This window comes from Bradyrhizobium sp. CAR08, assembly GCF_052871955.1.
In genome coordinates this window covers 1-54,154 of sequence record NZ_JBIXJX010000004.1, presented here as the reverse complement: position 1 = coordinate 54,154, position 54,154 = coordinate 1, and the positions used below count along the sequence as shown (strand labels likewise).

General features: G+C 64.2%; 58 protein-coding genes and 1 pseudogene (1 of these 59 cut by a window edge). 31 read left to right on the top strand and 28 right to left on the bottom strand.

Features of this window, described 5'->3' with window-relative positions; all coding sequences use genetic code 11:
- Positions 1-78, bottom strand: the start of a protein-coding gene (locus ACIPUD_RS10060) for a hypothetical protein (protein ID WP_179950104.1). The gene continues 180 nt to the left of window position 1, outside the view; the window shows 78 of its 258 coding nt (coding positions 1-78); its start codon is at positions 76-78; the stop codon falls past the left edge of the window.
- Between the two features lie 288 nt (positions 79-366).
- Between ACIPUD_RS10060 and ACIPUD_RS10055 the strand changes: the two genes are divergently transcribed.
- Positions 367-741, top strand: coding sequence for a hypothetical protein (locus ACIPUD_RS10055; protein WP_018455201.1), 375 nt, complete (start codon positions 367-369; stop codon positions 739-741).
- Between the two features lie 3 nt (positions 742-744).
- Here the strand turns inward: ACIPUD_RS10055 and ACIPUD_RS10050 are convergent, their stop codons facing one another.
- Together ACIPUD_RS10050 and ACIPUD_RS10045 are read right to left on the bottom strand one after the other, a co-directional pair.
- Positions 745-2,076 (bottom strand): polysaccharide deacetylase family protein, encoded by a 1,332-nt coding sequence (locus tag ACIPUD_RS10050; protein ID WP_446480486.1) that lies wholly within the window; start codon positions 2,074-2,076, stop codon positions 745-747.
- Positions 2,077-2,266: 190 nt separating this feature from the next.
- Positions 2,267-3,040, bottom strand: a complete 774-nt coding sequence (locus ACIPUD_RS10045) for a polysaccharide deacetylase family protein (protein ID WP_446480740.1) — start codon at positions 3,038-3,040, stop codon at positions 2,267-2,269.
- Positions 3,041-3,156: 116 nt separating this feature from the next.
- Between ACIPUD_RS10045 and mgtE the strand changes: the two genes are divergently transcribed.
- From mgtE to ACIPUD_RS10025, 4 genes are all read left to right on the top strand, one after another.
- Complete coding sequence (mgtE, locus tag ACIPUD_RS10040; protein ID WP_018455198.1) at positions 3,157-4,578, top strand: magnesium transporter; 1,422 nt, start codon at positions 3,157-3,159, stop codon at positions 4,576-4,578.
- Positions 4,579-4,800: 222 nt separating this feature from the next.
- On the top strand, positions 4,801-5,118 hold the full coding sequence (locus ACIPUD_RS10035; protein WP_018455197.1) for a helix-turn-helix domain-containing protein: 318 nt from the start codon (positions 4,801-4,803) through the stop codon (positions 5,116-5,118).
- A gap of 210 nt (positions 5,119-5,328) precedes the next feature.
- Positions 5,329-6,147, top strand: coding sequence for an aldo/keto reductase (locus ACIPUD_RS10030; protein WP_018455196.1), 819 nt, complete (start codon positions 5,329-5,331; stop codon positions 6,145-6,147).
- 49 nt (positions 6,148-6,196) lie between these two features.
- The gene (locus ACIPUD_RS10025; protein ID WP_247443444.1) at positions 6,197-7,180 is read left to right on the top strand and encodes a hypothetical protein; all 984 of its coding nucleotides are present in this window, start codon (positions 6,197-6,199) and stop codon (positions 7,178-7,180) included.
- A 1,181-nt stretch (positions 7,181-8,361) separates the two neighbouring features.
- On the opposite strand, the gene ACIPUD_RS10020 is transcribed toward ACIPUD_RS10025, so the two are convergent.
- From ACIPUD_RS10020 to ACIPUD_RS10005, 4 genes are all read right to left on the bottom strand, one after another.
- Positions 8,362-9,414 carry an HlyD family efflux transporter periplasmic adaptor subunit gene (locus tag ACIPUD_RS10020; protein ID WP_446480485.1) on the bottom strand — a complete coding sequence of 351 codons (1,053 nt, stop codon included), beginning with the start codon at positions 9,412-9,414 and terminating at the stop codon, positions 8,362-8,364.
- Positions 9,411-9,941: a hypothetical protein gene (locus tag ACIPUD_RS10015; RefSeq protein ID WP_446480739.1), complete on the bottom strand. Its 531-nt coding sequence runs from the start codon at positions 9,939-9,941 to the stop codon at positions 9,411-9,413. Before ACIPUD_RS10015 ends, ACIPUD_RS10020 begins: the two co-directional genes overlap by 4 nt.
- A complete protein-coding gene (locus ACIPUD_RS10010) occupies positions 9,830-10,675 on the bottom strand; it encodes a glycosyltransferase family 2 protein (protein ID WP_446480484.1) in 846 nt (281 codons plus the stop codon). Before ACIPUD_RS10010 ends, ACIPUD_RS10015 begins: the two co-directional genes overlap by 112 nt.
- Before the next feature lie 1,113 nt (positions 10,676-11,788).
- A complete protein-coding gene (locus ACIPUD_RS10005; protein WP_085351440.1) occupies positions 11,789-12,502 on the bottom strand; it encodes a DUF599 domain-containing protein in 714 nt (237 codons plus the stop codon).
- Positions 12,503-12,626: 124 nt separating this feature from the next.
- On the opposite strand from ACIPUD_RS10005, the gene ACIPUD_RS10000 reads away from it, so the two are divergent.
- The 4 genes from ACIPUD_RS10000 to ACIPUD_RS09985 all read left to right on the top strand — a co-directional run bounded on the left by ACIPUD_RS10000 (position 12,627) and on the right by ACIPUD_RS09985 (position 15,426).
- Positions 12,627-13,289 (top strand): glutathione S-transferase family protein, encoded by a 663-nt coding sequence (locus tag ACIPUD_RS10000; RefSeq protein WP_085360925.1) that lies wholly within the window; start codon positions 12,627-12,629, stop codon positions 13,287-13,289.
- Between the two features lie 324 nt (positions 13,290-13,613).
- The gene (locus tag ACIPUD_RS09995; protein ID WP_007611353.1) at positions 13,614-13,817 is read left to right on the top strand and encodes a hypothetical protein; all 204 of its coding nucleotides are present in this window, start codon (positions 13,614-13,616) and stop codon (positions 13,815-13,817) included.
- 160 nt (positions 13,818-13,977) lie between these two features.
- Positions 13,978-14,943: a hypothetical protein gene (locus ACIPUD_RS09990; RefSeq protein WP_446480483.1), complete on the top strand. Its 966-nt coding sequence runs from the start codon at positions 13,978-13,980 to the stop codon at positions 14,941-14,943.
- A 42-nt stretch (positions 14,944-14,985) separates the two neighbouring features.
- Entirely contained in the window at positions 14,986-15,426 is a 441-nt protein-coding gene (locus ACIPUD_RS09985) for a DUF1489 family protein (RefSeq protein WP_018455188.1), read from the top strand.
- Here the strand turns inward: ACIPUD_RS09985 and panC are convergent.
- Positions 15,423-16,274 (bottom strand): pantoate--beta-alanine ligase, encoded by an 852-nt coding sequence (gene panC, locus ACIPUD_RS09980; protein WP_446480482.1) that lies wholly within the window; start codon positions 16,272-16,274, stop codon positions 15,423-15,425. The two genes, ACIPUD_RS09985 and panC, sit on opposite strands and share 4 nt — an antisense overlap.
- A 281-nt stretch (positions 16,275-16,555) precedes the next feature.
- Here panC and ACIPUD_RS09975 point away from each other — a divergent pair, with 281 nt between their 5' ends.
- The 4 genes from ACIPUD_RS09975 to ACIPUD_RS09960 all read left to right on the top strand — a co-directional run bounded on the left by ACIPUD_RS09975 (position 16,556) and on the right by ACIPUD_RS09960 (position 20,334).
- Positions 16,556-17,479: a division plane positioning ATPase MipZ gene (locus ACIPUD_RS09975; RefSeq protein WP_018455186.1), complete on the top strand. Its 924-nt coding sequence runs from the start codon at positions 16,556-16,558 to the stop codon at positions 17,477-17,479.
- Between the two features lie 344 nt (positions 17,480-17,823).
- A complete protein-coding gene (locus tag ACIPUD_RS09970) occupies positions 17,824-18,684 on the top strand; it encodes an alpha/beta fold hydrolase (RefSeq protein ID WP_007603233.1) in 861 nt (286 codons plus the stop codon).
- A 121-nt stretch (positions 18,685-18,805) separates the two neighbouring features.
- Positions 18,806-19,555: a hypothetical protein gene (locus ACIPUD_RS09965; protein ID WP_085360935.1), complete on the top strand. Its 750-nt coding sequence runs from the start codon at positions 18,806-18,808 to the stop codon at positions 19,553-19,555.
- A 53-nt stretch (positions 19,556-19,608) separates the two neighbouring features.
- Entirely contained in the window at positions 19,609-20,334 is a 726-nt protein-coding gene (locus ACIPUD_RS09960) for a DnaJ domain-containing protein (RefSeq protein WP_018455184.1), read from the top strand.
- 224 nt (positions 20,335-20,558) lie between these two features.
- Here the strand turns inward: ACIPUD_RS09960 and ACIPUD_RS09955 are convergent, their stop codons facing one another.
- Positions 20,559-22,403, bottom strand: coding sequence for a D-alanyl-D-alanine carboxypeptidase (locus ACIPUD_RS09955; RefSeq protein WP_085360937.1), 1,845 nt, complete (start codon positions 22,401-22,403; stop codon positions 20,559-20,561).
- A gap of 386 nt (positions 22,404-22,789) precedes the next feature.
- Here ACIPUD_RS09955 and ACIPUD_RS09950 point away from each other — a divergent pair, with 386 nt between their 5' ends.
- Complete coding sequence (locus ACIPUD_RS09950) at positions 22,790-23,128, top strand: phasin family protein (RefSeq protein ID WP_007603238.1); 339 nt, start codon at positions 22,790-22,792, stop codon at positions 23,126-23,128.
- A 75-nt stretch (positions 23,129-23,203) separates the two neighbouring features.
- On the opposite strand, the gene ACIPUD_RS09945 is transcribed toward ACIPUD_RS09950, so the two are convergent.
- Positions 23,204-24,643, bottom strand: a complete 1,440-nt coding sequence (locus ACIPUD_RS09945) for a vWA domain-containing protein (protein ID WP_446480481.1) — start codon at positions 24,641-24,643, stop codon at positions 23,204-23,206.
- A gap of 348 nt (positions 24,644-24,991) precedes the next feature.
- On the opposite strand from ACIPUD_RS09945, the gene clpS reads away from it, so the two are divergent.
- The 3 genes from clpS (at position 24,992) to ACIPUD_RS09930 (ending at position 28,651) form a co-directional block, all read left to right on the top strand.
- Positions 24,992-25,324: an ATP-dependent Clp protease adapter ClpS gene (gene clpS, locus ACIPUD_RS09940; protein WP_018455182.1), complete on the top strand. Its 333-nt coding sequence runs from the start codon at positions 24,992-24,994 to the stop codon at positions 25,322-25,324.
- A gap of 294 nt (positions 25,325-25,618) precedes the next feature.
- Positions 25,619-28,024, top strand: a complete 2,406-nt coding sequence (clpA, locus tag ACIPUD_RS09935; protein ID WP_018455181.1) for an ATP-dependent Clp protease ATP-binding subunit ClpA — start codon at positions 25,619-25,621, stop codon at positions 28,022-28,024.
- A gap of 81 nt (positions 28,025-28,105) precedes the next feature.
- The gene (locus ACIPUD_RS09930) at positions 28,106-28,651 is read left to right on the top strand and encodes a cupin domain-containing protein (protein WP_446480480.1); all 546 of its coding nucleotides are present in this window, start codon (positions 28,106-28,108) and stop codon (positions 28,649-28,651) included.
- A 46-nt stretch (positions 28,652-28,697) separates the two neighbouring features.
- Here the strand turns inward: ACIPUD_RS09930 and ACIPUD_RS09925 are convergent, their stop codons facing one another.
- The 5 genes from ACIPUD_RS09925 to ACIPUD_RS09905 all read right to left on the bottom strand — a co-directional run bounded on the left by ACIPUD_RS09925 (position 28,698) and on the right by ACIPUD_RS09905 (position 32,947).
- Positions 28,698-30,119, bottom strand: coding sequence for an MFS transporter (locus tag ACIPUD_RS09925; RefSeq protein WP_051112982.1), 1,422 nt, complete (start codon positions 30,117-30,119; stop codon positions 28,698-28,700).
- A 146-nt stretch (positions 30,120-30,265) separates the two neighbouring features.
- Positions 30,266-30,487 carry a hypothetical protein gene (locus ACIPUD_RS09920; protein WP_162496372.1) on the bottom strand — a complete coding sequence of 74 codons (222 nt, stop codon included), beginning with the start codon at positions 30,485-30,487 and terminating at the stop codon, positions 30,266-30,268.
- Positions 30,488-30,513: 26 nt separating this feature from the next.
- The gene (locus ACIPUD_RS09915) at positions 30,514-31,539 is read right to left on the bottom strand and encodes an aldo/keto reductase (protein ID WP_085351373.1); all 1,026 of its coding nucleotides are present in this window, start codon (positions 31,537-31,539) and stop codon (positions 30,514-30,516) included.
- A gap of 116 nt (positions 31,540-31,655) precedes the next feature.
- Positions 31,656-31,892, bottom strand: coding sequence for a hypothetical protein (locus tag ACIPUD_RS09910; RefSeq protein ID WP_026232896.1), 237 nt, complete (start codon positions 31,890-31,892; stop codon positions 31,656-31,658).
- 98 nt (positions 31,893-31,990) lie between these two features.
- Positions 31,991-32,947 carry an AraC-like ligand-binding domain-containing protein gene (locus ACIPUD_RS09905; protein WP_085360941.1) on the bottom strand — a complete coding sequence of 319 codons (957 nt, stop codon included), beginning with the start codon at positions 32,945-32,947 and terminating at the stop codon, positions 31,991-31,993.
- 197 nt (positions 32,948-33,144) lie between these two features.
- Here ACIPUD_RS09905 and ACIPUD_RS09900 point away from each other — a divergent pair, with 197 nt between their 5' ends.
- Both ACIPUD_RS09900 and ACIPUD_RS09895 read left to right on the top strand, forming a co-directional pair.
- Positions 33,145-34,161, top strand: coding sequence for a carbon-nitrogen hydrolase family protein (locus tag ACIPUD_RS09900; protein WP_018455175.1), 1,017 nt, complete (start codon positions 33,145-33,147; stop codon positions 34,159-34,161).
- A 27-nt stretch (positions 34,162-34,188) separates the two neighbouring features.
- Positions 34,189-35,229 carry a phenylacetaldoxime dehydratase family protein gene (locus ACIPUD_RS09895; RefSeq protein ID WP_085360943.1) on the top strand — a complete coding sequence of 347 codons (1,041 nt, stop codon included), beginning with the start codon at positions 34,189-34,191 and terminating at the stop codon, positions 35,227-35,229.
- Between the two features lie 5 nt (positions 35,230-35,234).
- On the opposite strand, the gene ACIPUD_RS09890 is transcribed toward ACIPUD_RS09895, so the two are convergent.
- Complete coding sequence (locus ACIPUD_RS09890) at positions 35,235-35,873, bottom strand: HAD family hydrolase (protein WP_018455173.1); 639 nt, start codon at positions 35,871-35,873, stop codon at positions 35,235-35,237.
- Positions 35,874-36,106: 233 nt separating this feature from the next.
- On the opposite strand from ACIPUD_RS09890, the gene ACIPUD_RS09885 reads away from it, so the two are divergent.
- Together ACIPUD_RS09885 and ACIPUD_RS09880 are read left to right on the top strand one after the other, a co-directional pair.
- Positions 36,107-36,403, top strand: a complete 297-nt coding sequence (locus tag ACIPUD_RS09885; protein WP_085351377.1) for a hypothetical protein — start codon at positions 36,107-36,109, stop codon at positions 36,401-36,403.
- A gap of 76 nt (positions 36,404-36,479) precedes the next feature.
- Positions 36,480-36,680 carry a hypothetical protein gene (locus tag ACIPUD_RS09880; RefSeq protein WP_018455171.1) on the top strand — a complete coding sequence of 67 codons (201 nt, stop codon included), beginning with the start codon at positions 36,480-36,482 and terminating at the stop codon, positions 36,678-36,680.
- 42 nt (positions 36,681-36,722) lie between these two features.
- Here the strand turns inward: ACIPUD_RS09880 and ACIPUD_RS09875 are convergent, their stop codons facing one another.
- A complete protein-coding gene (locus tag ACIPUD_RS09875; protein ID WP_085360945.1) occupies positions 36,723-37,763 on the bottom strand; it encodes a TRAP transporter substrate-binding protein in 1,041 nt (346 codons plus the stop codon).
- Positions 37,764-37,878: 115 nt separating this feature from the next.
- Between ACIPUD_RS09875 and ACIPUD_RS09870 the strand changes: the two genes are divergently transcribed.
- The 4 genes from ACIPUD_RS09870 to tsaA all read left to right on the top strand — a co-directional run bounded on the left by ACIPUD_RS09870 (position 37,879) and on the right by tsaA (position 40,540).
- On the top strand, positions 37,879-38,823 hold the full coding sequence (locus tag ACIPUD_RS09870) for a lytic transglycosylase domain-containing protein (protein ID WP_162496523.1): 945 nt from the start codon (positions 37,879-37,881) through the stop codon (positions 38,821-38,823).
- A gap of 106 nt (positions 38,824-38,929) precedes the next feature.
- On the top strand, positions 38,930-39,670 hold the full coding sequence (locus ACIPUD_RS09865; protein WP_085351379.1) for an AzlC family ABC transporter permease: 741 nt from the start codon (positions 38,930-38,932) through the stop codon (positions 39,668-39,670).
- Positions 39,667-40,017 (top strand): AzlD domain-containing protein, encoded by a 351-nt coding sequence (locus ACIPUD_RS09860; RefSeq protein ID WP_085351380.1) that lies wholly within the window; start codon positions 39,667-39,669, stop codon positions 40,015-40,017. The genes ACIPUD_RS09865 and ACIPUD_RS09860 overlap by 4 nt, the downstream gene beginning before the upstream one ends.
- A gap of 31 nt (positions 40,018-40,048) precedes the next feature.
- Complete coding sequence (tsaA, locus tag ACIPUD_RS09855) at positions 40,049-40,540, top strand: tRNA (N6-threonylcarbamoyladenosine(37)-N6)-methyltransferase TrmO (protein ID WP_018455166.1); 492 nt, start codon at positions 40,049-40,051, stop codon at positions 40,538-40,540.
- A 109-nt stretch (positions 40,541-40,649) separates the two neighbouring features.
- On the opposite strand, the gene ACIPUD_RS09850 is transcribed toward tsaA, so the two are convergent.
- Genes ACIPUD_RS09850 through ACIPUD_RS09835 form a run of 4 tightly spaced genes read right to left on the bottom strand, consistent with a single transcriptional unit; the run spans position 40,650 to position 43,649 of the window.
- Entirely contained in the window at positions 40,650-41,078 is a 429-nt protein-coding gene (locus ACIPUD_RS09850; RefSeq protein WP_018455165.1) for an HIT family protein, read from the bottom strand.
- 52 nt (positions 41,079-41,130) lie between these two features.
- Positions 41,131-42,375: a GNAT family N-acetyltransferase gene (locus ACIPUD_RS09845; protein WP_446480479.1), complete on the bottom strand. Its 1,245-nt coding sequence runs from the start codon at positions 42,373-42,375 to the stop codon at positions 41,131-41,133.
- A gap of 54 nt (positions 42,376-42,429) precedes the next feature.
- Complete coding sequence (locus tag ACIPUD_RS09840; protein WP_446480478.1) at positions 42,430-43,176, bottom strand: glycerophosphodiester phosphodiesterase; 747 nt, start codon at positions 43,174-43,176, stop codon at positions 42,430-42,432.
- Between the two features lie 5 nt (positions 43,177-43,181).
- Positions 43,182-43,649, bottom strand: coding sequence for a RidA family protein (locus ACIPUD_RS09835; RefSeq protein ID WP_007611287.1), 468 nt, complete (start codon positions 43,647-43,649; stop codon positions 43,182-43,184).
- Between the two features lie 234 nt (positions 43,650-43,883).
- On the opposite strand from ACIPUD_RS09835, the gene ACIPUD_RS09830 reads away from it, so the two are divergent.
- Positions 43,884-44,729, top strand: a complete 846-nt coding sequence (locus ACIPUD_RS09830) for a cell envelope integrity EipB family protein (protein WP_007611285.1) — start codon at positions 43,884-43,886, stop codon at positions 44,727-44,729.
- A 65-nt stretch (positions 44,730-44,794) separates the two neighbouring features.
- Positions 44,795-45,196: a RidA family protein gene (locus tag ACIPUD_RS09825; protein WP_085351382.1), complete on the top strand. Its 402-nt coding sequence runs from the start codon at positions 44,795-44,797 to the stop codon at positions 45,194-45,196.
- A 9-nt stretch (positions 45,197-45,205) separates the two neighbouring features.
- Here the strand turns inward: ACIPUD_RS09825 and ACIPUD_RS09820 are convergent, their stop codons facing one another.
- The 3 genes from ACIPUD_RS09820 to ACIPUD_RS09810 are packed head-to-tail and all read right to left on the bottom strand — an operon-like array spanning position 45,206 to position 47,210.
- Positions 45,206-45,613 (bottom strand): ACT domain-containing protein, encoded by a 408-nt coding sequence (locus tag ACIPUD_RS09820; RefSeq protein WP_446480477.1) that lies wholly within the window; start codon positions 45,611-45,613, stop codon positions 45,206-45,208.
- Positions 45,613-46,902, bottom strand: a complete 1,290-nt coding sequence (locus tag ACIPUD_RS09815; protein ID WP_446480476.1) for a DNA polymerase IV — start codon at positions 46,900-46,902, stop codon at positions 45,613-45,615. Before ACIPUD_RS09815 ends, ACIPUD_RS09820 begins: the two co-directional genes overlap by 1 nt.
- Positions 46,899-47,210, bottom strand: a complete 312-nt coding sequence (locus ACIPUD_RS09810) for a DUF3572 domain-containing protein (protein WP_018455159.1) — start codon at positions 47,208-47,210, stop codon at positions 46,899-46,901. The genes ACIPUD_RS09815 and ACIPUD_RS09810 overlap by 4 nt, the downstream gene beginning before the upstream one ends.
- A gap of 266 nt (positions 47,211-47,476) precedes the next feature.
- Here ACIPUD_RS09810 and ACIPUD_RS09805 point away from each other — a divergent pair, with 266 nt between their 5' ends.
- Together ACIPUD_RS09805 and ACIPUD_RS09800 are read left to right on the top strand one after the other, a co-directional pair.
- The gene (locus ACIPUD_RS09805; protein ID WP_007603272.1) at positions 47,477-47,842 is read left to right on the top strand and encodes a response regulator; all 366 of its coding nucleotides are present in this window, start codon (positions 47,477-47,479) and stop codon (positions 47,840-47,842) included.
- Between the two features lie 14 nt (positions 47,843-47,856).
- Positions 47,857-49,230, top strand: coding sequence for a PleD family two-component system response regulator (locus tag ACIPUD_RS09800; RefSeq protein ID WP_018455158.1), 1,374 nt, complete (start codon positions 47,857-47,859; stop codon positions 49,228-49,230).
- Positions 49,231-49,471: 241 nt separating this feature from the next.
- On the opposite strand, the gene ACIPUD_RS09795 is transcribed toward ACIPUD_RS09800, so the two are convergent.
- The 3 genes from ACIPUD_RS09795 to ACIPUD_RS09785 all read right to left on the bottom strand — a co-directional run bounded on the left by ACIPUD_RS09795 (position 49,472) and on the right by ACIPUD_RS09785 (position 51,374).
- Positions 49,472-49,843 carry a hypothetical protein gene (locus ACIPUD_RS09795; protein WP_247371945.1) on the bottom strand — a complete coding sequence of 124 codons (372 nt, stop codon included), beginning with the start codon at positions 49,841-49,843 and terminating at the stop codon, positions 49,472-49,474.
- 159 nt (positions 49,844-50,002) lie between these two features.
- Positions 50,003-50,596 (bottom strand): hypothetical protein, encoded by a 594-nt coding sequence (locus tag ACIPUD_RS09790; protein ID WP_446480475.1) that lies wholly within the window; start codon positions 50,594-50,596, stop codon positions 50,003-50,005.
- Positions 50,597-50,765: 169 nt separating this feature from the next.
- Complete coding sequence (locus tag ACIPUD_RS09785; RefSeq protein ID WP_446480474.1) at positions 50,766-51,374, bottom strand: TetR/AcrR family transcriptional regulator; 609 nt, start codon at positions 51,372-51,374, stop codon at positions 50,766-50,768.
- A 129-nt stretch (positions 51,375-51,503) separates the two neighbouring features.
- Here ACIPUD_RS09785 and ACIPUD_RS09780 point away from each other — a divergent pair, with 129 nt between their 5' ends.
- Entirely contained in the window at positions 51,504-52,742 is a 1,239-nt protein-coding gene (locus ACIPUD_RS09780; protein ID WP_085384427.1) for an MFS transporter, read from the top strand.
- Positions 52,743-53,284: 542 nt separating this feature from the next.
- Here the strand turns inward: ACIPUD_RS09780 and ACIPUD_RS09775 are convergent.
- Positions 53,285-53,662 carry a PRC-barrel domain-containing protein gene (locus ACIPUD_RS09775; protein WP_018455153.1) on the bottom strand — a complete coding sequence of 126 codons (378 nt, stop codon included), beginning with the start codon at positions 53,660-53,662 and terminating at the stop codon, positions 53,285-53,287.
- Positions 53,663-53,958: 296 nt separating this feature from the next.
- On the opposite strand from ACIPUD_RS09775, the pseudogene ACIPUD_RS09770 reads away from it, so the two are divergent.
- Positions 53,959-54,154 (top strand): annotated as a pseudogene (locus tag ACIPUD_RS09770) (IS110 family transposase); the annotation flags it as partial.

Here is a 54,154-nt window from a genome sequence, read left to right as displayed (position 1 = left end):
CTCCAGCGCGACCAGCGCAGTCGCCAGCGCCTCGGTCAGTACCCAGTCGTCGTGGCCGGTGATTCCCTTCTTCGGCATCGGCAGACCCCACATGTGGCGGTCCCAGTCTATCGGGACTTCGGCCAAATCTCCAAGAAGCCGTTGCAGCCAGCAGGCCCGCGGAACGGACCGGCGGCCGTGCTCCGGCTCGCATTATGGCCGGGCGTGGCTAAAAGGCGGCATTGCCGGGGCAATAGTATCTTTGTTGAAACAAAGTTGGCGTAGACGGGGCTGCATGGCATTCAGGCCGGCTGTTCCGGTCTGGGCTCCTGATCCCCGCATCTGCAACACGGTCCGGTTGCGCCACCCTTCAAGGCTTGAGCCCGCATGGTCTTTTTAAGCTTCGTCTATCGCTTCGTGACCAACTTCGCATTCATGGCGATGGTCTATTTCAGCCTGAATTTCATGGAGAAGTACCAGAACCGGGCGATTATCGCGATCCTGGTGCTGGTCTATACCGGCATGCGCGCAGCTTCGACGCTGCGGGCATTCTACTTTTACCAGAAGATCGAGAAGCTGGAAGCCGAGACCAAGCGCCTTCAGGCTCCGCTCAATGACGGCACTGGCGGAACGAGTGTGCGCAAGCAGGTCGTGGTTGACGTCGCCCGGCTGCGGCGCGACGGCGAGGTCAAGTCCTATATGGACCTGTTCTTCCTGGCGCTGATCGTATTGCTCTGCGTCGCCAACATCATGCGACAGTAAGCTCTACTGCGCGCGCTTCTTCAGGCTTGCCACACGGGTCGGGCGCGGCGCTGTGCTCTTGGGCGCGGCGCTCTTGGGGGCAGTGCTCTTGGCTGCAGTGCCCTCGGTCTCTGCGGCGTGGTTCGGTGTGCCATGAGCAGCGCGCGCGGTGCGGGGAGCGTGCCACTTGCCGGCTTTGACCTTGGCCGCACGAGGCGTCTCGGCCGCCATTGCCAGGCGCGTCGCGGCGCGCCGCGACAAGGTCGTCGACAGCAGCACCTCGACCGAGCCTTCCGGGATCGCAAAGAGATCGCGGCCAGGCACGGGCAGGGTGGCCGCGACATTGGCGAGCGCCATGGTCTTGCGCGGCAGCAGCGGTTCGTGCGCGGCCTGTGCGTTGAGGTCGGCCAGCGAGGGTGCCGGAAGCGTCTTGGTCTGCGCGAACACGAAGTTCGGCACGGCCGGCCAGCGCGCGATCGGTGTGGTCTCGGTCGGCGGATGCAGCAGCCATTCCACCGGCGTTGTCGGCGTCGCCGGCTGCTCGGCGGTCGCGGGCACCACGTGCACGATGCGATAGCCGCGCGCCTTGAGGTCGCGGATGATCTTCGGCAGCGCCGCCACCGTGCGGGCCTGGATGTCGTGCAGCAGCAGGATGCCCTTGCCCTTGGCCTCAAGCCGCTGGATTGCGAGCTGATAGACGCGATCGGGCGACACATGGCGCCAGTCGTCGGCCGGGAAATCGGCGCTCCAGACCTGGATGCCGCGCGAGATCAGAACGTTCTCGACGCCGTCGGCGCGCATCAGGCCGGGAATGCGGAAGAACGGCGCGAGCTTGGACGGATCGGTCATTGCGGCCGATGTCCACTCGATGCCGCCATTGATCTGCGCCTCGGCCTTGTCGAGCGGCATCCGGTCCATTGTGAGCGGATGCGTCATGCTGTGGGTGCCGACGGTATGGCCCGCTGCGACCAGCTTGCGCACGCCTTCCGGGTTCGCCTTGGCCTGTTCGCCAATGATGAAGAAGGTCGCCTTGATGCACTCGTCGGCGAGGATCTGCAGCACCTGGTTGGAATATTTCGGCAACGGACCGTCGTCAAAGGTCAGGACGACTTCATGGTCCTTCAGCGGCAGCGTCTCGCGGTACTGCATGGTGCCGATGCGGGGATGCTCGTGCGGATCGACCACGAGCGTGCGGGAGGTCCCGAGCGCGTCCGGATGGCCGGGGCAGTCGGCCGCAATGGCCGGCGAGCCGATGGTCAGGACACCAAGGAATCCGCCAAGAAATCTGCCAAGGAAGCTGCCAAGGCAAAGGACGATCCACGATCGCGTCCGAGCAACAACGCTACTTTCGATCATGAACCCCGTCTGCCCTCTTACGCGATTGCCGCCATAGTAGGTCGGAGACATCGGCAAACGGTTCAGGCGCAAGAACCGTTACCCAGAACCCTGCCGCGACAAGTCCCCTTGATACTTGCATGGCGTAGCATGAACAGACTGTTAATAGGGCCCAAATCACCCCATTTTGCACCGGCGTGACATTCCGGCATCAATGCGCGTCGGCACTCTTCTGTGATGCGCCCGCCGGCACGACGTGAACCACCCGATAGCGGTTCTCCCTCAGATACCGCAGGAAGGCCGGCATGATCGCAGCCGTACGCGCCTTGGGATCGTGGAACAGGATGATACCCTTGCCGGCGGCGGCGAGCCGCTCCGTGACGAGCTTCAATTCCTGCTCCGGCGTCATCTCGTTCCAGTCGCTGGCCCACAGGTCGGCCCCGAACACCACGATGCCGCGGGACTGGAGCAGGTCAAGCTCGGCTGGCGTCGCCTCGAAATAGGGGAAGCGGAAGAACGGGGTCGCGGGCGTCGTTGTCGAGGTGCCGTGCAGAGCCAGCTCGACGGCCGCGATGCCGCGATCGATTTCGCTCTTCGCTTTGTCGAACGGAATGCGCGCCATGAACGGGTGCGAGAAGGTGTGGTGACCGATGCTGTGGCCCTCGCGCGCGATGCGCTTGACCATGTCAGGGTGTTCGGAGGCGTGCAGGCCGATCAGGAAGAAGGTCGCGCGCACGCATTCCTGCGCCAGTGCCACCAATACCTTCGACGTCGTCGGCGGATGCGGGCCGTCGTCGAAGGTCAGCACGACCTCGTGATCGGCAAGCTCCAGCGTCTGCGGAAAGCTCTTCAGGCCCACGCGCGGCGTGGTCTTGGCGTCGACGCTCAGAATGCGGGAGGTGCCGAGCGCGTCCTTGCGCGGGCACTCGGCGGCTTCACTCGAGGCGATGCCGGTGAGGGCGGCGAGGGCTGCGCCTGCCGCCATCGAGGTCCACCTCAGTCGAAGCATCTTTGTCATTGCGCTCAGAGTTGCCTTGTGGGTATTGCCTGAACCGTCAGCTCAGACCACTCGTTCCAACCTGTCGAACGGCGAGGCGCGCCATGGATGAACATCTGGACGGTGCCGCATCTGCCGCGGAATCGGTACTCGACCACGTGCCGATGCGCAATGAAGACGGCGAAATTCGTCACGAATTCGTCGCGGAAATTACCCATGCGATCGAGGCCGGCGACAGCGCCGCGCTGCGCGCCTGCGTTGCCGAGCTGCACGAGGCCGATCTCGGCGATCTCATTGGGGCTCTCGAGCCCGACGATCGGGTCCGCCTGGTTGAGCTGACGGGGCGCGATTTCGACTTCTCCGCGCTGAACGAGCTCGACGAGGGCGTGCGCGAGGAGATCCTCGAGGAACTGCCGCCGCAGACGGTCGCGGAAGGTGTGCGCGAGCTCGAATCCGACGACGCGGTCGAGCTGCTGGAAACGCTCGATCAGGCCGATCAGGAGGAGATCCTCGAGAAGCTGCCGCTCAAGGAGCGCGTCGTGCTCGAGCGCAGCCTGCTTTATCCGGAGAACTCCGCCGGCCGCCGGATGCAGACCGAGTTCATCGCCGTGCCGCAGGATTTCACCGTGGGGCAGGCGATCGACTACATGCGCGAGACGCCGGATCTGCCAGACCGCTTCTACGAGATCTACGTCGTCGACAAGGAGCAGCACTGGCAGGGCGCGGTCTCGCTCGACGTGCTGCTGCGCGCCCGCCGCCCGGTGGCGCTTGCCGAGCTGACCGACGAGGATCGCCGCCGCGTCTCCGTCCTGGAGGACCAGGAGGAGGTGGCGCGCATGTTCGGCAAGTACAATCTCGTCGCAGCCCCGGTGCTCGACACCCAGGACCGCCTCGTCGGCGTCATCACCGTCGACGACGTCGTCGACGTCATCGAGGAAGAAGCGGACGAGGACCTCAAGGCGCTCGGCGGCGTCAACAGCGACGAAGAGCTGTCCGACACCGTGTTCACCATTGCACGCGCGCGGTTCAACTGGCTGCTGGTCAATCTCGCCACCGCCTTTCTGGCGTCCTCCGTGCTCGGCCTGTTCGAGGGCCAGCTCGAGAAGATGGTGGCGCTCGCCGTGCTGGCGCCGATCGTCGCAAGCCAGGGCGGCAATGCCGCGACCCAGACCATGACAGTCGCGGTGCGGGCGCTGGCGACGCGCGAGCTCGGCTCCTCCAATGCCTGGCGCGTGGTGGTGCGCGAGGGCCTGGTCGGCCTCGTCAACGGTCTCGCCTTTGCCGTGATCACGGGCGTCGCTGCGGTGGCCTGGTTCAGGATCCCGGGCCTCGGCCTGGTCATCGGGCTCGCCATCATCGTGAACCTCTTCGCCGGCGCACTCGGAGGCATCCTGATCCCGATGGCGCTCGAACGTGTCAGGGCCGATCCGGCCGTGGCTTCCGGCACGTTCGTGACAACCGTCACTGACGTCGTCGGCTTCTTCTCCTTCCTCGGCATCGCGACGTTGTGGTTCGGGTTGAGGTAGGGCTACACGCACTCTCGTCTCCCGGGCGCGCTGCAACGCCCTTGGCGTTGCTGCGCAACCGGGACCCAGAAGCGGCACAGTATTGCGGCGACATGGGCCCCGGCTCTGCAGCGCACCGCTGAAGAAGCGCTGCGCTGCGTCCGGGGCACGAGACCGTATACGCAGCCATCATCTTTAATCCGAACTTAAGCGAGCTGCCGCATCATCGCCTTGCTTGGGGGAATGAGCATGCGTGTGCGGCTGAAGGCGGACGGACGGATCGTCGAGTTGCGGGATGGGCAGGAGTTTCCGGTCCAGCCGTTTCCAATCCAGCCCGTACCTAACGCAGCGCCGCCCGACACCAGCTCGCTTGCCGTGCGCGATTTGCGCCGTCGTGCCTGCCTGACCCAGATGGAGTTCGCGGCCAAGCTCGGCGTTCCCGTCGAGACCATCCGCAATTGGGAGCAGGGCAAGCGGGCCCCGCGGGGACCCGCCCGCGCGCTGCTCGCTGTGATCGCGCATGCGCCTGACACCGTGTTCCAGGCGCTCGCCAAAGCCTGAGCTCGAGGCCTGACCTCAAGGCCTGACCTCAAGGCCTGACGTCAAGGCCTGACGTCAAGGCCTGACGTCAAGGCCTGGCACGAACCTCCCGTTAGCATTGCGCGCAAGATCCGACCCGGCGGCCGGTGTCGCCCGTTGGCAGTGTTGCCAGCCGGGTTCATAATGACGCCTGGATCATGATTTGGGCGACCGCGACAGAGAGGATTCCTCATGCTGTTCGTCGAGACCAATGGCGCAAGGATACCGGCGATCGGGCTGGGGACCTGGGAGCTGAGCGGGCGCATGTGCACCCGTGTGGTCGAGCAGGCGCTGCGGCTCGGCTATCGCCACATCGATACCGCACAGGTCTACGAGAATGAGCGCGAGGTCGGCGACGGCTTGCGCGCCTCCGGCGTGCGCCGCGACGACATCTTCCTGACGACAAAGGTCTGGACCAATCATTTCGCGCCCCACGATCTCGAGCGCTCGGTCAAGGAGAGCCTGGCGCGCATGCGACTTCCCTCCGTCGATCTCCTGCTGCTGCACTGGCCCAATTCGCACGTGCCGCTGGAGGAGACGCTGGGCGCGCTGTCGCATGCCAAGCGCATGGGCCTGACCCGCCACATCGGCGTTTCCAATTTCACCGTGGCGCTGATCGAGCAGGCGGTGGCGTTGTCGCCGGAGCCGCTGGCCTGCAACCAGGTCGAATACCACCCTTATCTCGACCAGGCGAAGGTGAGGGCGGCCTGCGATCAGCACGGGCTCGCTCTGGTCGCCTACAGCCCGATCGCCAAGGGGCGGATCAAGACCGACCGGACGCTCGCCGAGATCGGGCGTCTGCATCACAAGACGCCGGCGCAGGTCTGCCTGCGCTGGCTGGTGCAACAGAATGTCGCTGCGATCCCGCGCACCTCGCGCGTCGAACGCCTGTCGGAAAACATCGAGATCTTCGATTTCGAGCTTTCGGACGACGAGATGGCCCAGATCGCCGCGCTGGCCAGTCCCAGGGGCCGCCTGACCGATTTCGCCTTCGCGCCAAAATGGGATTGAGAGGGGCCTGCCGTATGCTAGGACCAGCTTGGCAACCTGAAGTCAGGCGATGGAACTGCGGAAGATCATACGGACGGACATTGCAGCGTCGGCGATCGCCCATCTGACGCTGGTCGCGCTGATCATCGTGATCAGCGAAGTCCATCCGTTTCACGCCAGCCCGCCCGAATCGGTTTCCGTCAGCATCGTGACGCCGGAGCAGGTGAAGCAGGAGGAGGCCAAAGCCGAGGAGAAGACCGGGGAAAAACTCAAGGAGAAGCCGCCGGAGCCGACCCCTGACCTGAAACTGCCGAAGTTCGATTTGAACGATAAGGACAAGGCGGCGGCCGCGCCGAAGCCCGAGGCGAAGCAGCAGGCTGCGGCACAGTCCTCGAAGCAGCAGGCCTCGCCTGAACCGCCGCAGCAGAAACAGCCGCAGCCACAGCCTTCACAGACGCCGCAGCAGCGCGAGGCAAATGCGCAGCCGCAACCGCAGCCTCCACAGCCACAGCCTCAGCCATCGCAGTCGCCGCCGCCTCAGGCGACGCCGCAGCCCCCGGCGCCACAGCTACTGCCACAAGCGATGCAGCACCCGGAGGCCGCGCCGCCGCCGTCCTATCAGGCGCCGGAGCCCGACGTCACTGTCAAATACGGCGTCATGCTGGGCCTGCCGCCGGAATTGCCGACGGAGCTGCCGAAAGACGCCTCCAAAGACGATGGCGGCGATGCCAAGGATTCAATCGCGGCGAAGCTGCCGGTCGAAATCATCGCCGAGCTGCGTCGTCATTTGCGAAGCTGCGCCAAGCTGCCGGCTGGGGTCGCGCCGACCGACAACGTCAACATCAAACTGCGCACCGTGCTCGCGACCGACGGCACGCTGGCGCGCGAGCCGATCCTGATCGAAGCCCCGCCGTCCGCAAAGGGCGTCGCGCTCGTGAAGTCCGCCATGAGCGCGCTTCAGGCCTGCCAGCCCTACAAGATGTTGCCGGCCGACAAATACGGGGAATGGAAGGTGATGGACCTGCCGTTCAGCCCGCGGGATTTCGGCGGCTAAACTCTCGCTTGGGCTACGGCCTTGCTTTGTCGCTCTGCTGTCAATCCATCTTCGCAAATATATTCCCACTTTGCCGAAATTCGGACACGGCGTATGTGTTGGCCATCCCGGCTCATCCTTGAGGGGCGATCTTGTGGTCGTCATGTTCGCGAGCCGGCTTGCGGTGGACGCGGCAGCGTTCGGGTGCGGGAGGCCAAGGGCAGGGCGGATTGCTCTCTGTGAGCCCAAGGCTTCGTGCCGACGAGCGGCGCTGCAAAGCTTCGTCACGGCGCCGCCTGTCAAACCGCCACAGACGAGACGCCGGCAGCGAATACAACCTCAGCCTGAGTCGGGCGGCGAAATTGAAGCGCAGCCGCCGCGCGTGCACGGCGATTGCCGCGTCGGCGGGAGCATCAAAATGCAAAGATAATCAATGCCACCAGCAAGACGTTGAACATGCCCAACGTGAGTACGGCGATATCGAAAACGCGGATCAAGCTGATCATGGTGTCCTCCGATACACGCCAACCGGGTGCTATGATGCCTCCGCTACGACCGGGTGTCTATGCAGTTTGTGCCTGCTCGGCGACCATCGCCACAATGTCGGCCACCCGCGTTGGGTCCAGAACGCCGTGTGTGGGAGCGCGGGCGCGCTTGGGAAAAGTGGTGAAAATTCCGCCTTCGTCAACTCGCGCGGCATTGTTGACCGATTGAGTTGCAACCATTTGTCTCAAACCTCACTCGCCCTGTGGAGACAGGCGAGACCGTTGAAACTATCGTAGTTACAGTCGGGCATCGTGCTACCGACCAAGGCAGCTCTACCTGGCTGCTGAAGCTACCCTATGCTTATTCTCTGTCCAACTCTGCTCGCCGCAGTCGCACTTGAGCGACGGATAAGCCGAGATCGCCGCTAATCCTTACAAGTCAGCCGGAGCACACGCTGGGGACACCACCATCTCGACCCAACACCTTGTGCACCGCGCGCTAGTGCCCACGATCTCGCAAGCTGGGTCGGCCGACACAATGTCGCGGCAGCACTTCGGGCACGTATATCCCGCGATGTTTGGCGTGAAGTCATACTCCGGACCAACATAGGCGCAGATCATGTGGTGGAATACTGGAAACAACATCAGCGCGGAGGAGCCGCAAGCCGGGCAACCCGTTTGGTTCGCTTCGATCTGCATGCTGCACCTCGCTCCCTCTCACAGCTCGTCGAGCCCGAATAGTTTCACCAGCATGGAAGCGATGCGCGCGCTGAGTTGTGTGTAGTGCATGTGAACGTCGACGGCCGAGTTCAGCGCCGGGGGATGCGCGCCTGGGCTGAACCGAATTCGCGCGATTTGCGAGGCGGTACGCTCGCGCGCCGCCGATGAGCCCGCTCCGGGGTACACGTCTGACACCGGCAGAATTTCCACGATCTCGCCCAGAATTCGCCGGTTGCCGAACAGGACAAAGACTTCGTTGCCGACTTTCGTGTCGGACAGGCGTTCGTTGGGAACGTACCAGTCGACGAAGACATCGGTGGGGTCGAGAATTTCTGCGATCGGAGTGCCCGCCACCAGTGACTGGCCGGCACGCGCTGGATTGTTCGCGACGATGCCAGCTATGGGTGAAAAGACTCTTCCGTCGGCAAAGCTGCTTTCAACCTTTTCGAGGCAATCAGAAAGTTGCCGGCTGAATTCGTCGAGAGCGGCCAATTGAGTGCTGGCCTCGGCGGCTTCCGCCTCCTGCGAGACCACGGCTTTGTTCGCCAGGGCGCGCTCCCGCGACATGTCAATGCGGTAATTCAGGCTCGCGGCCGATGAGGTTGCGATAAGTTGGACAGCTTCCTCAGCAAGCTGCAGATGTGAGCGCGCCGCGTTGAGAGATTCGCGCGCAACCCGGGCTTTGACACGCAGTTCCGCTTTGCGGCCGGCGATGTCCGCGAGCGAGCGCATATAAGTAGCGACGATTTCATCGTGCTGCGGAGACCGCACCCTTCCGATTTCTTCGCCGGCCTTGACCGATCCACCTCTCACCACGGTGATGCTGTTGATCTGCACGATGTAGGGCAGTGAAACCAAATATCTTGGCGAGGACACGCTGCCCGGGCCGCCGAGATAGAGAATTGGCCTCCCGAAATACACGACAAAGAATGCGAGTATGCCGAATACGATTGTCGCATAGGCGGCGCGGACGGTCCGTCCGGCCGCGCGCCGACGGCTCTCGATAGGATCGGGAATATGCGGATCGAGTCGCGTCAGGGCCACCGTCATTTGGCCAACTCTTTTGTCCGATCTCCGAATAGTGCACAGCGAACGCGCGGTGGCACGAAATCATCGTTCCGCGACGAGGCAAAGATGATTTCCGAAGAGTAGGAAAAGAACCGCGCGCATTTCAGATAGACGCCCTGGTACAAGGGAAAGATCAGCGCCATCTTCCAGCCAAAGTTTCCGACGGATCGTTGGAATAGGGCGAACACAAGTGCCATATTGAATACCGAGATCCAGAGCAGCAGCAGGTAGATCGCCGAGAGAAACAACACGGCATCCGGGCCGAACAACAGCACAATGTAGGCCAAGTAGAACGGCAGGCTGAGCGTCGGAACGAGATCGAAGACGATGAAGTCCAGCCTTTGGATCGTGTCCGGTAAACGCTCTAGCGGATGGCGAAAACTCAGCTCGCCATACATCATGAAACGGATGCGCAGAGCATCGCGATCCCAGCGCGCGCGCTGGCGCAACAGACTGATGCCGCTTGCGGGGCCGGCTGTTTCCGCCCAGGCGTCGGACACGAACCGAATGACATAGCCGAGCCTGCGGAGCCGTAAGGTGTACTCCATATCTTCGCCAGGCCGACGTCGAGCCCGCCCTGCTGCGTGAAGATATCCCGCCGATACATGGAACAGGCGCCGGACAGACACGCGATCGCATCCACCACGTCGAGGATCGACCGCCCCGCAGTGATCGACATCAGGTATTCGACGCTTTGAAGTCCTGTCCATATCGAATCGCGCTCATTGCTGATCGCGATGTTGCAACTTGCGCCGGCGACGAGCGGATCGCCGAACGCAGCCGCGAGGCGCTCAACCGCGTTCGGTTCGAAGACAGTGTCGGCATCTACGGTCAGAAGAAGATCGCCGCGGGCAAACCGTGCTGCAGCGTTGATGGCAGCGCTGCGGCCGCAGCGGGTCCCATGGCAGATGACCATGTCAACCAGCCCCTGCGCTCTCGCCCGCTCCGCGACCGCGCGTGTTTGGTCGGTGGAGCCGTCGTCGACGACGATGATTTCGACAGGTCGCAGGGTTTGCCGGCGCAGCGAGCTGATCGAAGGAGCAAGCCCGGAGCCGCCGTTGAAGGTCGGGATAATCACGCTTACCGTCGCCTCGCAAACCGTCCCACTGGCGCTTCGCCGCTTCGAGCTGAACAGAGCAAGAGACACCAGCGATAAGGTGTAGCGGGGTATGTCGAATATCAGCAGCGAGAAGGCGAGCAGAAACAAACTCGTTCCGGCGAGCACTTCTACCATTTCGGACATGCCGGCCACCTCCGCTGCGAAAGGACCATTCCGAGCATCCGACCAAATAAGGCGCGCAAGGCAATTATCAGATGGGAAAATGAAGACCATCGCGTTGATGGTCGAGTGGTAAATTGCGTAAACATTTGCTTTGTGTGTCTGCGCTATTCACCTCCAGCATCGGCTTGGCCAATTGACGATGGAAGCGTGCTCTCGAGTTTTGATTTTGTTGGCCTGCTGGCATCAGCATTGCGGTTTCATGCTGTTGCCGGGTCGATAAATCCGACAAGGTGACCGGTCCGGCCAACCTTTCAGGCGCAAGACGGCCTCAGTCTGGAGGGCTGAGGCCGGGGGCCGTTGATGTACCGTTGGGGTCGGTACTCTTCTATTTTAATCATGGCGAGACCACTTTGCGGTATTGTCCTGAAGGACAAGCAATCAGCACGTTGTTCCTCTCACACATCTGCGGACCGCCCGACGGGTATGACGGACCGTCGTCCGTGCTACGCACACGCCGTTGATACGTGTCCTACCGACGCCGCAGGCAGCAGCAACTTCCGTAACGAGGCTTTCGGGCTGTGCAATCGGGGCAGGTGTCATCGCCTGAGCCGATACTGCGAAGCAGAAGGCGAATGTGGCAATTCCGAGCGACTTGATCATATCGAGCTCCCTGGAAGCGCCCAACCGCCCGGCCGGCGCGGCCGAGCGATGGACGCGACTCTCTCAAGTTGATGCCCGCGCCTGTAAGAGAATTGAGATAGATCAAAGCGACTTTAGGGAGTTCCATGCGGCAATCGCTGCACATAGCAGATCGAGACGCCGGCTTAGGACTATGACCGCAGACTTCCCTGTGCCCTCTTGGGACAAGAGGGTGAAGTGGCCAGACTCGGGCAAAATGCGCCGCGAAGGTGCGAAGCTATGGTCGCAATTCGAGATGCGAGCTGGAAAAGTGGCGCTGCCGCCTCATGCTCCGTCATTGCGAGCGCAGCGAAGCAATCCAGTCTGCCGCCGCGGAGGGATTCTGGATTGCTTCGCTGCGCTCGCAATGACGATGTGGAGAGAGGGTGCGCCACATTCGCTCTTGTGGACGCACCGCTACTCAGCGGTGCACTGCAGAGCCGCAACACGAGCGCGTCAGGGACCGCGCCGCGTCTCCTCGCCATTCACCACCTCCGGCGCCATCGCTTCCCACGCGCTCGAGGCGAATTGCCGCCGCCAAGTCACGATCACCACGGTTGCCGTGGTCACGAACAACACCCAGGGGCTGACGAACCAGCCGAGATAGCCGAGTGCGAAGAAGAAGGCGCGCTGGCCGCGGTTGAAATGGCGGCCGGCGGATTCGAACAGGCGCGAGGTGCGGATCACATGAGCTTCGGCCTCCGGCGTGTCACGCTGCGAGGCTGCCGGCATGCCGCCGAACAGGATCGCGACATAGTTGAACAGGCGGTACGACCAGGCGAATTTGAAGAAGGCATAGACGCAGATCAGGACGAGGCCGACGCATTTCAGCTCCCACATCGCCGGCGAGGTACTGAGATCGATCGGCAGCTTGCTCAAGATCGTGATCGCGTCGTTGGTCGCGTGCAGCAGCGCCAGCGCGCCGCCGAGCGCGATCAGGCTGGTGGAGGCGAAGAAGGCGGTGCCGTTCTGCAACGAGGCCATGATCTGCATGTCGACCATGCGCGCGTCGCGGTCGAGCAGCCGGCGCACCCACACCTCGCGGTAGCGGTTCATGCGCGCCGACAGGCTGTCGCGGCCATAGGCCGAATGCTCCAGCGTCAGGGCGTAGACCAGCCATTCGATGATGAAGAAGCCGACGGCTGTGATGTCGACCCAATGCCTGCTCATGTCAGTCTCCTGGAGAGGATCGCAACGCTTGCCACGCATGGCGAGGTGCAGCAACGATTGATTGGCGGCAGGCGATGGCGTTAAAAGCGGCTCTCTTCAAGGCGTATCGAGAAGGACTGATGACATGGCTGCGCTGAAACTCGCAATCGGCAACAAGAATTACTCGTCATGGTCGATGCGGCCCTGGCTCGCGCTCCGCGCCAACGACATTCCGTTCGTGGAGACCCTCATCCCGCTGTACACCGACAATCCCGCGGATAAGGAGCAGATCATCTCGTTCAGCCGCGCCGGCAAGGTGCCGGTGCTGGTCGATGGCGACATCACGGTGTGGGATTCGCTCAGCATCATCGAATACATCGCCGAGCGCTATCCGGAAGTGAAGCTGTGGCCGGACGAGGCCGCCGCGCGCGCCCATGCCCGTTCGGTGTGCGCCGAGATGCATTCCGGCTTCATGGCCCTTCGCAACGAATGCGGCATGAACCTGCACCGTCCGGTGCGCCCCGTGACGCTGTCGGCGGACGCCGAGGCCAATATCGCGCGCGTGCAGGAGATCTGGCGCGAATGCCGGGCCCGGTATGGCGCCAATGGACCGTTCCTGTTCGGGCGCTTCGGCGCAGCGGATGCGATGTATGCCCCGGTCGTGCACCGCTTCCGCACCTACGCGATCCAAGTCACGCCGGAGACCAAGGCCTACATGGACACGATGCTGGCGCTGCCGGCGTTCCAGGAATGGACCCGGGACGCGCTCGCCGAAACGCTGGTCATCGAAAAGTTCGAGAACGTGTAATCCGCGGTGATCGGCCTCGCTCGACGCCGAGCAAGCCGGCGGCGCTCAATCGCCAGAGTCGTCGGCAGAGGGACCTCACGGCCCAGGAACCTCCCAAGGTGGTGGATCACGCCAGCCCCGACGACCGTTTGCCCCATACCCCCGGAAGAACCGGTTCCGGCGGTATCATCGGCTGACGGCATCACTCTGAAATAACTGCAAAATTCGCACGTTTGCCATGTCGCATACTGCTGGCCAAAAACGCTCGTCGCATGCTATACAGCGGCCGGGTTTCCGGCCGGCCGACGCAGTGGGACCACGGGCGTGGCAGGCGTTGTTTGAGTGATGGAGAGGGTGTTGAAGCACAAATTCCCTATTGGCGCGCGCGTATTGTTCACCGCCAGCAATGTCGCACGCCCCGCTGCCAGCGGCTCGTATGAGGTCATCCGCCTCCTGCCGACCGATGGTGACGACTGTCAGTACCGGATCAAGAGCTCGACCGAAGCCTTCGAACGCGTCGCCAAGGAAAGCCAGCTCGCGCTGTCCTGAAGGCCGACGCTATCCGCGCATGAGCGCGTCCCCCGGGAATTTGTATTCTGCCGCCGTCAAAAGGCCCGCTTCACCTTCAAAAGGTGGGCCGGGGGCAGTTGCCGACTCTCGGTACTCGCTTTGACCATTCGCTCTCTGCTCGCGTGAGGGGACGTCGCGCATGAACTGGGCATGGGCCTCGTCGTTTGACCAAATCTGGAGCTCGCCGGCCCTTCCAATGTGGATGATGCTGGCGGCTGCCGGCTTCTTCGGACTGATTCTCCTGGTCACGCTGCTGCGCGCCGAACGATCGCTGGCCAACGGCGCGCTGACCGTCATTGCGCTGCTCGCCATTGCCATCCCGCTGGCTGCTGTTGTGCGCGTCGATGGACCGGCGGGGCAGACCACGCCGACCGAGGCGCGCGCACAGGCCGCGATGACCGCGAGCCTGCCGGCGCTGTCCTGTCTCGACGATCTCGCGGGCGATGCCGTGGCCATGGGCTGCGAGAAGGCGCTGTTCGGCGCGCCTGACGCGGCGGCTGCGGCCGTCTCCACGACCGCGGCCAGGATCGACCGGCTGACGGCGCTCGGCGATGCCGCGACCGCCGAGAAGAGCCTGACGCCCGACATCAAGGTGCTGCGCAAGTCGCTGGAGCGTGATCGCTACGGCCTGGTCGCGCATGTGCTGGTCGCGCGCGATGGCTGCACGCAGTTTGACTGCGCGGCCTTCCGCTCGCTGACCGACCAGCAGCGGGTCGCCGCCAACATGGATTCCCATCTCTACGACACGCTGGTCGCGCGCTACGCCCCGACCTGGAATGCGCCTGCAGCAGCGCAATCGTTGCCGGCCACTGCCGCACTTGCGGGGCTGCCGCCGTCGATGCCGACGGGCAAGCCGACCAATGCGGAGTTCCCGAGTGCCTCGTCGACGCCGCCGGTCAGCATCATGAATCCCGAGCCGCCGACGCGTCAGGCGGCGCCCACCGCAAACGCGGCGGCTCCGCGCGCCCCCGCAGCGGCCTCGGCGCAGGCCGCAGCTCCCGCCGCGAAGAAGCCGCCTGCGCCGAAGGCTGCGCGGGCGCCGGCGGCAGCACCGGTTCCGCTCACGCCGCCGGCCGCGGCTGCCCCGGCTGCGGATAACGAGTAGATCGGCATTCCAAATGCGTGGCTGTCCGGCTAATGCTGGGGCATGCCACTACATCTGATCAAGCTCGCCGTCGGCTGCGAATCCGTCAAGGAATTGAAGGAGTGGACCGCCGAACGGATGCAGACCGCCAAGAAGAAGGGTCTGCCGCAACATCACATCCACATCACCCGCATGGTGCCCAAGCGCGACGCCGAGATCCTGTCGGGCGGGTCGCTCTATTGGGTGATCAAGGGCGAGGTCGCCGCGCGCGAAAAGATCATCGGCATCGAGCCGTTCCGCGACAAGGACGGCATCGGGCGCTGCCGGATCGTTATGCAGCCGAAGGTGATCCCGGTGTCGCCGCGGCCGATGCGCCCGTTCCAGGGCTGGCGCTATCTTGCCGACGATTCGGTGCCGCCCGATCTCGGCAGGTCCGCCGCCGGCTCGATCGCGGCGATGCCGGAGCCGATGCGGCGCGAGCTGCGCGATCTCGGGCTGCTCTAAACCGCGATATTGTCGATCAGCCGGGTGGTGCCGAGCTTGGCCGCGACCAGGATGCGCAACGGTCCGTCGTTGCGCGAGCTGACCTGTGCCAGGGTCGCTGCATGGCGCACTTCGAAATAGTCGAGCTCAAAGCCGGCCGCCGTGATCATCGCGGCACCGCGCGCCATTGCGGGCGCGACCGCTTCGCCGGCGCGAATGCGCCCGGCGCTCTCCTTCATGGCGCGGTATAGCGTGGTTGCGGTCTGCCGCTCCTGTGGCGACAAATAGACGTTGCGCGAGGACATCGCGAGCCCATCGCGCTCGCGCACGGTGCGGGAGCCGATCACCTTGACGCCGAGCTCGAGGTCGCGGGCCATCTGCGCCACCACCCGCAACTGCTGAAAATCCTTCTCGCCGAAGATCGCGACATCCGGCCGGCACTGGGTGAACAGCTTGCCGACGACAGTGGCGACGCCGGCGAAGAAATGCGGGCGGAAGCGGTCTTCGAGGCCAGCCAGCGCCGGTCCCTCCGGCACGATGCGGGTGGCAAAGCCCTCCGGGTACATGGCCTCGGCGCCGGGATGCCAGACGATATCGACGTCCTCGGCGGCTAGCTTGGCGAGATCGGCCTTCCAGGTTCGCGGATAGGCGCCAAAATCCTCGGTCGGCGCGAACTGGGTCGGGTTGACGAAGATCGACACCACGACGCGGCTCGCGCGCCGCCTGGCGAGGCGTACCAGCGACACATGGCCGTCATGGAGCGCTCCCATGGTCGGGACCAGCGCGACCGTCGCCTTTCGCTTGCGAAGATTGTCGACGGCGCGTCGCAAGGTGGGGACCGTGCGGGCGATCAAGGGGCTGCGTGACATCAGAACTCGACGGGATTGGGAATCGACGGGCGCGTTCCGGCGCCCGGCAGGCTAACCTTAACAAGCGGCGACGATGGACGCCATGCATCCGGATGCGGCACAGCATCCCGCGCAAAGCCGCGCAAGCGTCGCGGCATTGTGGGCTGGATCACAGACGCGAAGCGGCGCCGCGATTCATGATGAAGGTCAGCGCGCCGCGATTTGTCTTGCCTGTCACGCATTTCACTTGACCGCAGACGCGGCCAACTCGAAGATATTCGTTAGGGGTGTTGAGGATCGCGATGCTTGTGCAAGCTAGCCAAGGTCAGTCCGGCTCGGCGCATGTGGTCGTGCTCGGCAACGAGAAAGGCGGCTCCGGCAAGTCGACCACCGCCCTGCACATCGCAGTCGCGCTTCTCAAAGCCGGCCAGCGCGTCGCCACCATCGACCTCGACTGCCGTCAGCAGAGCTTTACTCACTACATCAACAACCGTTCCGCCTGGGCGCGCCGAACCAAGCTCGACCTCGAACTGCCGTTGCATCGCTGCATCAAGCTTGGCGAAACGATGCAGGTTGCCGAGAACGAGAATTCGGAGTTCCTTCAGTTCATGGAGGCGGTCTCGGCGGTCGAGAGCAGCTTCGACTTCATCGTCATCGATACGCCCGGCACCGACAGCTACCTGATGCGGCTTGCGCACTCGATGGCCGACACGCTGGTGACCCCGATCAATGACAGCTTCCTCGATTTCGATGTGCTCGGCACTGTCGATCCCGCCAATTACGCGGTGACAGGCGAGAGCCACTACGCCGAGATGGTGCGGGATGTCAGGCGCAAGCGCCGCCAGCTCGACGGTGCGACCACCGACTGGATCGTGGTGCGCAACCGCCTGTCGATGCTCGGCTCCCGCAACAAGCAGCTCGTTGCCGATGGGTTGAAGGATTTGTCGCTGCGGCTCGGCTTCCGCTACGTCGACGGCTTCGCCGAACGGGTCGTCTATCGCGAGTTCTTCCCGCGCGGTCTGACCGCGCTGGACGAGATCGACGAGGCCACGCTCGGCATGCGGCCAAATCTCGGCCATCTCACCGCACGGGAGGAGGTGACGAGCCTGCTCCGCCAGCTCAAGCTTCCGCTCGACGAGCGCGGACGTCGCCGCGCGGCCAATCGCGCCGAGTGGTTCAACCAGGTCGACAAGCCGCTCGAGGTCCACGACATCCTCGGCGCTTGAGGCGGCGGTACATCGCTACTTCCAGTCGATCAAGAGGCCGGTCTCCCCCGGGGAACCGAGCCCGCGCTCAACCGTTTTCACCCCGTGTTTACTGCAAAACGGAACCCGATCGAGACAGGTTGCGTCGGATGGTGACGTGCACCCTGACGTAGCGTGTGAGAGCGAGATGCCCAAGAAACGTGTGCGCCGCACAATGAAAGGGCTGCCGGTTCACAATATTTGGCCTTCCTGTCACGCGGCTGTGACATATATTAGGGAATAGGCGACCAGGGGCCGAAGAGCTCCGGAAGAACACGATTTTCAACAGGGATTCAGGCCGCAAGAGCCTGAGGCTGAGGACGAAAATGAAGCGTGGAATTGCCGTTCTGGTTTCGGTCAGTGCCCTCTGTGGCGTCGCCTATTTCACGGCGAGCAAGTGGGCAATCAGGCACGAGACCATCACCTTCTACGATGCCTCGCGCGACAACCGTGCGGTGCCCGTCGATATCGCGATCCGTCGTGACAAGGAAATGCAGGCCAATGCCGGCATGATCACGATGCCGGTCGCCGTGATCAACCACGGCAACACCGTCAAGAACACCGAGTACGGCTTCCTCGCCAACATTTTCGCCGCGCGCGGCTACCTCGTCGTCAGCCCGCAGCATGATTTGCCGACCGATCCACCGATGGTGACCAAGCCCGGCGAGATCTATGTCGGCCGGCTGCCGCAGATCCTGCGCGGCGTCGCCAACATCCATCTCGCCATGCAGGAGATGAAGAAGGTTCAGCCCAACGCCGACTACGAAAAGGTGACGATGGTCGGCCACTCCATGGGCGGCGACATCACGATGTATTTCGCCAAGCAGTATCCGGATGAGGTCAAGAAGGTCGTCACACTCGACAATCTTCGCGTGCCCTTCGTCACCGCCGGGAAGTTCAAGATCCTGTCGTTCCGCTCCACCGATCCGCAGTTCAAGGCCGATGCGGGTGTGATCCCGACCGACGAAGAATGCGAGAAGGCCGGCATCCAGGTCGTGAAGACCGAATTCCAGCACAACGACATGCGCGACACCGGTCCGGATGCTGCCAAGAACTCGATCCAGGGCATGCTCGACAAGTTCCTGAGCGCGACCGACAGCGAAGTGGCTCCGGTCGACACGCAATCGTCCCCGCCCAAGATTCTCGAGCCCGGGCCGGTCGCTTTGATGGCGCCCGCCAAGAGCTGACGCCTTCCTCGTCGTCGATACCGATTTCAAAGCCTCCGCCGGCTGCCGCCTGCGGGGGCTTTGCACATTGACCGGGCTACATCCGCTGACCACATTAGCCGCTCACGCAAGGGTCAAGGAAATGTCCGGCGAACCCATCAAACCGCGCGGCCGCGATGCCGTCTCGGCGCAACCAGGCGACGCTGTGCCGCAGGCGGGGACCTCGACCTCGGAGGACATCGCCGCCTTCGTTGCCAACGCGCGCGCGCTGTCACCGCATGCGCCCGGTGCAAAAGGGCGGCTGATCTTCGCGCTGGATGCGACGATGAGCCGGCAGCCGACTTGGGACATGGCTTGCGCGCTTCAGGCCGACATGTTCCGTGAGACCGCCGCGCTCGGCAGTCTCGACATCCGGCTCGTCTACTATCGCGGCTTCGACGAGTGCCGCGCCACGGGATGGATCTCCGACAGCGCCAGGCTGGCGGCGCTGATGAGCAAGATCGATTGCCGTGGCGGCGACACCCAGATCGGCAAGGTGCTGAGCGAGGCCCGGCGCGAGGCCGTCGCATCCGGCGTGCGCGCCGTCGTCTTCGTCGGCGACGCCATGGAGGAGAACGTCGACCAGCTCTGCGCCAAGGCAGGCGAGCTCGGCATGCTCAAAGTGCCTGTGTTCATCTTTCAGGAAGGCCATGACGCGGTGGCCGAGAAGGCCTTTCGCGAGATCGCGCGCCTGACCGGCGGCGCTTGGTGCCGGTTCGATCCGGGCGCGGCGGCGCAGTTGCGCGAGCTGTTGCGCGCAGCCGCCGCCTACGCGGCCGGCGGACGCGAGGCGCTGTTGCAATTGGCGAAGAGCGCCAGTGGCGCGGCCAGGCTGATCGGCCAGATGAAGTAGCGCTGGCGCAAGGACACGATGCTTTTTGGCGGTAGGCCGACTATATTCCGGCCATGACCCTGATCGCCGGCGCTATCGCAATTATCACCCTTTATTTGCTGCTCCAGATGTTCCGTTCGGCCAATCCGGCCGTGCTGGCACGCGCGATCAGGTTCGGTGGCGGCGTGGTGGCGCTGGCTGTCGCAGCGTTCACGGGCTTGAAGGGCGAACTGGTGGTGGCGATCCCGCTCGGGATATTCGGCGCCGGGCTCTTGGGCTGGACACCGATGGCAAACGCCGGCTTCGGCAATATCGGCGGGCTGTTCGGCGGGGGCGCGACGCGCCCGGCCGGTCAGGCCTCGCGCGTGCGCTCGCAATTCCTGGATATGCGGCTCGATCACGATTCCGGCCAGCTCGGAGGCCAGATCGTCGCCGGGCCTCACGCCGGGCGCGATCTCGATGAGTTTGATCTCGCGGCCCTGCTGGCAATGGTCCCGGCGTTCGACGCCGAGAGCGTGGCCCTACTTGAAAGCTATCTGGACCGCCGGTTTCCCGCTTGGCGTCAGAACGCGCAGGGCGACGCGGCAGGGGGGCAGCGCCGCACGGTGGCGAGCGGTAAAATGACGACGGAGGAGGCCTATCAGATCCTTGGCCTGCAGCCGGGGGCGGGGCGTGACGACATCAGCCGGGCTCACAAGTCCCTGATGAAGAAACTGCATCCCGACCAGGGGGGCTCGACGTATCTCGCTGCCCGTGTAAACGAGGCCAAGGATACTCTGCTTCGCACGCATAACGGCTAACTCCGGCACCACGCTACAAACGCTCGTCCCGTGTGAGCTCTGCTTGCTCTGTTTGCCGTCGCCCCGATGCCCGCCATTGTCGGCGTGGTCGATCCCTTGCGTAAAGTTTTAACCGTAAATCCTTGACGAGAGGTTGTCGTGGAACAGCCTCGTCGGTCACCGCATCCCGAAAATGAAAATGCCCGCGCAAGGCGCGGGCATTTTCATTGGAGCGGTGCGAAAGTTCAGTTGCGGACGGTCATGCAGGAGATATCGGCGCGCTTCAGGGTGCGGCAGACGGCTTCGGCCTGGTCGCGGTCGAGCCCGGCGAAGCGGGCGCGGTAGAGCTTGCGATTATCTTTCGCGACGACCGGCTCGGTGAATGGGTCGGCCTTGCTGAGCAGGCCGCGAGCCGAGCTGCGCGCCGCGTCGATACGCTGCTGGGCTTCGTTCTCGCTCTCGAGCGCGCCGACCTGAACGATCCAGCCGCTGTGGGTAGCGACCGGCTTCGTGGTGGCGCTCATCTGGATCGGCTGCAGCGCCGGGTCGGCTGATGCGAGCTTCGCAGCAGCCGGGGCGGGTGCGGCGGCGGCCGGCAAGACGCCGAGGATGCCGTTGCCGGTGCCGAAGCCCGCCGGCTGCCGCGGCAGCTCGGCACGGGTGATCTCGGCCCTCGGAGCTTCCGGTTGGCTGGCGACCTCGGGCTTGTTGATGAGGTCTGCGCGGGCGACGACGGCACCGGAGGTTTCGGCGACTTCGGAGCGGGATGCGATCGTGCTCGTGACCTGCGGTGCGATCTGAGTCGGGGCGGCGGAGGCGACCTTCACCGCGCCGGCCTTGACCTGGACGGTCTTGACCCGGACCGGCTTCATCGGTTCGGACGAACCGGGGATGATCGAGAGCGGCTGGCTCGAGATCACGCCATTGGTGAGCGGCGCAGGCTCGATCTTGGATTCTATCGGCCGAACTTCAGGCCTATTGGCTTCAGATCTGGGCTGAGCCGGCGGCACCGCGGCAGTCGCAGCCGCAAGCGTCGAGAGGCGCGCGGCGAGACGCGACGGGGCTGCTTCGGGAGCAGGGGCAGCCGACGCCTGGACCTGCGGAGCGGAACGGGCCGGGGTGTCCGATGTATCGGCGACTTCGGCAGCGGCGTCGGAGCCGTTGCGTTCGGTGACCGCGGCGACGGTGTGGGTGGTCGCGGCCTTATCGAGGTTCTCCGCGAGCAGGTTACGCATGATGGCGTCGCGCGAGCCGCCGCTACGGCCGCCCAGCACCACGCCGATCAGGTGGCGGTTGCCACGGCGCATCGAGGTCACGAGATTGAAGCCGGAGGCGCGAGTATAGCCGGTCTTGATGCCGTCCACGCCCTCGACATTCCCGAGCAGATGATTGTGGTTCCGGATCGACTGTCCGCGCCAGTTGAACGTCGAGGTCGCGAAATAGCGATAGTAGCGCGGGAAGCGCTCTTGGATGGCGCGGCCGAGCGTGGCCTGGTCGCGCGCGGTCGTGACCTGCTCGTCGTTGGGAAGACCGTTGGCGTTGCGGTAAACCGTCCTGGACATGCCGAGCGATCGCGCCTTGCGCGTCATCATCTGGGCGAAGTCGTCCTCGTCGCCGCCAATTGCTTCCGCGATCACAACGGCTGCGTCGTTGGCGGAGCGGGTGACGAGACCTTTGATCGCGTCCTCGACGCGGATGGTCTGGCCGGCACGCAGGTTCAGCTTGGTGGGATCCTGATCGGCGGCGTGCTGCGACACCGGCATCTCGGTGTCGAGCTTCATCTTCCCGGACTCGAGGCGCTCGAACAGCAGATAGAGCGTCATGATCTTGGTCAGCGAGGCCGGATGGCGGATCCCGTCGGGACTCGTGGCCTGAAGCACGGAGCCGGAGTTGCCGTCGACGATGATCGACGCGAATTTCGGGCTGGAACTCTCGGACACATCGCGCTGCACGCGGTGTTGCGCGTAGTGACGGCGGTGGCGCCGCGCCTCGGCAGCATCGGTGGTGAAGATGACTGCACTGGTGACCGCAAGAAGCCCAAAAACGCCAACCCGCGCCAAGCGCGAGGAAGACAAGTTTTTACGAAGCATGAAACCCCGTCCCCGTTTCTGACTTGATCACCGGCTCGTGAGGCGAAATTGTGCCCAAGGGACCCGGGATCATTACCTGCTCAGGCTGTCCTCCGCAGATGTTCGCCGCGGGGGGACGTTGGGCCTGAGCCGCTGTTCTGGCTAAGGTGATGTTCTCCAACGGCTTTCGGCCGCTTGTGGAAGCTGAACACGTCCAAGGAATCAAGGTAGGGGGCAGCGGTTTCCAAAAGCTTAAGGAACCATTGCGGGAAACCCCGGGAGTCTTGGCAAATTTGCCTGCAATTTTGTGCGACGCACAAAATTCTTGACTTTTTTGTGCGTTGCACTAATTGTGAGCAGAGTCAGGGAGCCGGGGCTTCCGACAAGGCTAGGGAAAAGGATTCCGAATGTTCAAGGTTGAAGACTTTCAAGGCTACGGGAAAGAGCACTTCGAGCAGTACGTCGCCTCCGCGACCTCGATGCAGCACGGCCTTCAGGCGATCGCCAGCGCTTATGGCGACTACACCAAGAAGTCGTTCGAAGACACCAAGTCCTTCGTCGAGAAGCTTTCCGGCGTGAAGTCGCTGGACAAGGCCGTCGAAGCGCAGACCGAATTCGCCCGTTCCGCCTACGAGTCCTTCGTCGCGGAATCGCAGAAGATCGCCGGCCTCTACAGCGACCTCGCCAAGCAGGCGTTCAAGCCGGTCGAGACCATCGTGTCGAAGTTCACCCCGGCCGCCAGCTAACGTTTCCTGACGTCCTGGAATCAAAAGCCCGGCTGCAGTAGCCGGGCTTTTTTTGTTTGTCGCGGCGTGTCGATCTCAGCGCGCCACGCGCAGCTTCGACAGCGACGTGCCGATGTCCTTGAACACCGAGACGGTCTGATCCGCCTTCGTCACCAGATAGAATTTGTCGCTGCCGCTCGCGCAATATTGCAGCACGCTGGAGGTCGGGTCGCTGCCGGTGTTCACCTGCACCGTATAGATCGTGATGTTCGCCGCCTTGGCGTTGTCGCACAGCTTCTTCTGCCGCGCGTCGATTTGCCAGGCGTTGCTGTACCAGCGGTTCTGCGTGTTGAGACCGTCGGAGAGCAGCACGATCGCATCCTTGTAGGTGTAGTTGGTGCCCTTGGCCGGAGCGTTCATGGGATCGCCGGTCGACAGCGTCATCCAGCCCCAGGCGAGGCCAATGCCCTGGTTGGTGTTGCCGGTGGGCTTCATGGCGTCGATACGGCTCTTGAGTGAGTTCCAGTCGTAGCTCAGCGGCATGATTGGCTGCAGATAGGACGAACTGCCGGTGTCGCAGTAGGAGTACTGTTCGGCCGGGAACTGCGTTCCCGCGTTGCCGCTCGTGGGCGTCGTGTTCTTGGTGTCGTAGTCCTGGTCGCGGTCGACCACGCACCCTGTCCATGTGTTGTGGTTGGCGGACCTGGTGCCGCGGGCCGCGTCCCAATCGCTGAAATCGACCCAGTACTTGTTGTAGTTGCTGGCGCCGACGTTGACGTCCTTGGCAAACGGAACAATCGAGATGTAGACGTCGCCATTGGTCTTGGCGAGTGGGCTGAGCTGGTCGACCAGGCTCTTCGCGGCGGTCTGCATCGCCGCCATCTTGCCGTCGTCAGCCATCGAGCCCGTGTTGTCGAGCACCAAGGCCACGCGCATTCGCACCAGACCCCAGGCGCTGGTGGAATTGGCGCCGACGTCGAGCGTCGGGAAGCCTGCGACCTTCATGAAGGCCGTCGTGTAGGTGCCGGTGCCGGTGACCTCGATGGTCGAGCCCATGCTGGTGCTTGCGGTGTAAGTGGCCGCGATGCTGACCGACGGCAGGGCGTTGGTGGCGGTGAACAGGGCGTTGAAATAAGCCTGCGCCTTGGTGCTGATCTGCGACGTCGTGATGGTGCCGGACGACAGATCCTTGGAAACCATCAGCGCAGTGGAATCGAGGGCCGCCTGCATTGCGGAACGAGCCTGGGCCGCGCGGCTGTAATCGACCGCGGCTCCGACGAAGCCCAAAACCGGGAGCAGCGCGATGGCGAAGATCACGGCGATATTGCCTTGTTCGGCCGCTGCAAACCGGGCGACGTATCGACCAACAATACGGCTGACGAGGGTCAGGCCAGACGTGACGATCCCCGGAATCTGTGACTTTGCCCGTTTTCGCGCCACGCCATTGAACGCAGGGTAAATTGGTCCGTAGAAAACCGGAGATAGCCCGCGCGAAACCGCCGCAGCCGCGTTGCTGGCCGGGTTCCTGGTCAACATCTTCTAAACCGGCGGGGCGGAAGCTTTTGTCAAATCAGTCCGAATTGATTAACCTTGGTGAGGATCGCCCGGACCGGGAATCGGGAGCGCCATGGCCGCATCGGCCGAGCTGCCGCACGCTTGCGGCGAGCCGGGGGCAGGCCCATATTCGGTGAGGCCGATCCGGCTTGGACCGGACCGGCTGGAAGCGGCGATCCAACAAGGCGGTGCGCCTGTGCGAAGCTCCGAAGGCCGGGGCTGCGCGGCGAACCGTCATACGCTTCCGTGGGGAATTTGAACGCCTGAGCCATGCCGCAACTGTCTTCCAGACCAGATCCGTCCGCGGCCGCCGCCGCCCACGCTGCCCTGATGAGCAACGACGAGAACCGTTCCGGCGGTCCTTCTGCGCCAAACACGTCCGTCATCACCAAGGTCAAGCCGAAGACCAAACGGCCGAACCTGTACCGTGTGCTGATCCTGAACGACGACTACACGCCGATGGAATTCGTCGTTCATGTGCTGGAGAAATTCTTCCAGAAGGACGCCGAGGCCGCAACCAAGATCATGCTGCACGTTCATCATCACGGGATCGGGGAGTGCGGCGTGTTCACCTACGAGATTGCCGAGACCAAGGTGACGCAGGTGATGGATTTCGCTCGCAAGCACCAGCATCCGCTGCAATGCGTGATGGAAAAGAAGTAAGACACGACACGTTACGGCACGTTCGAAGCCGGTTCTTGTGCATGTCGCAGTGTGATTGCCGCGTGATGTCTGCGGGCGATGTTCGTTGCAGACGGCAAAACCACGGAATTTCGGACCGGTGCTGATCGTGCCCAAACCGGAACGGGTTTTGCATCGAAAATACCGCAGCTGTGCAGCCGCCTGAGTCGCGGAACCGGTCTTTCGCCGCGATCTTGTATAACTATATGTGACAAAGGTTGTTGTTGCCTGACCGGGCGATGGCGATCATGATGGTGGGGGCCATAGAGGACGCGAATGCCGACTTTTTCCCAAAGCCTTGAACAATCCCTGCATCGTGCACTGGCGATCGCAAACGAGCGTCATCACCAATACGCGACGCTCGAGCATCTTTTGCTCTCCCTGATCGACGACTCCGATGCAGCCGCCGTCATGCGCGCCTGTAGCGTCGACCTCGACAAGCTCCGTACGAGCCTCGTCAATTATCTTGAGACCGAATTCGAGAACCTGGTGACGGACGGCGCCGATGACGCCAAGCCGACTGCAGGCTTCCAGCGCGTGATCCAGCGCGCGGTGATCCACGTGCAGTCGTCCGGTCGCGAAGAGGTGACCGGCGCCAACGTGCTGATCGCGATCTTTGCCGAGCGCGAGAGTCATGCCGCGTATTTCCTGCAGGAGCAGGACATGACGCGCTACGACGCCGTCAATTATATCAGCCACGGTATTGCCAAGCGGCCGGGCGTCTCCGAGGCGCGGCCGGTGCGCGGTGTCGACGAGGAGACCGAGACCAAGGGCAGCGAGGACGCCAAGAAGAAGGGCGAGGCGCTCGAGACCTATTGCGTCAACCTCAACAAGAAGGCGCGCGACGGCAAGATCGATCCGGTGATCGGACGCAATTCCGAGATCAACCGCGCGATCCAGGTGCTGTGTCGCCGGCAGAAGAACAATCCGCTGTTCGTGGGCGAGGCCGGCGTCGGCAAGACCGCGATCGCGGAGGGCCTGGCCAAGCGCATCGTCGACAGCGAGGTGCCGGAGGTGCTGGCGGCTGCGACCGTGTTCTCGCTCGACATGGGCACGCTGCTCGCCGGTACGCGCTATCGCGGCGACTTCGAGGAACGCCTGAAGCAGGTGCTGAAGGAGCTCGAGGCGCATCCCAACGCCATCCTGTTCATCGACGAGATCCACACCGTGATCGGTGCTGGCGCGACGTCGGGCGGGGCGATGGATGCCTCGAACCTGCTCAAGCCCGCGCTCGCTTCCGGCACCATTCGCTGCATGGGCTCGACCACCTACAAGGAATACCGCCAGCACTTCGAGAAGGACCGCGCGCTGGTGCGGCGCTTCCAGAAGATCGACGTCAACGAGCCGACAGTCGAGGACGCGATTGCAATCCTCAAGGGCCTCAAGCCGTACTTCGAAGACTACCACCGGCTGAAATACACCAATGAGGCGATCGAGGCTGCGGTACAGCTCTCTTCGCGCTACATCCACGACCGCAAGCTGCCGGATAAGGCGATCGACGTGATCGACGAATCCGGCGCGGCGCAGATGCTGGTCGCCGAGAACAAGCGCAAGAAGACCATCGGCATCAAGGAGATCGAGACCACGATCGCCTCGATGGCGCGGATCCCGCCGAAGAGCGTGTCGAAGGACGATGCCGAGGTGCTCAAGCATCTCGAGCAGACCCTGAAGCGCACGGTGTTCGGTCAGGACAAGGCGATCGAATCGCTCGCCGCTTCGATCAAGCTGGCGCGTGCGGGCCTGCGCGAGCCGGAGAAGCCGATCGGCTGCTACCTGTTCTCGGGTCCGACCGGCGTCGGCAAGACCGAGGTCGCGAAACAACTCGCGGCGTCGCTCGGCGTCGAGCTGTTGCGCTTCGACATGTCCGAATACATGGAGCGGCACACCGTCTCGCGCCTGATCGGCGCGCCTCCCGGCTATGTCGGCTTCGATCAGGGCGGCTTGCTCACCGACGGTGTCGACCAGCATCCGCATTGCGTGGTGCTGCTGGACGAGATCGAGAAGGCGCATCCCGATCTCTACAACGTCCTGCTCCAGATCATGGATCACGGCCGGCTCACCGATCACAACGGCAAGCAGGTCAACTTCCGCAACGTGATCCTGATCATGACCACGAATGCGGGCGCGTCCGATCTCGCCAAGCAGGCGTTCGGCTTCACGCGCTCGAAGCGGGAAGGCGACGACCACGAGGCGATCAACCGGCAGTTCGCGCCGGAATTCCGCAACCGTCTCGATGCCGTCGTGTCGTTCGGCCATCTCAGCGTCGAGGTGATCGGTACGGTGGTCGAGAAGTTCGTGCTTCAGCTCGAAGCGCAACTCGGCGATCGCGACGTCACCATCGAGCTGTCCGACCCCGCCAAGACCTGGCTGGTGAAGCATGGTTACGACGAGCAGATGGGCGCACGTCCCATGGCTCGCGTGATCCAGGAGCACATCAAGAAGCCGCTGGCCGACGAGGTGCTGTTTGGCAAGCTCAAGGGTGGCGGCCATGTCCGCGTCGTTCTGGTCAAGGACGAGGCCGACGAGACCAAGGACAAGATCGGCTTCGAGTTCGTCGAGGGTCCGGTCACGCCGAAGCAGGAGAAGCTCCCCGGTGCCCGCAAGCGCCCGCCGGGCAAGTCCAAGCCCGGTGGCCCCGGCGGCTCGAAGGGGCCGACCAAGAGCCCGCTGGTCAAGGCTTGATCTGCGCGCGATGAATTGAAAAGACCGGCTGAGAAGCCGGCCTTTCTCATTGGCAGCCAAATATAAGCAAGAAGATCCGATATGACCAACACGCCTTCTGCAAACTCGTCGTCAGCTTCCTCGATCCCCGCCGACGATCCCGGCCGCGCCCTGACGGTCGCCGATCCCGACGGCGCTGACGTGCCGCATATCTCTGTGGCCGGCGGCACCTACACGGTTCTGGTGTCGGGCGCGCAGACCGCAGGACGCTATTGCCTGGTCGACATGCTGGTGCCCGCCGGCGGCGGGCCCCCGCCGCACCGCCACGACTTCGAGGAAATGTTCACGCTGCTCGAAGGCGAACTTGAATTCACCTTTCGCGGTAAGTCCCATACCGTAAGTGCGGGGTCGACCGTCAACGTCCCGGCCAACGCGCCGCACGCGTTCAAGAACGTGTCCGGCAAGACGGCCCGTATGCTCTGCATGTGCGCGCCAGCGGGACAGGACGAATTCTTCCTGGCGGTTGGCTTTCCCGTCGATGGCCGCACATCGCCACCGCCGAAGCCGACCCCGGAAGAGATGGCCGAGAAAGGCAAGCTGATCGCAGCACTGCTGCCGAAATATCGCACCGAGATGGTGAAGATATGAGGCGCGGCGAACGCAGCCGAAATCGGCCTTCCCAAATGGTCGCGCGCTATTCGCCGCGCAGGCGCTGGTCGTCCTGCACGCGAACATGTTCGGCGCCGCGCGCACCCGCGGACGACAGCCGCAACATGCTCAGCGCCGCGCCGCAGAGCGCGAAGCCGACGCCGGTCAGCAACGCGATCCTGGTTCCCTCGATCGGATAGCGGCCGAGGAAGAGTGCCACCAGCGCTGCGCCGGTGGTCTGCCCAAGCAGCCGCGCGGTCCCCAGCATGCCGCTGGCGCCGCCGGCACGCTCGCGCGGGGCGGCCGCGATCATGGTGCGGTTATTGGGGGTCTGGAACAAGCCGAAGCCGGCGCCGGCCAGCGCCATCCGCCAGACTACGTCGAGCGGCGTGGGCGCAGCCGGCAGCAAGGCGAGCGCAGCGAGGCCGCAGGCGAACAGCGTAAGGCCGATGCCGCCGAGCAGGCCGGCCGGATAATGCTCCACCAGGCGGCCGGCGAGGGGGGCTGCGAACGCCACCGCGATCGGCCACGGCGTGATCAAGAGGCCCATATGCACCGCCGAATAGCCGAAGCGGCTCTGGAGATAGAAGGGGATCGCGACGAAGGCCAGCATCTGCCCGCAGAACGAGGCGATCGAGGTCGCAATCGACAATGCGAACACGGGGATGCGCAATAGGTCGATCGGCAGCAGCGGCGAGGCCATGTGGGTCTCGCGGTAGATCAGCAGCGCGCCGGCGACGAGCGCAATGGCGAACTGCACGAGGCAGGTGATCGCGGCTTCGCCATGACCGACGCTATCGACGGCCGCGATGCCGACGCCGAAGGTGATCGCGGACAGCCCCGCGCTCTGCCAGTCGAAGGAATGGCTCGCAGGCCTGGTGTGCGGCAGGCTGCGCAGGCCCAGCACCAATGTCACCACGCCGAGCGGAACGTTGATGGCGAACAGCCAGGGCCAGCTGCCGAACGCCAGGATACCGGCGGCGAGCGTCGGGCCGACCGCGGCTGAGAAGGCGACGACGAGAGCGTTGAGCCCGATGCCGCGGCCGAGCTGGCTGCGTGGGTAAGTGAAACGCACCAGCGCTGCGTTGACGCTCATGATGCCGGCCGCGCCGAACCCCTGCACGATGCGTGCAATCGTGAGGAGCGGCAGCGTGTGCGCCAGCGCGCAGAGTGCGGAGGCAAATGTGAACAGCACCAGGCCGACCAGATAGACGCGGCGATAGCCGACGATCTCGCCGAGCGAAGCCAGCGGCAGCAGCGAGATCGTGATCGCGAGCTGGTAGCCGTTGACGATCCAGATCGAGAACGCCGGGCTGGCGTCGAGGTCGGCCGCGATCGTCGGCAGCGCGACGTTGGCGATGGCGCTGTCGACCACTGCCATGATAATGCCGAGCGCAATGGTCAGGACCGCCTGGCCACGCTGCGGCTGCGGCAGGCCGTCGGCGTGCTCCATGGAGGCTGGCAACATGATGGCGGCGTGCTTGATTCGAGCCGTGGTTCGTCTCCGGATTAGGAAATTGCGAGATGCATCGCAACCCGGCAGGATACGGGCGGTTCCTGCGCCGGGAGCGGGTCTCCCGGCACCGCGGGCATGGGTCGGCACGGCCTCGCGGCTCACCAGCGGGAGGTCGACTTCCCGAACACATAGAGCGCGCCGAGCCCAACCGTCACCGCGGTCGAGACGATCAGGATGGTGCGCTCCCAATCGATCCGCTCCGCTCGGCGCGGTTGAGATTGAGAGCGGTGAACAGGGCCTTCATGGCAAATCGGCGCATCGGCTGCCTCGCGTGAGCGCACGATGCCACTGTCGGCGCGGGCCGGCTTGATGCAGCTCAAGCCGGACTGCGCCGGCGTGCCGGTCTCTACACCGCCGGCGGATTGCGGTCGGTGAAAGTTGTGCGCTGGTGCCAGTAAGGATAGGGCAGCGTCACCTTGCTCGCCGCATCGAGCTTGGCGATCTGGTCCTTGGTCAATGACCAGCCGACCGCGCCGAGATTTTCGCGCAGCTGCGTCTCGTTGCGCGCGCCGATGATCAGCGTCGAGACGGTCGGACGCTGCAGCAGCCAGTTCAGCGCGATCTGCGAGACGCTCTTGCCCGTTTCCCTGGCGACCTCGTCGATCGCATCGACGACGCGATAGACGTGCTCGTCCGGCACGGGCGGGCCGAACTCGGCCGTCTTGGGCAAGCGGCTTACGTCAGGCTTTGGCTGGCCGCGGCGGATCTTTCCGGTGAGGCGTCCCCATCCGAGCGGCGACCAGACCACCGCGCCGAGGCCCTGGTCGAGGCCGAGCGGCATCAGCTCCCATTCGTAGTCGCGCCCGATCAGTGAATAATAGGTCTGGTTGGCGACGTAACGCGGGAAGCCATGCTTGTCGGCAACGCCAAGCGATTTCATCAGGTGCCAGCCCGAAAAGTTCGACACGCCCACGTAGCGGATCTTGCCGGCGCGCACGAGCACATCGAGAGTCGCGAGCACCTCTTCAGGCGGGGTGAAGGCGTCGAAGCCGTGAAGCTGGAACAGGTCGATGTAGTCGGTGCCGAGCCGGCTCAGCGAAGCGTCGATGGCTGTAAGCAGATGCTGCCGCGACGACCCGATGTCGTTGGGGCCGTCGCCGAAGCGGAACGTCGCCTTGGTCGAAACCAAAACCTTGTCGCGGCGGCCCTTGATGGCTTCGCCGAGAACGCGCTCGGACTCGCCGAGCGAATAGACGTTCGCGGTGTCGAACATCGACACGCCGGCATCGAGGCAGATATCCAGAAGGCGCCGGGCTTCGGTCGCGTCGGTGGTGCCCCACGCAGCGAGGCGGCCCACGCCGCCGAAGGTGCCGGTCCCAAGACTCAAGGCGGGCACCATGAGGCCCGAGCGGCCCAAGCGTCGGTATTCCATCGATTTGCTCCTCGGCTGGCCGCTGATTGATCCCCGCGACCTCTGTGCCGGATCGTAATGCAAGGCTGCGCCGTGTCCTACCTCGCGCTCACATACCGGCCTTGCTTGGAAACGGCCTAGTCGTGCAGACGCATGTCATCGAATGCCGCGTCAGTCACGCGCGGGCTGGCCGTCGTCGCCGGAAGCCGAGCCGCGCCCCTCGTTACTGGTGATTGAAGGCAGGTGGCCTCGCTCTCGCGCGCCGGCCGCGGCAGGAGCGTCAGGCTCCAGCCCACCGCAACAAGCACCGCGAGCCGGATCGCGATCACGCCGAGCAAGACTTCCGATCCGCTTATCGTGGCGTTGGTTCTCATGTGCAGAGCCTGATCCCGGCTGCAGCACCTGACAATCTGGAATTCACGAGCACGGCCTTCGCCTGAAGCGAAGGCTCGGGCCATTGGCTGCCCGGACGTCAATGCCGCGACTGGCTCTGCCGGAAGTCGCGCGGTGACATCCCGAAATGCTCGCGGAAGACGCGGCCGAAATGCGAGAGGTCGTTGAAGCCCCAGGCGAAGGCGATCTCGCTGATGTGGCGGTGAGCGAGCACGGGGGAGGCGAGGTCGCGCCTGCATTGAGCGAGGCGCTCACCGAGGACGTAGCGCTGGAACGAGGTGTCCTCGTCAGCGAGGAGATCGTTGACATAGCGGGACGAGATGCCGAGCGCCGCTGCGGTCTCTGACAGCGAGAGGTCGGGATCGGCAAGATGAGCCCGGATATGCGCCTTCAATCGGTAGAGCAGGGCGGAGCGATGCGTCGAGGACGGCAGCGGCGTCTTGCCCAGCCGCTCGCCCAGCGCCATCGCCAGGACATCGACGGCCTGTTCCGACAGAGCGGCGGCGTGGTGCGGATCGATCTGATCCGCGCTCTGGCAGAGCCGGTAGATGAAATCGTAGGCGATCCTCTGCAGTGGCGAGTCCGGCCCGAAAGAGGTGGCAGTAAGAGTTTCGGTCGCGCCGAGCCGGCGCTGCAGCATCTCGCGCGGCACCTTGAAGATGGTCTGCGTGAAGATGCCGTCGAATTTCAGCTCGTAGGGACGGGTGGTGTCATAGAGCGCAAACTCTCCCGGACTGACCACGGCCTCGCGGCCGTCCTGCACCACGCCGCCGGCGCCGCGATTGCCGAGCGCGATCAGGATGAAGTCCTGATCCGAGCGCGCGATGCGCGACGGCGTGCGCAACACGTGTTGACGGTCGGAGCAGACCTCGGAGCATTCCGCCTTGCCCAGTGGCGCCCGGGTGACCGTGCCGCGAAAGGCGCTGCCAAGATCGGACCTGCAGTCGAGCCCGACGAAGACGTCGCAAACGATATCCTGCCAGAGCGCAAGCCGGCGGTGGCCTGGGCTGTCGTCCGTGGTGAACTGGATTGGCATCTGCAGAGCCTCCCTTTCACATCCCGCAAAATCGCGTGTCGGCGCTGGTCCCGACTGACGAAGGCAAATCCCGTACCGGGTCGGTGAATCCCGTCCGGTCGAGTTTTTGTTCCGCCGCGGTCGAGCGCCCGCCGCCCGGCTTGGTCAAATAGACTGCATCGGACCTGGCTTCCGATCAACCGGCAAGGGAGGCGGGAATGGGCATCGAACATCCGAAATACAAGGTCGCGGTGGTGCAGGCGGCGCCCGCCTGGCTCGATCTCGACGCCTCGATCGACAAGTCGATCGCCCTGATCAGGGACGCCGCCGAGAAGGGCGCCAAGCTGATCGCTTTTCCGGAAGCCTTCATCCCCGGCTACCCCTGGCACATCTGGATGGATTCGCCGGCTTGGGCGATCGGTCGTGGCTTCGTGCAGCGCTATTTCGACAATTCGCTGTCCTATGACAGTCTGCAGGCCGAGCGGCTGCGCGACGCCGTGCGCAAGGCCAAGCTCACTGCCGTGCTCGGTCTGTCCGAGCGCGACGGCGGCAGTCTCTATCTGGCGCAATGGCTGATCGGGCCCGATGGCGAGACCATCGCAAAGCGCCGCAAGTTGCGGCCGACCCATGCCGAGCGCACGGTCTATGGCGAGGGCGACGGCAGCGATCTCGCCGTGCACGCGCGGTCCGACATCGGCCGCATCGGCGCCCTGTGCTGCTGGGAGCATCTCCAGCCGCTGTCGAAATACGCCATGTATGCCCAGAACGAGCAGGTCCATGTCGCGGCCTGGCCGAGCTTTTCGCTCTACGATCCTTTCGCGCCGGCGCTCGGCGCCGAGGTGAATAACGCCGCCTCGCGCGTCTATGCGGTCGAGGGCTCCTGCTTCGTGCTCGCGCCTTGCGCGACGGTCTCGCAAGCCATGATCGACGAGCTCTGTGATCGGCCGGACAAGCACGCGCTGCTGCATGCCGGCGGCGGCTTCGCTGCGATCTATGGCCCCGATGGCAGCCAGATCGGCGACAAGCTCGCGCCGGACCAGGAGGGCCTCTTGATCGCCGAGATCGATCTTGGCGCCATCGGCGTCGCCAAGAACGCCGCTGATCCAGCCGGGCACTATTCGCGCCCCGACGTGACGCGGCTCCTGCTCAACAAGAAGCGATACCAGCGCGTCGAGCAGTTTGCGCTGCCGGTCGACACCGTCGAGCCCACGGACATTGCCGCGGCGGCGAGCTGATCGCCGCAATCGAGGGGAGGCACGATCATGGAATCCGCAATTCCTCTGCATCTCGAGAGCCCGCGCACGCGCCACAAGCGCGTGCCCGACGATTACCAGCCGCCATACCCGTCTTTCGTGGCGCGCTATAAGCCTGCCGTGAACCGGGTCGTGATGGCCTATTTCGGCCTTCAATATCGCGGCACGGCGGTAGCTGCTGCAACGGACGCTCTCGCCGAAATCGCGGCGCGGTTTGCCGCGGAAGGCGGTCCTTCGCATTGGGACCGGGCGCAATATGTTGATCAGGCAGGCTACGAGAACGTCATCTCGGTGGCCTATTGGGACGACATTGCGCGGTTCGACAAATGGTTTGCAGCGGCGCGCGAGGCATGGACCGGAACGCAGCCCGAGGGCATCGGCACTTTCATCGAGGTGCTGCGCCCTACGGTGGCGCGGCACGAGACGCTGTTTTCCTCGCTCGGCCGGCCCGAGGGCGTCGCCGCAATCGCCGGCGGCATGAGCGGCGAGGTGCAGGAGCACGCCTATTGGGGCGGCATGCGCGACCGCATCCCGCTGTCACAGACCGATCCGATGTCGCCGGGCGGCAATCCCGAGCTGATCCGCGATGGCGCGCGACTGCGCGTGCAGGCGCACGACAATCTTTGCCTGATCCGATCAGGCCAGGATTGGAGCGATACCGAGGCCTCGGAGCGAAAGCTCTATCTCGACGAGGTCGAACCGGTGTTGCGCGAGGGCATGGATTTCCTGCGCGATGAGGGGCTTGGCATCGGCTGTTACACCAACCGTTACATGCGCGTGCTCGCAGCCGGCGGGGACGCGAGTGAAAAGTCCTACGGTCAAAGCTGGTGGAAGAGCCTGGCGGCGCTGGAGCGGTGGGCGGAGTCGCATCCGACTCACGTCAAGATATTCGGAGCCGCGATGAAGTACCTGTCGACGCTCGGCCCCTCGGCAAAACTGCGGCTCTACCACGAGGTCACCGTGGCTGCTGCCGACGAGCAGTTCTTCGAGTACCTGAACTGTCACGCCAAGACCGGCATGCTGGCGGCGGTGGAGAGCGTCGCCGCTTGATAGAGTTAGATCACGCAATGGCCGAGCAGCTCGGGATGCGCGGCGCAGATGTGATGCGCGCCGGCGTCCCGCAGCTCGGTCTCGCTGCCGTAGCCATAGAGCACGCCGATCGCGGTCATGCCGTTGGTGCGGGCGCCGACCACGTCATGGCTGCGGTCGCCGACCATGATCGCGCTGGCGGGATCGACCCTGGCTTCGTCGAGCGCGTAGCGCAGCAGGTCGCGCTTGTCGACGCGCGTGCCGTCGAGTTCGGAGCCGAACACCCGCTCGAAATACGGTTTCAGGCCAAAATGCTCGACGATACGGGTGGCGTAGACCGCGGGCTTGCTGGTCGCCACGAACATGCGCGGTGTTGTCGCGGCAAGCGTTGTCAGGGTGTCTGTGATGCCGGCATAGGCTTCGTTCTCGAACAGGCCGACGTCGCTGAAGCGCTCGCGATAGAGCAGCAGCGCCCGGTCGGCGAGTTCCGCGCTGCCCGTGAGCTTTTGCAGGCTGGCATGCAGTGGCGGCCCGATGCACCAGGTCAGCTCGTCCTCGCTCGGAACCGCAACGTTGAGCCGCTCCAGGGCGTACTGGATCGAGCGCGTGATCCCGGGCTTCGGGTCGGTCAGCGTGCCGTCGAGATCGAAATAAATGGTCACCATATTGTCGCGCCTGTGTTGATACCGCCGCCTATTGCCTGACCTAAACGAGGCCGGGGGCCAAGGCAAACGCGCAACCATTGTCACGCCGAAAATCGCCTTCCCCGATACCGCGTATCCCTTAAAGCTCGCTATTCGCGGGAGGGAAGCGTACAGTCGCGCCATCACCGCCTTCCATTGGCATCGACCGGTGACTGAGGGTCACCAGCGCTCCCGCCGACTGAGCAGGAGCGTGCATGACTCGATTTCGTCTGGTCGACTGGATCCGCCGGAGAGCGCTTCTCGTCGCATTGATGCTTGGCACATTGATACTTGGCACACTGTCGCAAGGCGCTGTCGCGGCAGGACCGGACTGCCGGGCGATCGAAAGCACGAGCGGACGTCTCGCCTGCTACGATGCTGCGTTTCCTCCGAAGGAAAAAAAGCCCGCTGCTGCGGAAGGCGATGGGTCCCGTGCTGCCTACAAGGACCCGTTCGTGGCGGAAGAGGCCAGAACCGCGGCGAAGCTGAAGAACATCTGCCGGGGCTGTTGAGGGTTGCTCGTTCGCCGCGCTCGTCGATCAACGAGTCCGGACGAGGGATCGAGACGATTTTTTCAGGAGAGGCCGGATGAGCGAGCGACTTGAAACCCTGAAGAAGGCCCGTGAGCGCATGATCGAGGACAGGGACGCGCATGCGAAAGTGCTGGCCGCCCCCTTTGTGCGCGACACGGCCGAGCGAGCGCGCAACAAGTTTATCGAGATCCAGGCGCTGATTGATGCCCTCGACCGCGCCATCCGGGGCGAAATCCCGGTTGCGGTCAAAAACTAAGGCGGTAGGCAGCGAGACCAGCGGAGCGCCGCTACCGCTCCCTCATTGCTGTCTCGCCCATTCAACGATGGCGGTCGCCTCCGCGCCTGCCCGGGTTTCCCAGGCGGTGATCGCGCCCGTTGCTGCCTTCCGCAGCTCCGTGACAAGGGACGCAGGCGCCGGCTCGGCGATATGGACGCCATTGTCGCGCATGCGCGCATAGTTCTCGATGGTGCGGTGGCTCAATAGCGCCAACTGGCTCTGCTCAGTCTCGGCCGCCGCCGCCAGCACCTCGCGCTGCATCGGTTCGGACAGTTCGGCAAAGGCGTCGCTGCGGACGAAGGCGATCGAGATTGGCATCGCGTAGTTGATGGCCGTGAAATGCGGCAGGAAGTCCCACAATTTGCGTCCCGCGCCGCCGTCGCCGGAGGTGAGGAAGGCATTCAGCCGGTGTTCCCTCAGTCCGGCGAGCGCCGCATCCATCGGCAGGAATTGCGCGTTCGCGCCGGCTGCGCGCATGACCTCGGTGGAATTGGCATCGTAGGTTCGCAGGTTCAGTTTCGGCAGGTCGTCAGCACCGTCGAGCGACTGCTCCGACCAGAGGCCCGTGGCCGGCCAGATCGTCACATAGAGCAGCTTGAGGCCGCGCGCAGCCAGCGCCTTCTCATAGAGCGGTCGCGCCCGCAGATTGGTGGCCCGGGCGAGATCCACCGATTGCACGAGAAAAGGCAGGGTGGACAATCCGAGCACAGGGTCGAGGCCCGAGAGCGCGCCCGCGAAGGCATCGCCGCCCGCGATCCGGCCGTCCAGCGCCGCGCGCGGCATCTCGCCCGAGTTGATCTTGAGCTGGTTGTCGAAGGCGTTAGTCACGGTCACGAAGCCGTGGGTACGGTCGGAGACGCGGCTGGCGAAAGTCGCCAGCCCAATCCCGGAGATGTTATTCTCAGGGTATTCCGTGGTCATCCGCCAATTGACTTGAGACGCGACTTGAGACGTCACCTGCGCGGCGGCTGGCGCGACGCTCAGGATGAGCGCGGCGAGGACAAGGATCGCGCGGATCCGTTTGGCGGGGTAACGCATTGGGAGAAGCAGGTCAGGCAGCATAATATTGGCGACCCGTCGAACCATGGCACGATGCCACAACATTGTTGATCACACTGTCGCATGCCGCGCCGAGGCGCGCTACCGCCGTGCCTGCGCGCGATGGGTGCAGATTGCGATGTGCATCATCTCCGCGCTGCTTGTCTCGTCGACCCAGGCCGCGGCATGGGACAGTTCGCCCGCCAAGACCGACGTTGCCATCCCCAGCGTCGAAGAACTCGCTGTGCAGCCGGAGAAGCCCGGTGCGCGGGAGAGCGACACGCGGGAATCGATCTGCCTGATCATCGAGGCCGCGGCGCGCGATGCCAATCTTCCGCTGGAGTTCTTCGCCCGCGTGATCTGGCAGGAAAGCCACTTCCAGACCGATGCGGTCGGGCCGGTGACGCGCAGCGGCGAGCGGGCGCAGGGGATCGCGCAATTCATGCCGGGCACCGCGAGCGAGCGCGGGCTGCTCAATCCCTTCAATCCGGTGCAGGCGCTGCCGAAGTCGGCGGAATTCCTGAACGAGCTGCGCAACCAGTTCGGCAATCTCGGGCTGGCGGCGGCCGCCTACAATGCCGGGCCGCGCCGGGTGCAGGAATGGCTCGCCGGCACCGGCGGCATGCCCGAGCAGACCCGCAATTACGTTCTTGCGATCACCGGCACGAGCGTCGATGCGTGGGCCAAGGCAGGCGCGACCGGCAAGGGGCCGCCGAGCGCGCCACCGACAAGCTGCCGCGATCTGATGGCACTTTTGAAGCGCGCGCCGAATGCCTTCGTCGCCGAGCTCGAGCAGCATGTGGAGCTTGCGGCTGCAAAGATCTGGGGCGTGCAGCTCGCCGCGGGCTTTGACCGCAACCGGGCGCTGGCAATGTACTCCCGCGCGGTCACGCGGCTGAGCGCCGCGATCGGCGAACGTGATCCGAGCCTGCTCAGCTCGGTGATGCGCAGCCGCGGCACGCGCGCCTTCTACCAGGTGCGCATCGGCGCCGATACGCGGAGCGAGGCGGATGAACTCTGCGGTCGCATCCGCAAGGCCGGCGGGGCGTGCTTCGTGCTGAAGAATCGCGGTGTGAGCGGGTAGGGCATCTGTCCCAGCGTGCATGCCAGCCCCGCCGTGCGCTTTCTTGACGCGAGGCGCCGCATTGCCCGTTATGCGGGCACGATTCCTCATCCGGCCAAGACTCCCCGTGGCGCTTCCTCCGCTCGATTCACCTCAATGGCAAAGTCCCTGGCGCGCCTTTGCGTGGGGGCTGCGCTCGATCACGCAGACCATCCTCACGCTCGTGCTGTTCGTGACCTATCTCGGCATCGGCGCGCTCGCCCACGACACACATTTCAGCCTGCTCTGGGCGCTCTGCTCGACGCTGTTCGTCTGGGCAGGTCCGGCGCAGATCATCCTGATCACCACGCTTGGCTCCGGCGCGACGATCGTCCAGTCCGCGATCGCGGTCACCGTCAGTGCGATCCGGCTGTTTCCGATGGTGGTCTCGGTGCTGCCGTTGATGCGCACGCCGACGACGAAACGGCGCGAGCTGTTTTTCGCGGCGCATCTCACCGCGGTGACACTGTGGGTCGAATGCCATCGCTTCCTGCCGCAGGTACCGCGCGAACGCCGGATCGCCTTCGTCAACGGACTTGGCTTCGGTCTTGTCTCGGTGTGTCTCACCGCCAATGCGGTCGGCTATTTCCTTGCCGCCAATCTGACTCAGACGCTTGGCGCGGCGATCCTTTTGCTGACGCCGCTGTCCTTCCTGTTCTCGACCGCACGCAACAGCCGCGAGGTCGCCGATGTCGTCGCCCTCGCGCTGGGCATATTGCTGTATCCACTGGCCGCGAAGATCAATTCCGGCCTCGACATCCTCGTCAGCGGGCTCGTAGCGGGCACGATTGCCTATGGCGTGCATTGGTGGCGGGAGGTGCGGGCATGAACTTTGCGCAGCTCATCGGCGACTGGCACGCGCTGGCGGTGCTGTTCGTCGCCGGCGTTGTTCCCAACCAGATATGGCGCATGCTGGGCCTGTGGTTCGGCGGCGGCATCGACGAGGGCTCCGAGCTTCTGGTCTGGGTACGGGCGGTCGCCACGGCGATCCTGGCCGGCGTCATCGCCCAGATCGTGGTCGAGCCCCCCGGGGCGCTTGCGAGCGTGCCGGACGCCCTGCGCTACGGTGCGGTCGGCGCCGGCCTCGTCGTCTTCCTGCTGGCCCGCCGCTCGATCTTCGCGGGCGTGGTCGCGGGCGAAGTCTTCATGCTGGCCGGCAAGTGGTGGTTGGGCTAAAACCGCCGGCGAACAGCAGGGAATTGGACATATGGTTCGCGAAAACCAGCTCCGCGAGGGTGAAGTCTCCATCGAGCTGCCGCCGACGCAAGATGCCGGCCTCGTCTTCATCGGCCGCATCCGCACGCCCTGGAGCTCGCGGATGGAGACCCCGCGGCAGGGCCGGACAGACGGCCCGATATGTCGGCTCGAGATCTTCGAGCCGTTCGTGCCGGCGATCAAGGGCGTCGATTTCTACAGCAATCTCGAAGTGCTTTACTGGCTCGACAAGTCGCGCCGCGACATCGTCCTGCAAAGCCCTAAGAACAACGAGAAGACCCGCGGCACGTTTTCGCTGCGCTCGCCGGTGCGCCCTAATCCGATCGGCACGTCGATCGTGAAGCTGGTCGGCATCGAAGGCAACGCGATTCTGGTGCGCGGGCTCGATTGCCTCGACAACACGCCGCTGATCGACATCAAACCAGATCGTTGCGAGTTCACGCCGCTGGCCGCCCCGCAGCCGGGAGATTTTCAGACGGAGTGAAGTGTCTCCTCCGTCATTTCGAGGAGCTCTTGCGACGAAGCAATCCAGACTGTAGCCGCGGAGGCAGTCTGGATTGCTTCGCTGCGCTCGGAATGACGAGTGGAGAGCGTCAGCCCGCCTTCAACGCCGCGATCAGCTTGGTCGCGTTCTCTTCCAGCACCTTGACGTCTTCCTTGCGGCTGGCGGGCGGAAGCATCGCCACGCCGTCGTGGCGCGGCATCACGTGCATGTGGAGATGAAACACCACCTGTCCGCCGGCCGCCTCGTTGAACTGCTGCACGGTGATGCCGTCGGCCTTGAACGCCGTCATCGCTGCGGCAGCGATTTTGTGTGCGCCGCGGGCGACGTGGGCGTAGTCATCAGGCTTGATGTCGAGGATGTTGCGGGCAGGAGCTTTTGGAATCACCAGCGTGTGGCCCGGTACCCGCGGCATGATGTCGAGAAAGGCGAGCACGTGCTCATCCTCGTAAACCTTGTGGCAGGGGAATTCACCGCGGAGGATCTTCGCGAAGATGTTGTCGGGGTCGTAGGCGGTCATGGCGGCGGCTCCCTGGAATTTTGCGCTTACTGTCACCAGCCGCAACGAACCGTCAAGGCGCCTCGTCGGCGCCTTTGCGGAACGGGCCGAGCTCGGCCAGCTCCCGTCCGGCTTCCGCAACATAGGCGCGCTCGCGCTTGAGGTAATCGTCGATGGCGCGGCGCAAGCCCGGATCAGCGATGAAGTGAGCGGAATGGGTGGTCCGCGGCAGGTAGCCGCGTGCGATCTTGTGCTCGCCCTGCGCGCCGGCTTCGACATTCGCCAAACCGCGTTTGATGGCGAAGTCGATCGCCTGGTAATAGCAGACCTCGAAATGCAGGAAGGGATGATGCTCGACCGCACCCCAGTTGCGGCCGAACAGCGTGTCCGAGCCGATGAAGTTGATCGCGCCCGCGATCCAGCGATCGTTGCGGCGTGCCAAGACCAGCAGCACGTCCTGGCTCATGGTTTCGCCGATCAGCGAGAAGAATTCCCGCGTCAGATAAGGGCGGCCCCATTTGCGCGAGCCGGTCTCCATGTAGAACATGAAAAACGCATCCCAGGCATCCTCGGTGATGTCCTTGCCCGTGAGGCAGTGGATGGTGACCCCGGCAGCCAGCGCATCGCGCCGTTCGCGCTTGATCGATTTGCGGTGGCGGGAGTTCAGCGTCGCCAGGAAATCGTCGAAACTCGCAAAGCCTTCGTTGTGCCAATGGAACTGCTGGTCGGTGCGCTGGAGGAAGCCGTGCTCGGCGAGCAGCTTCCACTCCGCCTCGCGGGCGAAAGTGACGTGCACCGAGGAAGCCTTGCTGACACCGCACAGCGCCACCAGCCCGCTCGCCAGCGCTTCCATGATGTGCTCGCGGTCAACGCCGTCGCGGACCAGCAGCCGCGGTCCCGTCGCCGGCGTGAACGGAACCGAAACCTGCAGCTTCGGATAGTACCGCCCGCCGGCGCGCTCATAGGCATCGGCCCAGCCGCGGTCGAAGACATATTCGCCTTGCGAGTGCGATTTCAGATAGCAGGGCACGACGCCGGCGACACGGCCGTCGACCTTGGCCACGAGATGCCGCGGTCCCCAGCCGGTGCGGATCGTGGCCGAACCCGATTTCTCAACGGCCGATAAAAACGCGTGGGAGACGAAGGGGTTATAGCCGGGCTTTGAGAGGCCGAGGGAATCCCCTGGAAGTCCGGATGAGGTTCCCTTGCCATGCCCGTTACAAGGCTTGCCGCCGGGATTGGCGCAGGCGTCCCAGTCGTCCGGCGATACTTCGCCAATGGAAGGTACGGCCTCAAGGGTGATTTCGGATGGTGCCATCGTGCCCAAGATCGTGCATTGCAGCAGCGACTTCAAGAGTGGGAAACATCAAGCCTAGGGTACGAAGCCCTCGAAGATCATCTGATCCGCATATTGCGCGACCCGCGTCCGCTGCTCGGTCGTACGCACGGTCCAGCCCAGTAGAGCGCAGCCGAACACATTGCGGGCGATCCAGGGGGCGGGGGCGGGCAGGTCGTCGACCCTGAAGGCGACGAACTGCGGCTGGGTCTGAAAGCCATGGCGCAGGTACAGCATGCTGTCGCGCTGCTGCTGCGTCAGGTGAGCCCAGTAGTCGTCCTGATAGCTCCGTTGCGCGACGATGCCGCGGGGGCGGGATGGCAGCAGCTCGCGCAGCGCCAGCACCTGGTCCGGGTCGAACGACATGCCGACCGCTGGGCCATCATAGGACTCGAGCACCTCGGCCATCCGCTTCACCAGCTTGCGGTCGCGGTCAAAACGGCTCTTAACCTCGATCACCAGCGGCACGCGGCCGCCAACAAGGGCGCAGAGGTCGCTGAGCGACATCATCCGCTCGGCCGTGTCCTTGAACGTGAGCGCCTTCAGTTCAGTGGCGGTTTTCTCGACCAGCGGGCCGGTGGCCTCGGTCAGGCGGCCGAGCGCATGGTCGTGATGCACCATGGCCTCGCCGTCGGCGGAGAGCTGGATGTCGACCTCGATGGAGAAATTGCCCGCAATTGCAGCCTGCACCGCGCCCGGCATGTTCTCGACGATGCCGCGGGAAATGTCGTGCAGGCCGCGATGGGCGACCGGGCGGGCTGTCAGCCAATCAGGAGCGCGCATTCGCCTCAGGCGACCTCAAACACGCCTTCGACCTCGACCGCCGCATCCGCGGGCAGGGAGGCGACGCCGACAGTGGTGCGGGCATGACGGCCCTTGTCACCGAAGGCGGCGACCATCAGGTCGGAGGCGCCGTTGAGGACCTTCGGCCCGTCCAGGAAGTCCGGCGCGGAGTTGATGAAGCCGCCGAGGCGCACCACGCGCACGACCTTGTCGAGGTCGCCCAGCGCCGCCTTGACCTGGGCCAGCAGATTGACGGCGCAGCCGCGGGCGGCCGCGGCGCCGTCTTCGATGGTCACGCCGGCGCCGAGCTTGCCCTTGGCGATCAGCTTGCCGGCGGGATCGAAGCAAACCTGGCCGGAGACGAACAGCAGATTACCGGTGCGCACGAACGGCACGTAGTTTGCCACGGGGGTGGGGGCCTCGTGCAGCTTGATGCCCTGTTCCGCCAGCTTCTGCTCGACCGTGCCCGCCATGTCCGACCTCGTTGTCCAAAAATCCATCCGCCCCGGCGCATCCCTTGCAGGCCGGGCGGGCCCTGTTTCGCCCATCGTGCCGCCACATGCAAGCAACCGTCGGGGGTGGCATTTTGTTGAAGCAGGGCAGGAGGTTCAACGCAAAGGCCGCAACTTTACGTGAAACGGCCTCAGTTGCGACGCAATGGAACGGTCATTAAAATGTCGAATCTGCGCTTTCCTCAGGAACCAGACATGCTGCACCTTTTCCGGACTTCGCTCGGTGTGACGGCGCTCGCGGCGGCCGCTCTCGGCCCCGGAGGCGGGGCGTTGGCCGCGAACGGTCCGTTTCTCGCGCATCAGGCGCTCTATGATCTGAGCCTGGTGAAATCGCGCTCGAATTCGATCAACAGCGCGCGCGGCCGCATCCTCTACAATTTCACCGGAAGTTCGTGCGAGGGCTACACCTCCGAATTCCGCCAGGTTTCCGAGCTCGACAGCGGCGAGGGCAAGGTCACGCTCAGCGACCTCCGCTCCAATTCCTGGGAGGACGCCGGCGGCAAAAGCTACCGCTTCAAGATCGAGACGCGGATGAACGAGGCGGATGCCGGCCGGGTCGACGGCTCGGCTGAGCGCGACGGCGACCACATCAACGTCAAGCTGAAGCTGCCGGCCCCGAAGAGCTTTACGCTCGACGGCAAGATCGTATTCCCGACCGAACAGATCCAGCGCATCATTGCCGCCGCCAAGGACGGCAAGTCGCTGCTCGAACTCTCCGTCTATGACGGCTCCGACGATGGCCAAAAGGTCTACAACACGCTGACCGTGATCGGCCAGCCGATCCCCGCCGAACGCGAAGGCTCGCCCGATCCCTCGACGTCCGACGAGCACATGAAGTCCCTCAAGCGCTGGCCCGTCACCGTCAGCTATTTCGATCGTGAGGCCCAGCAGAAGGAAGGCGAGCAGACGCCGGTCTATGCGATGGCGTTCGAGCTCTACGAGAACGGCGTCTCGCGCCAGCTTGTGCTCGATTACAACGATTTTGTGATTTCGGGCGCGATGGGCAAGTTCGACGCGAAGGACAGCAAGCCCTGCAATTGAGGGCTGGCCTGCAACGCGGTCTCTGGCTACGCTCCTCCCAACCACAAACATCCGGGAGGCTCGTCATGCCCAAGCTCGATCATCTCCGTCCCAGCGGCCTGCATCACAATCCCGCCTATTCGCATGTCGTCACCGCCACGGGGGCGCGGACGATTTACATCTCCGGCCAGGTGTCGGTGGATGAGGAGGGGCGGATCGTCGGCGAGGGCGACATCGCCGCGCAGACCACGCAGGTGATGCAGAATCTCGGGCACGCGCTGAAAGCAGCCGGCGCGAGCTACGCCAATATCGTGAAGATCACGACCTTCGTCGTGAACTACAAGCCGGAGCTGCGCCCGATCATCGGCAAGGCCCGCTCGGCCTTCTTCGAAGGCATGGAGCCGCCGGCGAGCACGCTGGTCGGCGTCTCGGCGCTCGCCGCGCCGGAATGGATGATCGAGATCGAGGCGGTGGCTGTCGCGGATTGAGATCTTTCGCTACAAGTGTGTTGCGTTGGACATCTCTCGCAGAAGAACCATCGCGTCGTCAGCCCTGTCTGCCGGCACAATCAAATCATCGTGGTGGAACGCCGACACGGCGTTCACGCTGATGCCGGCTGCGGCGAGACGTGCCGTGATCGCCGCCAGGAAGCCGACCGCATCGAGTGCGGAGTGAACCGTCAGGGTGATCAGGCACGATGCAAATGCGTGGCGTAGTCCTGCCGCTTCGGCCTCTTCGCGCAGGAGCACCAGCGTCGTTCCTTCCTGCTCGCAAAACGTCAGCAGTGGACTGAGCGCTGCGGGAACTGGCTCGTTCGTCGGGATCGTGCAGAACACGAAGATGCCCGGCCGCATCTCCGGCTTCATGTGTCTCAGCGGTGCGTGGAGGTCGCGTTCGCCTGTCATCACTCCTGCGCCTTTTCCGGCCCCTCATACGCGATGCCGCGGATCACTGCGGCGCTGCCGAATTTCTTGCGCAAGCTGTCCACCGCGCGCTCGGCATGGGCGGCGCGGCGGTCGAGCATGTCGGTGTCGTCGGCGACTGAACCCTCGCGCAGGGCGCTGACGCCGGCGCCCATCAGGCGGAAGGCGGTGCCGTCGATCTCTTTCGCCAGCATCTCGCGGCAGATCGAGAAGATCTTCGCGGCAAGCTGCGTCGGGGCCGTGATCGACTGCGAGCGGGTGCGCTGGCGGAAATCGGCGGTCTTCAGCTTCAACGTGACGGTCAGGCCGGCGAGCTCGCCGCTCTTAAGGCGAGACGACGTCTTTTCGCACAGCCGCCACAAAATCTTCTCCAGCGTCGCGAAGTCCCGGATGTCGGTCTCGAACGTCGTCTCGCTCGAAATCGTCTTGGCGCCCCGATCGGGCTCGACGCGGCGGTCGTCGATGCCGCGCGCGAGTCGCCACAGCCTGCGGCCGTCACTCGGAAACTGCCGCATCACCTCGATCTCGTCGGCCTTCTGCAGGTCCGCGATGATGCGGAAGCCGCGTTGCACCAGACGCTCCTGCGTCGCGGGTCCAACGCCGAAAATGAAACCGACCGGCTTCTCCGCCAGCATCAGGCGCGCTTCCTCCTGGTCGAGCGCAGCAAACCCGCGCGGCTTGTCCAGGTCGGAGGCGATCTTCGCCAGGAACTTGTTGCAGGAGAGGCCGACCGAGACGCTGATGCCGATGTCGCGCTCGATGTTGCGTGCGAACCGCGCCAGCACCTTGGCCGGGATCATGCCGTGCACCCGCTCGGTGCCGGAGAGATCCAGGAACGCCTCGTCGATCGAAAGCGGCTCGACCAGCGGCGTCAGCGCTCGCATGGCCTGGCGCACCTCGCGCCCGACCCGGACATATTTCGCCATGTTCGGCGGGATCACGGCGGCATGCGGGCAGGCTTCCAACGCCTTGTACATCGGCATGGCCGACCGCACGCCGTAGGTGCGGGCGATGTAGCAGGCGGCCGACACCACGCCGCGCTTGCCCCCGCCGATGATCACGGGCTTGTCGGCGATGTCGGGATTGTCGCGCTTCTCGACGGTCGCGTAGAAGGCGTCGCAGTCGATATGTGCGATGGTCAGGCTTGCGAGCGCGCGGTGGCGGGCGAGGCGGGGGGAACCGCAGGTGGAACAGCGCCGCACGCCCATATCCAGATCGGCCGAACAATCCCGGCAGAAGCAGCGGGGCCCGGCCCTCTCCAGGGAGGTCACGGCACGTCGCGCTCCCAATTGGGGTCGCCGAGCGCGTCGCCGAGAACCTGCCGCGCTGCGGCAACGTTGGTCGGATGCAGTTCCGCAGCGCTGGCAAAGGCCTGCACGGTGGCGTCGTCGCGCATCACGAAATCCAGCACGCTCAGCAGGAAATTGGGGTCCGAGGCGGCATTGCGCAGCATCTCCGGGCCGACCCCTGTCTCGGCCAGGAACAGGCCCAGCCGCTCGGGTTCGCCCGCGACGAAAGACAGCGCCTGAAGCGCAACGATTTCAGCGACTTCGCGCGGGTTGTGAACAGGCTTTTTCACGTGGCCGGTTTGCCTTTCCGTTAACTTTCGGTGTCTACTTTGGGGCCACCATGCCCGAGTCTCGTTTCCCAGTCTCTTGCCCAGTCTCTTACCCAAGTCTTGCGACCCACGACAAGCAACTGGAAACCACATCGCAGAAAGTCGGCCCTCGGGTTTAACGAAACTCAAGCGAATTCGAGGCTAGTTTGAATCCAGTTTTCGAAGCGCCGGCGACCGGCGCCTGAGGCGTCACATGCATCGGTCTGCGGACCAATCAGGAGGGCGGGATGGCTAAGACCGTCCTGATCGTGGAAGACAACGAGCTCAACATGAAGCTCTTCCGCGACCTGTTGGAGGCGCACGGCTACCAGACCACCGGCACCAGCAACGGCTACGAGGCGCTCGACCTCGTTCGCAAGATGCGGCCCGACCTCGTGCTGATGGATATCCAATTGCCGCAGGTCTCGGGCCTGGAGGTGACGCGCTGGATCAAGGACGATCCGGAGCTGCGCAGCATTCCCGTCGTCGCCGTCACGGCGTTCGCGATGAAGGGCGACGAAGAGCGCATCCGCGAGGGCGGCTGCGAGGCCTATTTGTCCAAGCCGATCTCGGTCGGCAAATTCATTGAGACGGTCCGACGTTTCATCGGATAGGAAGTGAGTTCACAGTGTCCGCGCGTATTCTCGTCGTCGATGACGTCCCTGCCAACGTCAAGCTGCTCGAAGCCCGCCTGTCCGCCGAATATTTCGACGTGATGACCGCCGCGAACGGCACCGAGGCGCTGGCGATCTGCGCCCGCGCCGAATGCGACATCATCCTGCTCGACGTCATGATGCCGGACATGGACGGTTTCGAGGTCTGCCGCCGGCTCAAGACCGATCCGGCCACGCATCACATTCCCGTCGTGATGGTCACCGCGCTCGACAGCCCGTCCGACCGCAACCGCGGGCTGGAAGCCGGCGCCGACGATTTCCTGACAAAACCCGTCTCCGATGTCGTGCTGATCGCGCGCGTGCGCTCGCTGACCCGGCTGAAGATGATGACGGACGAGCTGCGCATGCGCGCCATCACCTCGCTCGAGATCGGCATGCAGGCGCCCGAGCGCAGTGCGATCTCCGACACCGGCAAGGGCGGCCGTATCCTGCTGGTCGACGACCGCCAGTCCTCCTATGAGCGGCTGGCGACGATCCTTGCCGCCGAGCACACCATCGACGTCGAGCCGAACCCGACGGAGGCGCTGTTCCACGCCGCCGAGGGCAATTACGATCTGCTGATCGTCTCGCTCGACCTCAACAATTTCGACGGCCTGCGGCTGTGCAGCCAGGCGCGCTCGCTGGAGCGCACGCGGCATGTGCCGATCCTGGCGATCGCCGACCCCGAGAACGCGACGCGGCTGCTGCGCGGGCTCGAGATCGGCGTCAACGACTATCTGCTGCGTCCCATCGACAAGATCGAGCTGCTGGCGCGTGCCCGCACCCAGATCCGCCGTCGCCGCTACACCGACCATTTGCGCGACAACGTGCAGAATTCGATCGAGATGGCGATCACCGACGCGCTCACGGGGCTGCACAATCGGCGCTACATGGAGAGCCATCTCGCGACGCTGGCCGAGCAGGCCGCAACGCGCGGCAAGCCGCTGGCGCTGATGATTCTGGACATCGACTACTTCAAGTCGATCAACGACAATTACGGCCACGACGCCGGCGACGACGTGCTGCGCGAATTCGCCGTGCGGGTGCGCAAGTCGATCCGCGGCATCGACCTTGCCTGTCGCTACGGCGGCGAGGAATTTGTCATCGTGATGCCGGAGACCGATCTCCACGTCGCGGGCATGGTCGCCGAGCGCCTGCGCCGCTCGATCGCCGGCGAGCCCTTTGCGATCCACAAGGGCACCAAGCGCATCGAGGTCACGATCTCGATCGGCCTGACCACGCTGGAGCAGAAGGGCGAGGCGGTTGGCGACGTGCTCAAGCGCGCCGATACCGCGCTCTACCGCGCCAAGCACGACGGCCGCAATCGCGTGGTGTCGCACGCGGCGTGAGGCCGCTCGCACCGGCCGACGCAAAAAAAACGCGAAAACAACCCCATGCACAGTAGCCGACACTAGTCGGATCAATGACTTACGCGGTTGCAAAACGGCTGATGCGCACAGCATTGCCCTTTGACTCGTCGGGCAAAACAGGAGCATCCTGCTAGCATCCCGAATATCCACAAACTCTGCTGTCATCCCGCAAGCGAGGAATCCGCACGCCACGACGGACAAGCGGGCGTCCACCTTCGCGTCAGGGAGGATACGGTTCCGACCATTCTGCCTTGGCCAGGGCCGCGCCGGTGTTGGACTTTGCGATGATCTCGTAAGTGTACAGGCCGGAATTGCAGGGGCCCCAGGTTCGCAAGCTCTCCGGCTTCACGATGTTATCTGAGGGAAATGGGATCTCCTGGCCGCCCATCTCGTAGTTCTTCTCTCTGCGAAACTTGACGACGATCGTGCGCGTGCCGGGCGGAACACTCTTCATCTTGATTTCGGGATTGGGAAAGACGGTGGTGCAGGGCCGCGGAGGTCCAAATGTGAATTGGATCTTCATCTCGTCGGCCGTGGCCGGGGTGCAGATGATCAGAAATGAAATTGGCAGCAACGACGAAAATCTAATCATGGGCACGCCTCAAAAAGAAACCAGTGTATCGGCAGGGCCGCCTGATGCCAAGTTTACTCCATGTCTCGCCCTCGCAGCGCTAGGCCTCGTCCACTCCCTTCAGGACGTCACAGAAAAGGCCCGCCGTAGCGGGCCCTGTGGGGATGGAGAAAGTCCGGGTCACTTCTGATCGACGTTGCTGGTCCCCGAACCGGGCGTACCGATCGGCAAGCCGTTCGCCGCATGACCGACGCCAACGCCCGGCGCACTGACGGCTCCTGGAGTTTGGTCCTGTGGAAGCGTCTTGATCCCCGTTCTTGCCTGCTCCGCGGGGCTCATCTGGCCCTTGTTGTCGCTGTTGGCGCCATTGGTGGCCGTGATACCGGACCTGTCGGTCCCGTTTGGCGTGCCCGCCTGTGTCGATCCTGACGCGGTGTTGCCCGCGCCGGTGGTGGTCGGTGTGCTCGCGGTATTCCCGTTCGGCGTCGGGGGCTGAACGTTCGGGTTGGTTGGAGAGTTGTTGGTGTGAGCGCCGGTTGAGGTTCCGTTTGTGCCCATGCCGGATGGCGCCGAGTGGCCTCCATTGGCGGCGCCAGACGTGCCAGTGCCTGCGCCTGAGCTGGCGGATGATCCGGACGCGCCGCCGCTCGCAGCTGCGCCACCCGCGCCTCCGCCGGCACCGCCGCCACCACCTCCGCCGCCGCCTTGTGCGAAGACGGGAGCGGCAACAGCGAAGGACAGTGCGGCTGTAAGAAGAAGCGATTTTCGATTCATGACCTTCTCCGGTGTAAAGAAGGTCAACTACGCCGAAATGACGATGGTTCCTCTCAGTCCACTCGCTTCAAGAGATCGAAGGGTGAAGCACGGCAAACGGACCTTGCGGTGCGTGCTTTCCGATCCGGACTTCTTGCGGCGAGCGGCGGGTTCTGATGTTGCAGTTGCTTCAGGGATGCCGGGCCGGCCGCTTGCCTCGCTTCACCGTAGTCTGATCTCCCACCGTCACCCCCGCATTCCGCAGCAGCACCGTCGCCGCTTCCTTCGCGGCGCGGGCCATTGCGGGGTCGTCGCGGACGAGGTCCTGCGCGATCGAGCCGTCGACCAGCAGCACAAGCTGCGTTGCGAGTGCCTCCGCGTTCGCAACGCCTAGCTCATTGAGGCGATCGCGAAACCAGATGCGGCGGCTTTCCTTGAAGGCGATGGCAATCTTCTTTACGGCGCGGTCCGCTGGGCCAAGTTCGGCGACGGCATTCACGAATGGGCAGCCGCGAAAGTCTTTTGCGGCGAAGCGGCGCTCCAGCGAATCGAAGGTGGCGAGGATCTGCTCGGCCGGGGGCTTGTCGGAGGGGCGGGGCTGCACGAAGCGGCGCTCCAGATAGGCGGCGATCAGCGCGTCCTTGGAGGGGAAGTGGTTGTAGAGCGTGCGCTTGGAGATACCGATCTCGGCCGCGATGGTGTCGACGCCGATGGCGCGAATGCCCTGCAGATAGAACAGCTTGTCGGCGGTCTCGAGGATCCGCTCTTTCATCGTCTGTGGGGCGGGCGGGGGAGCCATGCGGCGGTGAATGTCCTGTTCGCTTGACAGTGCACCCTATTCATAGCCTAAGTACACAGGTCTGTGTAACCAAAATCAATCGATATTGCAGACGACGGCGCGCGCGCCGCGCCCACGAGGGAGACAAAAATGCCCCTGTTGCAGATCCTGCGCCCGACATTGCCCATCCTGATCGGCGCCTCGATCATGCTGACGCTGAGCATGGGGCTGCGGCAGAGCCTCGGCATCTTCATGCAGCCGCTGACCCACGACATCCACCTGTCGATCTCCGACTTCACGCTGGCGCTGGCCGTGCAAAACCTCGCCTGGGGCTTTCTCCAGCCGCTCGCAGGCGCGATGACCACGCGCTACGGCTTCCGTCCCATCATGATCGCAGGCTCGTTCATGTACATCGCGGGCCTCGTGCTGATGGCAACCGCGAACGGTCTCGTCGCCATCATGATCGGCGCCGGCGTGCTGATCGGCACCTCGCTCGCCTGCACCGCGGCGGCGATCGCGATGTCGGTGGCGGCGCGCGCGGTGCCCGCGACGGTGCGTTCCACCGTGCTCGGCATCGTCTCCGGGGCGGGCTCGCTCGGCGCATTGCTGTCGGCGCCGATCGGGCAGATGCTCAACGAGGGCTTTGGCTGGCGCGTCGGGCTCGCCGGCTTCGTGGTGATGTCGGTGCTGATGATCCCTGCGGCCTGGTATGCCGGGCGCGTCGACGCGGTCCCGCTGCCGAAGCCCGCGACTGACGAGATCGTCGATGCCACAGCGTTGATTGCCGCGAAGACCGCCTTCGGCAACGCGTCCTTCGTAGTGATGACCTGCGCCTATCTCGTTTGCGGCATGCAGCTCGTGTTCCTCACCACGCACCTGCCGTCCTATCTCGCGATCTGCGGCCTCGATCCGATGCTGAGCGCGCAGACGCTCGGGATGATCGGCGGCTTCAACGTGCTCGGCTCGCTGTTCTTCGGCTGGGCCGGCCAGCGCTGGAACAAGCTGGCGCTGCTCGGCGGCATCTACATCTTCCGCTCACTCGCGCTGGCCTGGTACTTCATGCTGCCGGCCACACCGGCCTCGACCCTGCTGTTCGGCGCGATCATGGGCTTCCTGTGGATGGGGGTGGGACCGCTGGTCGCGGGCGCCGTCGCCGAAATGTTCGGCCTGCGCTGGCAGGCGATGATCCAGGGCCTCGCCTTCATGAGCCACCAGATCGGCAGCTTTCTCGGCGCGTATGGGGGAGGGGTGCTCTACGACGCGCTCGGCTCGTACACGATGGCCTGGCGCATCGGCGTCGCGCTGGGGCTGGCCGGCGGCATCATCCAGGTTGCGTTTGCGCTGATCCGGCCGTCGCAGCCGCCGGCGCCGGTGTTGCGGACGGCGTAGGCGAGGCGTCCAGCGGGTTGAGCAACGTGCTGTGTCGCACGCGGAGCAAATGGGCCAACGGGAGGTCACCGGGGACAACATGATGGTTGTTAGCTTCGCCGAGCGGCTAAGCCCCGCAGTGCGCCGACTCTATAGTCAGAACATGACTGCTGAGGATGCAGCGAACTTCGTGGAGCGAGCATCATCAAACGGAGTGGTACCACTGCGCCCTGATCAGTGCCCAGCGCCGCGCCCAATTTGGGACTTCCGTAATTGTCCGCAGCGGACCTTCACGGTAATGCCCGCTGGGGGCCGCTTGGACCCATGGCTGACTCTAGAGAGAAGCTGAGCAAAACCAATGAGCGGCATCCTCCGCCTCCGATGCGGGCGGCAGGCGTTGTTCGCTGCAAGGCTCATCAATCAAAACCGCCTGAACTTCGCTGGACGGTTTCCAGCGAAGTTCAATGCTAGTATTGGAAGATCGATCCGACAGCATCCAACGAGGGTCGCCGATCAATTCAGCTGACACTCACGATTGGAAAATTCCGGCGCGTCGTCTGGCGTTATAGGCCACCTCGCGCTTCCCAGTAAGTGGGTGTCCCATAATACCGGTGGGTTCGCGTTTCCCAATCTCGATCCTGCCAGGAGTCATCGCTGAACTCCGGCGCATCCCTGAGCTGTTGCTCTGTGATATTGGTTCGGAAGCCCTCGATCGACGTATCATACGTCAGAGCGCTCCATGGAATGGGGTAGTGGCTGTGACCCAAGCCAACAAATCCGCCGAAGCTCATGACTGCATAAGCTACGCGGCCTGACACCTTGTCGATGATGAGGTGATCAATCTCACCGATATTCTTTCCATCTGCTCCATACACCTCGGTTCCCTGAATGTCTTCGCTCGAGATGCAGTGATGATCCGGGTGGGCTGTTGCGCGGGCCATGACTTTGTCTCCCTCACAGGTGATTTTGGCGGCTCAACTTGGCAGCTACGAGGACGTTCCTGCGTTGAGCGCCCGTCGCAGCGCCAAATCGACGCGATTGGCCCGTAGCTGACCTGCGGAGCGCGGCCGGTCGAGGACCGCTAGTGTGAAGGGTTTCGGATGCCGGCCCCATGACGGTGTTGCCGCGCACACGGGGGCCGGCGTCCGAAAGCCTCCAAAGGAGATGCTATGGGGCGGGCGGCGACGGTGGAGGAATATGGCATCATCGGCGCTGATGTGAACCGATGGAGCACCCCATGCAGAAGTTGAACGACCTGAGCCGGTCCCTCAGCCCCCTCGAACCGGACGGCACGTTGATTGCGGTGATCGAGATCAGCCTGTCGAGCTGGCTCGTTGGAGGCATCGTACCTGGCGTCGAGCGCCAGCCGTTAAAGAAGCTCGACGTCGACGAGAACGCCTTGCTGAAGCTCCTCAATCGCTGGCGAGAAGAGG

Coding starts and splice junctions, on each gene's coding strand:
- ACIPUD_RS10055 (WP_018455201.1), top strand. CDS start 367: ATGGTCTTTTTAAGCTTCGTCTATCGCTTCGTGACCAACTTCGCATTC.
- ACIPUD_RS10050 (WP_446480486.1), bottom strand. CDS start 2,076: ATGATCGAAAGTAGCGTTGTTGCTCGGACGCGATCGTGGATCGTCCTT.
- ACIPUD_RS10045 (WP_446480740.1), bottom strand. CDS start 3,040: ATGGCGGCAGGCGCAGCCCTCGCCGCCCTCACCGGCATCGCCTCGAGT.
- mgtE (WP_018455198.1), top strand. CDS start 3,157: ATGGATGAACATCTGGACGGTGCCGCATCTGCCGCGGAATCGGTACTC.
- ACIPUD_RS10035 (WP_018455197.1), top strand. CDS start 4,801: ATGAGCATGCGTGTGCGGCTGAAGGCGGACGGACGGATCGTCGAGTTG.
- ACIPUD_RS10030 (WP_018455196.1), top strand. CDS start 5,329: ATGCTGTTCGTCGAGACCAATGGCGCAAGGATACCGGCGATCGGGCTG.
- ACIPUD_RS10025 (WP_247443444.1), top strand. CDS start 6,197: ATGGAACTGCGGAAGATCATACGGACGGACATTGCAGCGTCGGCGATC.
- ACIPUD_RS10020 (WP_446480485.1), bottom strand. CDS start 9,414: ATGACGGTGGCCCTGACGCGACTCGATCCGCATATTCCCGATCCTATC.
- ACIPUD_RS10010 (WP_446480484.1), bottom strand. CDS start 10,675: ATGTCCGAAATGGTAGAAGTGCTCGCCGGAACGAGTTTGTTTCTGCTC.
- ACIPUD_RS10005 (WP_085351440.1), bottom strand. CDS start 12,502: ATGAGCAGGCATTGGGTCGACATCACAGCCGTCGGCTTCTTCATCATC.
- ACIPUD_RS10000 (WP_085360925.1), top strand. CDS start 12,627: ATGGCTGCGCTGAAACTCGCAATCGGCAACAAGAATTACTCGTCATGG.
- ACIPUD_RS09995 (WP_007611353.1), top strand. CDS start 13,614: ATGGAGAGGGTGTTGAAGCACAAATTCCCTATTGGCGCGCGCGTATTG.
- ACIPUD_RS09990 (WP_446480483.1), top strand. CDS start 13,978: ATGAACTGGGCATGGGCCTCGTCGTTTGACCAAATCTGGAGCTCGCCG.
- ACIPUD_RS09985 (WP_018455188.1), top strand. CDS start 14,986: ATGCCACTACATCTGATCAAGCTCGCCGTCGGCTGCGAATCCGTCAAG.
- panC (WP_446480482.1), bottom strand. CDS start 16,274: ATGTCACGCAGCCCCTTGATCGCCCGCACGGTCCCCACCTTGCGACGC.
- ACIPUD_RS09975 (WP_018455186.1), top strand. CDS start 16,556: ATGCTTGTGCAAGCTAGCCAAGGTCAGTCCGGCTCGGCGCATGTGGTC.
- ACIPUD_RS09970 (WP_007603233.1), top strand. CDS start 17,824: ATGAAGCGTGGAATTGCCGTTCTGGTTTCGGTCAGTGCCCTCTGTGGC.
- ACIPUD_RS09965 (WP_085360935.1), top strand. CDS start 18,806: ATGTCCGGCGAACCCATCAAACCGCGCGGCCGCGATGCCGTCTCGGCG.
- ACIPUD_RS09960 (WP_018455184.1), top strand. CDS start 19,609: ATGACCCTGATCGCCGGCGCTATCGCAATTATCACCCTTTATTTGCTG.
- ACIPUD_RS09955 (WP_085360937.1), bottom strand. CDS start 22,403: ATGCTTCGTAAAAACTTGTCTTCCTCGCGCTTGGCGCGGGTTGGCGTT.
- ACIPUD_RS09950 (WP_007603238.1), top strand. CDS start 22,790: ATGTTCAAGGTTGAAGACTTTCAAGGCTACGGGAAAGAGCACTTCGAG.
- ACIPUD_RS09945 (WP_446480481.1), bottom strand. CDS start 24,643: ATGTTGACCAGGAACCCGGCCAGCAACGCGGCTGCGGCGGTTTCGCGC.
- clpS (WP_018455182.1), top strand. CDS start 24,992: ATGAGCAACGACGAGAACCGTTCCGGCGGTCCTTCTGCGCCAAACACG.
- clpA (WP_018455181.1), top strand. CDS start 25,619: ATGCCGACTTTTTCCCAAAGCCTTGAACAATCCCTGCATCGTGCACTG.
- ACIPUD_RS09930 (WP_446480480.1), top strand. CDS start 28,106: ATGACCAACACGCCTTCTGCAAACTCGTCGTCAGCTTCCTCGATCCCC.
- ACIPUD_RS09925 (WP_051112982.1), bottom strand. CDS start 30,119: ATGTTGCCAGCCTCCATGGAGCACGCCGACGGCCTGCCGCAGCCGCAG.
- ACIPUD_RS09915 (WP_085351373.1), bottom strand. CDS start 31,539: ATGGAATACCGACGCTTGGGCCGCTCGGGCCTCATGGTGCCCGCCTTG.
- ACIPUD_RS09910 (WP_026232896.1), bottom strand. CDS start 31,892: ATGAGAACCAACGCCACGATAAGCGGATCGGAAGTCTTGCTCGGCGTG.
- ACIPUD_RS09905 (WP_085360941.1), bottom strand. CDS start 32,947: ATGCCAATCCAGTTCACCACGGACGACAGCCCAGGCCACCGCCGGCTT.
- ACIPUD_RS09900 (WP_018455175.1), top strand. CDS start 33,145: ATGGGCATCGAACATCCGAAATACAAGGTCGCGGTGGTGCAGGCGGCG.
- ACIPUD_RS09895 (WP_085360943.1), top strand. CDS start 34,189: ATGGAATCCGCAATTCCTCTGCATCTCGAGAGCCCGCGCACGCGCCAC.
- ACIPUD_RS09890 (WP_018455173.1), bottom strand. CDS start 35,873: ATGGTGACCATTTATTTCGATCTCGACGGCACGCTGACCGACCCGAAG.
- ACIPUD_RS09885 (WP_085351377.1), top strand. CDS start 36,107: ATGACTCGATTTCGTCTGGTCGACTGGATCCGCCGGAGAGCGCTTCTC.
- ACIPUD_RS09880 (WP_018455171.1), top strand. CDS start 36,480: ATGAGCGAGCGACTTGAAACCCTGAAGAAGGCCCGTGAGCGCATGATC.
- ACIPUD_RS09875 (WP_085360945.1), bottom strand. CDS start 37,763: ATGCTGCCTGACCTGCTTCTCCCAATGCGTTACCCCGCCAAACGGATC.
- ACIPUD_RS09870 (WP_162496523.1), top strand. CDS start 37,879: ATGTGCATCATCTCCGCGCTGCTTGTCTCGTCGACCCAGGCCGCGGCA.
- ACIPUD_RS09860 (WP_085351380.1), top strand. CDS start 39,667: ATGAACTTTGCGCAGCTCATCGGCGACTGGCACGCGCTGGCGGTGCTG.
- tsaA (WP_018455166.1), top strand. CDS start 40,049: ATGGTTCGCGAAAACCAGCTCCGCGAGGGTGAAGTCTCCATCGAGCTG.
- ACIPUD_RS09850 (WP_018455165.1), bottom strand. CDS start 41,078: ATGACCGCCTACGACCCCGACAACATCTTCGCGAAGATCCTCCGCGGT.
- ACIPUD_RS09845 (WP_446480479.1), bottom strand. CDS start 42,375: ATGGCACCATCCGAAATCACCCTTGAGGCCGTACCTTCCATTGGCGAA.
- ACIPUD_RS09840 (WP_446480478.1), bottom strand. CDS start 43,176: ATGCGCGCTCCTGATTGGCTGACAGCCCGCCCGGTCGCCCATCGCGGC.
- ACIPUD_RS09835 (WP_007611287.1), bottom strand. CDS start 43,649: ATGGCGGGCACGGTCGAGCAGAAGCTGGCGGAACAGGGCATCAAGCTG.
- ACIPUD_RS09830 (WP_007611285.1), top strand. CDS start 43,884: ATGCTGCACCTTTTCCGGACTTCGCTCGGTGTGACGGCGCTCGCGGCG.
- ACIPUD_RS09825 (WP_085351382.1), top strand. CDS start 44,795: ATGCCCAAGCTCGATCATCTCCGTCCCAGCGGCCTGCATCACAATCCC.
- ACIPUD_RS09820 (WP_446480477.1), bottom strand. CDS start 45,613: ATGACAGGCGAACGCGACCTCCACGCACCGCTGAGACACATGAAGCCG.
- ACIPUD_RS09805 (WP_007603272.1), top strand. CDS start 47,477: ATGGCTAAGACCGTCCTGATCGTGGAAGACAACGAGCTCAACATGAAG.
- ACIPUD_RS09795 (WP_247371945.1), bottom strand. CDS start 49,843: ATGATTAGATTTTCGTCGTTGCTGCCAATTTCATTTCTGATCATCTGC.
- ACIPUD_RS09790 (WP_446480475.1), bottom strand. CDS start 50,596: ATGAATCGAAAATCGCTTCTTCTTACAGCCGCACTGTCCTTCGCTGTT.
- ACIPUD_RS09785 (WP_446480474.1), bottom strand. CDS start 51,374: ATGGCTCCCCCGCCCGCCCCACAGACGATGAAAGAGCGGATCCTCGAG.
- ACIPUD_RS09780 (WP_085384427.1), top strand. CDS start 51,504: ATGCCCCTGTTGCAGATCCTGCGCCCGACATTGCCCATCCTGATCGGC.
- ACIPUD_RS09775 (WP_018455153.1), bottom strand. CDS start 53,662: ATGGCCCGCGCAACAGCCCACCCGGATCATCACTGCATCTCGAGCGAA.